The 57,671-nt window shown below is 57.7% G+C and carries 54 protein-coding genes and 2 pseudogenes (2 of these 56 only partly in view); 27 read left to right on the top strand and 29 right to left on the bottom strand.

Going from position 1 to position 57,671, the window contains the following annotated elements; genetic code table 11:
* Position 1, top strand: partial view of a glutathione S-transferase family protein gene (locus QD408_RS13055; protein WP_414139571.1) — a 1-nt sliver only. The gene continues 674 nt to the left of window position 1, outside the view; only 1 of the gene's 675 nt is visible here; the start codon falls outside the window, past its left edge; the stop codon is cut by the window's left edge — 1 of its three bases falls inside, at position 1.
* 254 nt (positions 2-255) lie between these two features.
* Here the strand turns inward: QD408_RS13055 and QD408_RS13050 are convergent, their stop codons facing one another.
* Positions 256-1,374, bottom strand: coding sequence for a C45 family autoproteolytic acyltransferase/hydolase (locus QD408_RS13050; RefSeq protein ID WP_414139570.1), 1,119 nt, complete (start codon positions 1,372-1,374; stop codon positions 256-258).
* Between the two features lie 9 nt (positions 1,375-1,383).
* Positions 1,384-2,691: an MFS transporter gene (locus tag QD408_RS13045; protein WP_414139569.1), complete on the bottom strand. Its 1,308-nt coding sequence runs from the start codon at positions 2,689-2,691 to the stop codon at positions 1,384-1,386.
* Between the two features lie 91 nt (positions 2,692-2,782).
* On the opposite strand from QD408_RS13045, the gene QD408_RS13040 reads away from it, so the two are divergent.
* The gene (locus tag QD408_RS13040) at positions 2,783-3,697 is read left to right on the top strand and encodes a LysR family transcriptional regulator (protein WP_414139568.1); all 915 of its coding nucleotides are present in this window, start codon (positions 2,783-2,785) and stop codon (positions 3,695-3,697) included.
* An 83-nt stretch (positions 3,698-3,780) separates the two neighbouring features.
* On the opposite strand, the gene QD408_RS13035 is transcribed toward QD408_RS13040, so the two are convergent.
* The 3 genes from QD408_RS13035 to QD408_RS13025 all read right to left on the bottom strand — a co-directional run bounded on the left by QD408_RS13035 (position 3,781) and on the right by QD408_RS13025 (position 6,366).
* A complete protein-coding gene (locus QD408_RS13035) occupies positions 3,781-4,419 on the bottom strand; it encodes a nitrilase-related carbon-nitrogen hydrolase (protein ID WP_414139567.1) in 639 nt (212 codons plus the stop codon).
* A gap of 188 nt (positions 4,420-4,607) precedes the next feature.
* On the bottom strand, positions 4,608-5,231 hold the full coding sequence (locus QD408_RS13030; RefSeq protein WP_414139566.1) for an ANTAR domain-containing response regulator: 624 nt from the start codon (positions 5,229-5,231) through the stop codon (positions 4,608-4,610).
* A gap of 1 nt (position 5,232) precedes the next feature.
* A complete protein-coding gene (locus QD408_RS13025; protein WP_414139583.1) occupies positions 5,233-6,366 on the bottom strand; it encodes a transporter substrate-binding domain-containing protein in 1,134 nt (377 codons plus the stop codon).
* A gap of 139 nt (positions 6,367-6,505) precedes the next feature.
* Here QD408_RS13025 and QD408_RS13020 point away from each other — a divergent pair, with 139 nt between their 5' ends.
* On the top strand, positions 6,506-6,649 hold the full coding sequence (locus QD408_RS13020) for a hypothetical protein (RefSeq protein WP_414139565.1): 144 nt from the start codon (positions 6,506-6,508) through the stop codon (positions 6,647-6,649).
* 386 nt (positions 6,650-7,035) lie between these two features.
* A complete protein-coding gene (locus tag QD408_RS13015; RefSeq protein ID WP_088682496.1) occupies positions 7,036-9,018 on the top strand; it encodes a diguanylate cyclase in 1,983 nt (660 codons plus the stop codon).
* 460 nt (positions 9,019-9,478) lie between these two features.
* Here the strand turns inward: QD408_RS13015 and QD408_RS13010 are convergent.
* Positions 9,479-10,230, bottom strand: a pseudogene (locus QD408_RS13010) (transposase); the annotation flags it as partial.
* A 373-nt stretch (positions 10,231-10,603) separates the two neighbouring features.
* Between QD408_RS13010 and QD408_RS13005 the strand changes: the two are divergent.
* The 3 genes from QD408_RS13005 (at position 10,604) to QD408_RS12995 (ending at position 14,565) form a co-directional block, all read left to right on the top strand.
* A complete protein-coding gene (locus QD408_RS13005) occupies positions 10,604-11,851 on the top strand; it encodes a DUF3422 domain-containing protein (protein ID WP_414139582.1) in 1,248 nt (415 codons plus the stop codon).
* Between the two features lie 418 nt (positions 11,852-12,269).
* The gene (locus tag QD408_RS13000; RefSeq protein ID WP_414139564.1) at positions 12,270-13,061 is read left to right on the top strand and encodes a Cof-type HAD-IIB family hydrolase; all 792 of its coding nucleotides are present in this window, start codon (positions 12,270-12,272) and stop codon (positions 13,059-13,061) included.
* 154 nt (positions 13,062-13,215) lie between these two features.
* Positions 13,216-14,565, top strand: a complete 1,350-nt coding sequence (locus QD408_RS12995; RefSeq protein WP_414139563.1) for a glycoside hydrolase family 32 protein — start codon at positions 13,216-13,218, stop codon at positions 14,563-14,565.
* Between the two features lie 338 nt (positions 14,566-14,903).
* Here QD408_RS12995 and QD408_RS12990 read toward each other — a convergent pair whose 3' ends face one another.
* Positions 14,904-15,656 carry an IclR family transcriptional regulator gene (locus QD408_RS12990; protein WP_414139562.1) on the bottom strand — a complete coding sequence of 251 codons (753 nt, stop codon included), beginning with the start codon at positions 15,654-15,656 and terminating at the stop codon, positions 14,904-14,906.
* Positions 15,657-15,894: 238 nt separating this feature from the next.
* Here QD408_RS12990 and QD408_RS12985 point away from each other — a divergent pair, with 238 nt between their 5' ends.
* Positions 15,895-17,061, top strand: coding sequence for a pyridoxal-phosphate-dependent aminotransferase family protein (locus QD408_RS12985; protein WP_414139561.1), 1,167 nt, complete (start codon positions 15,895-15,897; stop codon positions 17,059-17,061).
* Positions 17,062-17,114: 53 nt separating this feature from the next.
* Here QD408_RS12985 and QD408_RS12980 read toward each other — a convergent pair whose 3' ends face one another.
* The 4 genes from QD408_RS12980 to QD408_RS12965 form a co-directional block, all read right to left on the bottom strand.
* Complete coding sequence (locus tag QD408_RS12980) at positions 17,115-17,252, bottom strand: DUF1127 domain-containing protein (protein WP_088682709.1); 138 nt, start codon at positions 17,250-17,252, stop codon at positions 17,115-17,117.
* Positions 17,253-17,461: 209 nt separating this feature from the next.
* Positions 17,462-18,781, bottom strand: coding sequence for a glycolate oxidase subunit GlcF (gene glcF, locus QD408_RS12975; RefSeq protein ID WP_414139560.1), 1,320 nt, complete (start codon positions 18,779-18,781; stop codon positions 17,462-17,464).
* A 14-nt stretch (positions 18,782-18,795) separates the two neighbouring features.
* Positions 18,796-19,974, bottom strand: coding sequence for a glycolate oxidase subunit GlcE (glcE, locus tag QD408_RS12970; protein WP_414139559.1), 1,179 nt, complete (start codon positions 19,972-19,974; stop codon positions 18,796-18,798).
* A complete protein-coding gene (locus QD408_RS12965) occupies positions 19,971-21,413 on the bottom strand; it encodes an FAD-binding oxidoreductase (protein ID WP_414139558.1) in 1,443 nt (480 codons plus the stop codon). The genes glcE and QD408_RS12965 overlap by 4 nt, the downstream gene beginning before the upstream one ends.
* A gap of 105 nt (positions 21,414-21,518) precedes the next feature.
* On the opposite strand from QD408_RS12965, the gene QD408_RS12960 reads away from it, so the two are divergent.
* Positions 21,519-22,436 (top strand): LysR family transcriptional regulator, encoded by a 918-nt coding sequence (locus QD408_RS12960; protein WP_414139581.1) that lies wholly within the window; start codon positions 21,519-21,521, stop codon positions 22,434-22,436.
* On the opposite strand, the gene QD408_RS12955 is transcribed toward QD408_RS12960, so the two are convergent.
* Positions 22,421-22,921 carry a hypothetical protein gene (locus QD408_RS12955; RefSeq protein ID WP_414139557.1) on the bottom strand — a complete coding sequence of 167 codons (501 nt, stop codon included), beginning with the start codon at positions 22,919-22,921 and terminating at the stop codon, positions 22,421-22,423. The genes QD408_RS12960 and QD408_RS12955 overlap by 16 nt on opposite strands.
* Entirely contained in the window at positions 22,890-23,165 is a 276-nt protein-coding gene (locus QD408_RS12950; protein ID WP_414139580.1) for a DeoR family transcriptional regulator, read from the bottom strand. Before QD408_RS12950 ends, QD408_RS12955 begins: the two co-directional genes overlap by 32 nt.
* A 125-nt stretch (positions 23,166-23,290) precedes the next feature.
* Here QD408_RS12950 and QD408_RS12945 point away from each other — a divergent pair, with 125 nt between their 5' ends.
* From QD408_RS12945 to QD408_RS12920, 6 genes and pseudogenes are all read left to right on the top strand, one after another.
* Positions 23,291-23,905 carry a CidA/LrgA family protein gene (locus QD408_RS12945; protein WP_414139556.1) on the top strand — a complete coding sequence of 205 codons (615 nt, stop codon included), beginning with the start codon at positions 23,291-23,293 and terminating at the stop codon, positions 23,903-23,905.
* Entirely contained in the window at positions 23,898-24,611 is a 714-nt protein-coding gene (locus QD408_RS12940; protein ID WP_414139555.1) for an LrgB family protein, read from the top strand. Before QD408_RS12945 ends, QD408_RS12940 begins: the two co-directional genes overlap by 8 nt.
* A 111-nt stretch (positions 24,612-24,722) precedes the next feature.
* Positions 24,723-26,969 (top strand): methyl-accepting chemotaxis protein, encoded by a 2,247-nt coding sequence (locus QD408_RS12935; RefSeq protein WP_414139554.1) that lies wholly within the window; start codon positions 24,723-24,725, stop codon positions 26,967-26,969.
* A 4-nt stretch (positions 26,970-26,973) separates the two neighbouring features.
* A pseudogene (locus QD408_RS12930) lies at positions 26,974-27,102 on the top strand (LacI family DNA-binding transcriptional regulator); the annotation flags it as partial.
* Positions 27,103-27,426: 324 nt separating this feature from the next.
* Positions 27,427-27,957 carry a substrate-binding domain-containing protein gene (locus QD408_RS12925; RefSeq protein WP_245313558.1) on the top strand — a complete coding sequence of 177 codons (531 nt, stop codon included), beginning with the start codon at positions 27,427-27,429 and terminating at the stop codon, positions 27,955-27,957.
* Between the two features lie 255 nt (positions 27,958-28,212).
* On the top strand, positions 28,213-28,596 hold the full coding sequence (locus tag QD408_RS12920) for a VOC family protein (RefSeq protein WP_088682711.1): 384 nt from the start codon (positions 28,213-28,215) through the stop codon (positions 28,594-28,596).
* A 392-nt stretch (positions 28,597-28,988) separates the two neighbouring features.
* Here the strand turns inward: QD408_RS12920 and QD408_RS12915 are convergent, their stop codons facing one another.
* From QD408_RS12915 to QD408_RS12885, 7 genes are all read right to left on the bottom strand, one after another.
* Entirely contained in the window at positions 28,989-29,654 is a 666-nt protein-coding gene (locus QD408_RS12915) for an HAD family hydrolase (protein ID WP_414139553.1), read from the bottom strand.
* A gap of 17 nt (positions 29,655-29,671) precedes the next feature.
* Positions 29,672-31,120: an aspartate ammonia-lyase gene (locus QD408_RS12910; protein WP_088682512.1), complete on the bottom strand. Its 1,449-nt coding sequence runs from the start codon at positions 31,118-31,120 to the stop codon at positions 29,672-29,674.
* Between the two features lie 117 nt (positions 31,121-31,237).
* Positions 31,238-32,725 (bottom strand): aldehyde dehydrogenase family protein, encoded by a 1,488-nt coding sequence (locus tag QD408_RS12905; RefSeq protein ID WP_088682513.1) that lies wholly within the window; start codon positions 32,723-32,725, stop codon positions 31,238-31,240.
* 28 nt (positions 32,726-32,753) lie between these two features.
* Entirely contained in the window at positions 32,754-33,839 is a 1,086-nt protein-coding gene (locus tag QD408_RS12900; protein ID WP_088682514.1) for an ABC transporter ATP-binding protein, read from the bottom strand.
* 11 nt (positions 33,840-33,850) lie between these two features.
* Positions 33,851-34,690, bottom strand: a complete 840-nt coding sequence (locus QD408_RS12895; protein ID WP_088682515.1) for a carbohydrate ABC transporter permease — start codon at positions 34,688-34,690, stop codon at positions 33,851-33,853.
* 11 nt (positions 34,691-34,701) lie between these two features.
* Positions 34,702-35,649, bottom strand: coding sequence for a carbohydrate ABC transporter permease (locus QD408_RS12890; protein ID WP_088682516.1), 948 nt, complete (start codon positions 35,647-35,649; stop codon positions 34,702-34,704).
* Between the two features lie 61 nt (positions 35,650-35,710).
* Positions 35,711-37,018, bottom strand: coding sequence for an ABC transporter substrate-binding protein (locus QD408_RS12885; RefSeq protein WP_088682517.1), 1,308 nt, complete (start codon positions 37,016-37,018; stop codon positions 35,711-35,713).
* Positions 37,019-37,208: 190 nt separating this feature from the next.
* On the opposite strand from QD408_RS12885, the gene QD408_RS12880 reads away from it, so the two are divergent.
* From QD408_RS12880 to QD408_RS12835, 10 genes are all read left to right on the top strand, one after another.
* Entirely contained in the window at positions 37,209-38,255 is a 1,047-nt protein-coding gene (locus QD408_RS12880) for a LacI family DNA-binding transcriptional regulator (protein ID WP_414139552.1), read from the top strand.
* Positions 38,256-38,334: 79 nt separating this feature from the next.
* Entirely contained in the window at positions 38,335-39,369 is a 1,035-nt protein-coding gene (locus tag QD408_RS12875) for a proline racemase family protein (protein ID WP_088682519.1), read from the top strand.
* 12 nt (positions 39,370-39,381) lie between these two features.
* Positions 39,382-41,127: a choline dehydrogenase gene (locus tag QD408_RS12870; RefSeq protein ID WP_414139551.1), complete on the top strand. Its 1,746-nt coding sequence runs from the start codon at positions 39,382-39,384 to the stop codon at positions 41,125-41,127.
* Positions 41,128-41,138: 11 nt separating this feature from the next.
* Complete coding sequence (locus tag QD408_RS12865) at positions 41,139-41,645, top strand: cupin domain-containing protein (protein ID WP_414139550.1); 507 nt, start codon at positions 41,139-41,141, stop codon at positions 41,643-41,645.
* A 49-nt stretch (positions 41,646-41,694) separates the two neighbouring features.
* Positions 41,695-42,459: an alpha/beta fold hydrolase gene (locus QD408_RS12860; RefSeq protein ID WP_414139549.1), complete on the top strand. Its 765-nt coding sequence runs from the start codon at positions 41,695-41,697 to the stop codon at positions 42,457-42,459.
* Positions 42,452-43,261 carry an aspartate dehydrogenase gene (locus tag QD408_RS12855; protein ID WP_088682521.1) on the top strand — a complete coding sequence of 270 codons (810 nt, stop codon included), beginning with the start codon at positions 42,452-42,454 and terminating at the stop codon, positions 43,259-43,261. The genes QD408_RS12860 and QD408_RS12855 overlap by 8 nt, the downstream gene beginning before the upstream one ends.
* A 10-nt stretch (positions 43,262-43,271) precedes the next feature.
* A complete protein-coding gene (locus QD408_RS12850; RefSeq protein ID WP_088682522.1) occupies positions 43,272-44,024 on the top strand; it encodes an SDR family oxidoreductase in 753 nt (250 codons plus the stop codon).
* Positions 44,025-44,046: 22 nt separating this feature from the next.
* Positions 44,047-44,361 (top strand): NIPSNAP family protein, encoded by a 315-nt coding sequence (locus tag QD408_RS12845; protein ID WP_088682523.1) that lies wholly within the window; start codon positions 44,047-44,049, stop codon positions 44,359-44,361.
* A gap of 15 nt (positions 44,362-44,376) precedes the next feature.
* Entirely contained in the window at positions 44,377-44,796 is a 420-nt protein-coding gene (locus QD408_RS12840; protein ID WP_088682524.1) for a GlcG/HbpS family heme-binding protein, read from the top strand.
* The gene (locus tag QD408_RS12835; RefSeq protein ID WP_414139548.1) at positions 44,796-45,953 is read left to right on the top strand and encodes an MFS transporter; all 1,158 of its coding nucleotides are present in this window, start codon (positions 44,796-44,798) and stop codon (positions 45,951-45,953) included. The genes QD408_RS12840 and QD408_RS12835 overlap by 1 nt, the downstream gene beginning before the upstream one ends.
* Positions 45,954-46,431: 478 nt before the next feature.
* Here QD408_RS12835 and QD408_RS12830 read toward each other — a convergent pair whose 3' ends face one another.
* The 9 genes from QD408_RS12830 to QD408_RS12790 form a co-directional block, all read right to left on the bottom strand.
* Positions 46,432-46,788 carry a RidA family protein gene (locus tag QD408_RS12830; protein WP_088682527.1) on the bottom strand — a complete coding sequence of 119 codons (357 nt, stop codon included), beginning with the start codon at positions 46,786-46,788 and terminating at the stop codon, positions 46,432-46,434.
* A gap of 39 nt (positions 46,789-46,827) precedes the next feature.
* Positions 46,828-48,192, bottom strand: coding sequence for an FAD-dependent oxidoreductase (locus QD408_RS12825; RefSeq protein ID WP_414139547.1), 1,365 nt, complete (start codon positions 48,190-48,192; stop codon positions 46,828-46,830).
* Positions 48,185-48,520, bottom strand: a complete 336-nt coding sequence (locus QD408_RS12820; protein ID WP_414139546.1) for a (2Fe-2S)-binding protein — start codon at positions 48,518-48,520, stop codon at positions 48,185-48,187. The genes QD408_RS12825 and QD408_RS12820 overlap by 8 nt, the downstream gene beginning before the upstream one ends.
* Positions 48,510-49,646, bottom strand: coding sequence for an NAD(P)/FAD-dependent oxidoreductase (locus tag QD408_RS12815; protein ID WP_414139545.1), 1,137 nt, complete (start codon positions 49,644-49,646; stop codon positions 48,510-48,512). Before QD408_RS12815 ends, QD408_RS12820 begins: the two co-directional genes overlap by 11 nt.
* A gap of 95 nt (positions 49,647-49,741) precedes the next feature.
* Positions 49,742-50,536, bottom strand: a complete 795-nt coding sequence (locus QD408_RS12810) for an ABC transporter permease (protein WP_190237450.1) — start codon at positions 50,534-50,536, stop codon at positions 49,742-49,744.
* 11 nt (positions 50,537-50,547) lie between these two features.
* Entirely contained in the window at positions 50,548-51,417 is an 870-nt protein-coding gene (locus QD408_RS12805) for an ABC transporter permease (RefSeq protein ID WP_414139544.1), read from the bottom strand.
* Positions 51,410-52,480 carry an ABC transporter ATP-binding protein gene (locus QD408_RS12800; protein WP_088682533.1) on the bottom strand — a complete coding sequence of 357 codons (1,071 nt, stop codon included), beginning with the start codon at positions 52,478-52,480 and terminating at the stop codon, positions 51,410-51,412. The genes QD408_RS12805 and QD408_RS12800 overlap by 8 nt, the downstream gene beginning before the upstream one ends.
* A gap of 45 nt (positions 52,481-52,525) precedes the next feature.
* Complete coding sequence (locus tag QD408_RS12795; protein ID WP_210191799.1) at positions 52,526-53,557, bottom strand: ABC transporter substrate-binding protein; 1,032 nt, start codon at positions 53,555-53,557, stop codon at positions 52,526-52,528.
* Positions 53,558-53,894: 337 nt separating this feature from the next.
* The gene (locus QD408_RS12790; protein WP_190237445.1) at positions 53,895-54,809 is read right to left on the bottom strand and encodes a LysR substrate-binding domain-containing protein; all 915 of its coding nucleotides are present in this window, start codon (positions 54,807-54,809) and stop codon (positions 53,895-53,897) included.
* Between the two features lie 400 nt (positions 54,810-55,209).
* Between QD408_RS12790 and QD408_RS12785 the strand changes: the two genes are divergently transcribed.
* Positions 55,210-56,091 carry a dihydrodipicolinate synthase family protein gene (locus tag QD408_RS12785; RefSeq protein WP_088682536.1) on the top strand — a complete coding sequence of 294 codons (882 nt, stop codon included), beginning with the start codon at positions 55,210-55,212 and terminating at the stop codon, positions 56,089-56,091.
* Positions 56,092-56,182: 91 nt separating this feature from the next.
* Positions 56,183-57,671 carry the 5' portion of an ABC transporter substrate-binding protein gene (locus tag QD408_RS12780; RefSeq protein ID WP_245313560.1) on the top strand. It continues 92 nt past the right edge of the window, so the window shows 1,489 of its 1,581 coding nt (coding positions 1-1,489); its start codon is at positions 56,183-56,185; its stop codon lies beyond the right edge, outside the window.

Below are 57,671 nucleotides of genomic sequence, written 5' to 3'. Positions count from 1 at the left end.
ATACGACCTGCCGAGAGAACCATCAAGAACTCTGGCCACATCATCTGGCCACATCAACTGCTTTAGGCTCCGAAACGTAGCGCCGCGCAGGTCAGCCGCGAATATCTCCGCCAATCAGTTTCCACGCCTTTCCGCCGACATTAGCCTGTGTCGGCAATGATGACGTTGATCGGGGCCGAACCTTTTGCGCGAGGCTTCCGAACGCTTGATGTTTCCCACAGCCTGGCATCCTCCAAGATCAATCCGCCTCAGGCGCTAGGCTCTGAGCTCGAGCCACTCCCGCCGCCGCTGCTCGACCGGACTGCCGTCGAGAACATTTGCAGTCTGCCGCAACGGATCGAGAACGATAGTCGTCAAAGTGCGCCAGCGTTTTCCCAGTTCGGCGTCAATTGCTGGAAGGCAGCAAAGATGTGCCTGATCTGGGTCCGAATAGAGGAATTCGAGCAGTTGGTTGTGTGTGTGCGGCCTACCATAAGTCTCAAGTCGCGTTGACACCAACGCATATCTGTTGTGCGTATCGGGCCGGTAAAGCGGCTTTTCGTTCAATGCTTCGCTCTCGGTGAGAAAGTGATTAGTATGCAAAAGATAGCCGTTGTTAGGTGCAACCTCAAAGACCCCCACAGGTGACAACTCCACTGAAACGACGCGATCCTTGTCCATCAAGGTCAGTGCTGTTGAACTATTGACCGGCGCAGTTCGCAGAAGATTTATCGCTTCCTGGACAGAGCCTGCTTCCTCCAAAACTGTCGCGGCGAGAATATGGATCGGAATTCCGCCAATTGCGTCGCCCTCATGCGCAAGGATGTTCAGGAACAAGGCAAGACCGTTGCTGTTCACTCCGATCTTTCCCAGAATACCATGTTCGGTGATACCGACGAAATCGTAGAAACCACCCTTGACGGACTGAGTGTGCCAGTAGTCGTTCAGTTCCTCGTTCCAGTCCCACGTCTGGACGCCGAAGGTCTGCGCAATTTGCTCCCCTTTCACTCCGGTCGGTACATAGGCAAGCGTCGTGCATTCGCCCGGAAAGCCATTGGTGGCCATCCCAAGGAGTTCTGTGCGAGCATTAAGTGCTGCAATCTTCCACAGATCAACACCGGCGCCCTGGGCGACACCATCGAGTTCTTCCGCACTCCTTGATCGCCATTTCGCAAGGTCGTCGATGACACGCAATCCGCTATCACGGATTATCTCCCGCGTTAGGCCTGCATTGCGGAAAAAGGCATCGTAAGCTTCCAACCCACCCAGTAGTTCTGAGCCGAGCTGTTCGGCGCGCTGTCGTCCTCGCTCGAAAGGAGAGGGCAGGTTGAGAACGAGATGAGGCCGATCTTCCCTACGCTGATAGCGCAGAACCGGTTTCGAAAGGGGATTCATAGTTTCAGACTACCTTTTCTGATTCCGATGTACGATTCGCGCGAGCAGGAACACGCCGACGCCCGTAGCTGCCAGGTTAACAATGTAGAACGCGGCGATTCCCCACTGGCTCCCGCCGGTCCCGGCGAGAATTGCCTGAGCGATCAGCGGCGTAGAGCCGCCGATCAGCGTTGAGCACAGCTGATAGGCCAACGAGACGCCCGTGTAGCGGTAGCGCACTGGAAATGCGGCGGCGAGGAAGCTCGCCAGCATTGCGTAATAGGTGCAGACGCCAACCATCATCAGCGATTGCGCAATCCCAATCACTACGAGATCGGCGGACATAACCGCAAGAAAATAAGGAATGGCGATGACAGCTGCGAAAGCAAGACCAGCGATCATTACCTTTGCATTGCCGATCTTGTCAGCTGCGTGCGCGGCGACAGGCTGCCAGAGAAACTGCACCACATAGGTTATTAGCAGGATATCCAGCATTGATTGTCGGTTGATCCCGAGCGAATTCGTCGTCCACGAGAGCATGAATGTATTTAGAAAGTATGCGACGGAAATGCCGGAAATCGATGCCATCACCGCGAAGGCGAGTACAGCTGGTGCTTTAGCGAAGACTTCCGAGATCGGGCTCCCGGCTGCCTCTCCCATGTCCTTCATTTCCCGAAATTCATCGGATTCCTCGACCTTCATGCGAATGACTAAGCCGATAATGACAAGCAGGAAGGAGACGAGAAACGGGATGCGCCATCCCCAGTTGACGAAGTCGTCATCCGCCAATCGGCCTACAAGCACGAAGGCGAGAGCAGACAATATCGCACCGACGGGATTGCCCTGTTGCACCCATGCACCTGCGCGGTTCTTCTTATGATCATCGGCGTGTTCTGTCGCCATGACGACTGCGCCCGCCCATTCGCCGCCCACGGCGAAACCTTGGAGCGCACGCAGAACGACGAGGATGACCGGTGCGGCTATTCCAATCTGCGCATAGTTCGGAACAAGGCCGATAAAGGTGCTCGCAAGTCCCATAAGCACCAAGGTGCCTATAAGAACGTTCTTACGTCCGTACTTATCACCGAGGTGACCGCAGATCGCGCCGCCGAGCGGACGCGTCAGGAAGCCGACCCACAGGATCGCGAACGAGATGAGCCGCCCGGCATCCGGGTTCATTGTCGGAAAAAAAACTTTGTTGAAGGCAAGCGCGGCTGCCGTACCAAAAATAAAGAAGTCATACCATTCCATCGCCGTGCCGATGAAGGCCGCAAACGTCGCACGTCTTTGCTTTTCCGCTGCCGCCAGGACCGCAGCATTGGATGTGACTGTACTCATTCCATGTTCCCCGCCTTAAAGCGTTGTTTAGTGGTTTTTCCACTGCACGTATGAGTGACATGCGGTCGTCATAATTTAAATTGACAAATAATTGGAATTTATCAAACATTTTGTAATGGCTACGGTTGATCTTAGAACCTATCGGTATTTCTGCGCCGTCGCGCGAAGCGGCTCTGTAAGAATCGCGGCGGAAGCCTGCTCGGTCACTCAGCCTGCGATTTCACGGCAGATCGCCATGCTGGAGGAAACCCTTTCGGTCACGCTGTTCCAGCGACGCCCATCGGGCATGGTGTTGACGGCTGCCGGAAGCGCTCTTTATGGCAACGCGCTCAAGCTTCTCAACCAAGCCGAACGCGTCGAACGATCGGTGATCCCGTGGCATGGCTCCGGTGCGACATTCCGAGTGGCATGCCTCGACACGACCCTTCATCACATAATGGCTCCCTTCATTGCAGAAACAGGGGCGGATATCTCCGACCTAAGGCCGGAACGCGCACATAATATTTATGCGACACTTGAGGAGAGCATGGATATCGCTGTCGCCACGGCTGCGCCTCCGCGCGGCAAGGAGAGCCAATTGCTCGCGCGCGCGCCGATCTCAGTTCACTACAGATCGGACATGCTCTCGGCCGATTTTAATGGCGAGCTCCGTGACATTTCAACGGTTCCTATCGTCATTGCCGGTCAAGGGAGCGCGGTCGAGCATATCGTGCGCGACGCAACAGAAATAATCGGCCTAGAGCTTATCATCTCGAGCGTTGTGAGCTCGGGACGCATGGCGCAGGCAGCGGCTGCCTCCCGGCCGGTGGTCGCGATCACAACCGAACCATCATTGTTCGGGCTTGAGACGCAGACGGCAAAAATCGACGAGATCGTTCTATCAACGCCGCTTTATGCTGTTTGGGATACCGGCCATCCCTCGGACAAGAAGATCAGGCAGCTCGTTGCCAGCCTGTCGGCATGGCTACATGAGAGCCAGCCATGGAAACCGAAGACAAATCCTTGAGCTTTGGGCGCTGCGGTCTGGTGTCTCTTCCACGTCTTGCTTCGTGACCGAACACTGAAAATTGCGCATAGGCGGGAAGCCTCTTAAAAAGCAAGGCTCCCACCGCATCGATGGGTTGTTCGATAGGAAGCCGGGGTGGTGCCCACCTGCTGTTTGAAGCTTCGCGAAAACGCACTGCTTTCACTATACCCCAGGTAAAGCGCAATTTCGGTGATTGACATGGAGGTGTGGGTCAACATCGACTGAGCCATATGCGTGCGCACGCGCGTGCGGATACGCCCGAAGGGCAGATCGAAAACCGGCAGCCCGAGATCACCTTGTCTGAAAAGACGGTTTTCGTTGTTCCACAGATGGAGCTTGCGGTATTTGCCGATATATCCCTCGGGCCCGCAGAGAAGAGCGCTGTTGTAAAACCGGTCGCCATCCTGCTCGGCAACGCCGCTGACGATGTAAAGGCCAAGCTCCTCGGCAAGGCGGCAGAGCGTCTTAGCACCCGGGCCGTCGGGTACCGGGCCGGCCAATGCGGCTACCTCATCACCGTCACGGAAGGTGTAGCCGCTATCGGCCAGTTCCGGCAGAACGACGGTCTCCGCGCCCTTGGTTTTCGCCGTTTTCACCAGCCGCTCTATGGCAGCAAGATTACGGACGCGATCACCGACGATCGGTTCGAATTGGACAGTTGCGACGGTTACCGTCCGCGCGGTTGAGGTCTCGACGCTCAATCTTGTCTCCAAACGCAAAAAACCTCTGGCACGGAATTCAATCCGTGAACCAGAGGCTACATAGCCATGATGTGAATGCGGCAGCCCTGCCGCTGAGCAAACCTGCTCGTTGTCTTTAGGCTTTCACGAAAGAATGTGACCGTCAAGCCGATTTAGCCGGCATTTTCAAGAGTGCATGAGTTGGCGACTTAAGGTTGAGTTTTTGCGCCGATGGAAAGTCCGAGGCTCTTCATGGTGTCTTGCGCGGCAATGATGGATTCGGCGATCGCCGCCATGGGAATGCGCTTTGATGTCGCCTGATCGCGCAAGAGCTTATAGGCTGCCTCCTCGTCGAGACCGTTCATGATCCGCAGAGCTGAAACGGCTTTTTCGACCAGCCGGCGACTTTTCAAGGTTTCCTCGAGTTTTTGCACCTTTCCGGCGAGCCGTTTTTCGTAGCTCTGACGATAGCGTGCAAGCGCAAATTGCGTCAGGATGCCGAGTGGCCGCAACGGTTTGCTGATGACGCCGTGGGCGTTTAGATCGATGATTGTCTGGAGCGATGTCGGGCTCTCATATGTCACAATGGCAATAATCGCGGTTTGCTGGAGGTCGATAATCTCGAGCGCGTGCTCGACGTGTACATCCTCGACATGCAGGAATATGGTGTCAACGTCTGGAGGCAGGACTGGCGGAAGCGGCCAGGTGGCCCGGACCTCGCAGCCAAGGCGCTTGAGATGGGCGATCAGCACATTGCCGTCCTCGTCGCGTGGATGGACAACCAGTACGCGTGCGCGCCGCAGATCCTGAACGATCCTGCTCGGTCCCGCCATCTCAGGCCTCCAGCCAAACGTCTTCGTACCGCGACGCCGTCAGGTATGGGTCGGGTCGGATCGGGCCAGGCGCCTGCCAGGCGATGTCGAAAAGCCCATCGGCCCGCGCCACGCCGATGCGGGGATGCAGCCAGAGATGGCGGGTATCGGCGTCGAAGTTGATCCGGCCCTCTGGAGCAAGAAAATCTTCCAGGAGAATTTCTTCGGATATGCGATGGGTCTCGAGCGAGCCGGCCCGGGCGAGCGCTCGGGCGAAAAGATGAACCTGCGCATAGGCCGGCTGCGACCAGACGCTCGTGGTGAAGTCTTGGCCGAAACGGGCTTTGAACGCCCCGACGAAGCGCTCATTCGCCTCGTTCTCGACTGTCTGGAAATAAGTCGCCGAAAGAATATGGCCGGTGCAGGCGTCGGCTCCGATCTCGCGGATCTCGCTCTCGGCCATGGTCAGGCTGGCAATCGGCACCCGGCTGCGATTGATTCCGGCCTCGGCATACATGCGGTAAAAACGCTGCGCCGGCCGACCGATAATGGTCGAGAAGATGGCATCGGGCTGAAGGCGGACGATATCGGAAATAACCGAACGCAAGGTTTGTTCGTCGGCATGAAGAGGAAGATATCGCTCGCTGACGACCTCACCACCCTTTGCCTCCACGACATCGCGCATGACCCGATTGGATTCGCGCGGATAAATATAATCCGCGCCGACGAAGAGGATTCGCCGACCATGATTGCGCAAAAGGTATTCGGCGAGCGCGAAGGTGTTCTGGTTGAGGGTGGCGCCGGTGTAGACGACGTTCTCCGAATATTCGAAACCTTCATACATCGATGGATAAAACAGCAGTCCGTTGTGCCGCTCGACGATCGGCAGCACCGCCTTTCGGCTGGCCGACATCGACGCACCGAAGATGATGTTGACGTCGTCGTCGGCCAGCAGACGCCGCGCCAGATTGCGATAGGCGGTTTGATCGCCGCCCGGATCATAGGCAATCGGAACGATCGGCCTGCCAAGCACGCCCCCCGCCGCATTGACTTCCTCAATCGCAAGTGCGGTGCCAAGAAAGTGCTCGGTTTCCGTGATTTCGCTAATTCCGCTTCTGGAAAACAGCACTCCCACCCGCCATTCGGAGCTTGTCATTTTTGCCTTTTCCGACGTGTTGGAGGTTTCGAAAGCGCTGAACGCCTCAGTCCGCGCTTTCGACTTCCATACCCTTAGTGCTTTTTCATGGGGTGCTGCAAGCTGGTACGATGGCTGCGCCGAGGCGATACGCACGGCAATGACCTTCTTTCATCGCTTGAATGGCCTTGTCAGCGTAGATGGTATCGGCCTGACGACCGCGATGATCTGTGAAACCGGGGCGACGACGAGCAGCGCAGCCACCCTGCAGTACCGTCTTGCCGACCAAGGTGACGGCCCGTGACCGACGCGGGCGGCCGATGGAGCAACGTTGATCCGTTTTTCCCGAACTCTATCCGAATCGCGCAGGCAATTTCGCTCGCGCTTTAGTTAAAGCACCCTTTGTTAACATCTCGCCACGCCTTTATCGCTCCTGTCTATCGAGCACTGTCTCGGTGTGCCGACGAGCTTCGGCGCCGCTGCCGAACTCATCACGTCACGAATGAATTGTGGCGCTTTCCCTCGATGCCCATCCATGCACGACGTCTTGATGCTGTCCTCGAGGGGGAAGCCGGACAGGTTTGCTTCCAACGACTGAGGTAAATGCATGATCTTGAGCAGTTTGCTGGTTATTGACACGCGAGCGATCGGTGTAAAGGGATGGTCGATCTCGCAGGCTGGAGCGCTGAAATGAGCAGCATCGGCATCAGCGCGTTATTAAAGATCGTCTTCAGACCGAAGGTGAACCGGAAAACACGCCATACGCTGGCGTCGCGGGCATTGCGGCTTGCGGCACTGCGCATCGCGCTCGTCTGCGCCTGTGCGGGCGGCGTGTCCTATTTCATCAATCATGCAGCACTTGAGCAGTCGGTGCGCAAGCAGCTCTCGCTTTCCACCGAACAGGCCTTGCAGCGCGAGTCTCTGCCATTCCGCGAGGTGAAGGATCTCGAAAAGAATTTCCTGGCCGAGTTCGACCGGATCTACGCGGCAGCGGAAGCCCGGCAATCATTGGCACTCGATTTCGACCATATTTTCTATCGCCATGAGGACGGATCCTATACCCAGCGCCCGGGATTGTTCGAAGGCGAGCCGTTGCCTGATGGGCGCAGGTTTCCCGGCATGTCGGCGACTTACGCGCCTGACGTGACGCCGGATGAGGACGTCAAGACACGGTTTGCGCTGTCGTATCTGCTCTCTTACCAATTCGGTTCTGCCACCAAAGGCCGCCTCTTCAATTTCTACGGCGTGGTGCCGGAAAAAGGTTTCCCGATCTATCAGGCTGCCGACATCGCCAAGGTATTCCAATATGAAGGCCCGGATGCACTGAAGCTCGAGACCTTCGAATTTTACTCCCGCGGGTTCGGCGGGCCGCAAAACGATACTTTCTTCACGCGCATCTATTGGGATCCCTCCAACAATGCGTGGATGACGACGATCGCGACGCCCGACGCGCCTGACGCTTCGGGCAAACATCGCATCATGGCCTGTGTCGACGTACTGCTTGACGATCTGATGAAACGAACCGCCAGCCCGACACTGCCGGGCGCCCGGGCGACGATCTTTGCCGCCGATACTCAGGGCACGTTGATCTTCGACGGCAAATACGCCGATAAGATCACTGCCAGCGCCGGGGAAGCCTCGATTTCCTCTCTTGAAATCGCCGACTACCAGCCTTTGCTGAAGGCAAGCCAGTCGATCGAAGCAGGTTCGGTGTCGCTCATCGACAGCGCTGGTGAAATTGCCGCCGTCGGCCGGATCCCGGATACGCCCTGGGTGCTCGCCGTCCACTATCCGAAATCTCTGATGCGATCCGCCATCCTCACCAATCTCGGGATCGTCATCGCGGTCGGGCTGCTGACCCTGTTCGTCGAACTTTTCATCCTCCGTTCGATCCTGCAGAAGCAGGTCGCCGAACCGCTGGTGCGATTGATCCACGCCACGCAGCTGGTCGGCCGTTCCGGCGTTACCGTTGCCAATGACGCCCTGCCCACGCACTCCGACGACGAGATCGGCGAGCTTGCCCGCGATTTTGCCTCGATGGCCGCCCGCGTTCACGCCGCCCATGAAGCGCTTGAGGGGAAGATACGGGATCGAACGTCCGAGCTGGAGCGGCTCAATCAGAGGCTCCTGACGATCAGCCAGACGGACGAGATGACGGGCGTGGCCAACCGGCGTCGCTTCGACGAGGTTCTCGCAAGCGAGCTCGCCGGGCTTGGGCAGGGTCAGGACCTGCTGATGCTTGCCATGGTGGATGCCGATTGGTTCAAGGGCTACAACGACCGATACGGTCATCCGGCGGGAGACGCCTGCCTGAAGGAAATCGCCGGGGTGCTGGAACGCAATACGCGCAGCAAACAGGACCTCGTTGCCCGTTATGGCGGAGAGGAATTCGCTATCATCGCGCGGATTGCCTCAGCCGGCAACGCGCCCGTCATCGGACAGGCCCTCTGTTCGGCAATGGCGGCCGTCAAGCTGGCGCATGAGGGGTCGCCCTTCGGGCAGGTAACGATCAGCGTCGGCATTGCGCTGGCGACACCGGATCAAAATATCTCCCCGGAGGCGCTGTTGCTCGAAGCCGATCGCGCGCTTTATCGCGCCAAGCAGCGTGGCCGGAATCAAGCCGTCATTGCCGAGCCTTCTGCGGACATGCAGATCCAACAGATAAGCACCTGAAAGCTGGCGCCAGCACGTCAACCAGTTGGGCCTATCCAATGTCGCCGCCGGTCATTCTGGAATTGGGTTAGCACGCATCGCGCTGACATTCCGTCTTCCGACGTCTGGCTGCAGTTGATAGGAATCGAACTTCAAATCCGGCTGTTTGACACTTCGATGCCGGTTAGCTCCAAAGGCATGAAAGGGGTGCCGCTAAGAAACCGTCGCCGAATGGGAGAACTGTTTCACCGTCATAGAGCAAAAGGCCTAGACGGAAATCGCTGCCTGCAGCCTGCGCCACCTTTCGCAGACCTCTGAAATCCGCTGCAGAGACTGTTGCGGATGCTTTGACTTCCAAAGCCACAAGCGAACCCGCTTCATTTTCGATAATGAGACCTGTGACCTGCCACTGAATTTTCATCCGGCGGCGATTAGAGCTTCGGCGGTTTTGAATACGCCAAGTGGCGCGGTGTGAGCAACCGGCGGAAACGCATTCGCGCGTCACGTCATCAACGACATTGAGGACCCGGAATTGTCTGCCACAGGCGAACTGGTCATGGACGAAATCCAGCGACCAGCGGGCATTGGCTTTCGCCTCGACCAGAATCGGTGCACGCGTGCCGACAGCACGCCGCCGGGCCTTTCGCTTGCGAACGGAAAGCCCTTCCTCGCGGTAAAGACGCCTAACGGTGATTGCATGCAATCACCTACCGGCCAGGGGGTAGATGCGATTGACGCCGGACGGCTCTCCATCCCGCCGAAGCAGGATGAACAGCCGACGGTAGCCGAAACGCCGCCGCTCATTGGCGAGGTCGTGCGACTTTGCTCGCAACTCGGTCTCCGGTGGTCGGTTCGACTGGTAGCGGCTCGTCTTGCGGTCGGCGGATATGATCTGGCAGGCCCGCCGTTCCGAAAGACTCATGATGGTCTTCAGATGGGTGACGGCTTCACGCTTGGCGGCAGGCCCTACCATTTTTTTGAAAGAAACTCGCGCAGTGCTGCGGCGTCCAACATCTGCTCGGCCAGGAGCTTCTTCAGCCTGGCATTCTCATCTTCAAGCGCCTTCAGCCGCTTCGCCTCAGAGACCTCCATGCCGCCGTATTTGGCTTTCCAATTGTAAAACGTGGCTTCCGAAATCCCGTGCTTGCGGCAGAGATCGGCCGCCTTCGCACCAGCCTCCTGCTCCTTCAGCACCGCAATTATCTGCTCTTCAGTAAATCTCTGCTTCTTCATTCGTCCGTCCTTTGGTGAGCCGGACTCTAATCAATTCTGGAGGAAATTCGCAGTGGCAGGTCAGTCGGCGCCTGGGAACAATCCCGAATCGAGCATCGAATCTCCTGGCGTGCCCCGATCAGTAGACCTGAACGCCGCGCCGCTCCAACTCCTCGAAAAAATCTTGATTGCTGTAGCCGCGGCATCAACCAGAGGGCATCAAGTTTGTTATTTTATAAGATTCGCAACATCTTAGTGCCGCACTTGCCTCCACTTGGATCATACGTCATACCTTGTGGCGGGGGCGTACGGCGCTTAGCAGGCGGCCCTATCTTGGCGACTACGGGAGATGGCCGTGACTTTAATTCACGCGGGAGAAACGGTTTCATCGACAATGTCTGGCCCCACACCACCTGTCTCTGGCCCAACTGATTTTGGCCCGCAGCCAGGAGACTTCAACTCCGAGCTTCACGCGCGCCCGTCGATTTATTTTATCGGTCCCGCGATCGTCGAGCACGTTGCATTCATGCCGTTAGATGGAACGATCAAGGAGTTCCACGACAGCCTCAAATCCGAAGGTGAGATTTCCGTCCGGGTCGAACGGCATACCGAGTTCGTGACGGTCACACGCGTCCGACAATTGGCCTGCGAACCAGAGCGTTGGCCCGAACCGGATCTCGCGGAAGACGATTTTGCGCGGCTCGCAGGATTGAGCTCTCCTCGACTTGTTTGCCACGCCAGTATCCTTGTCCTGGGCAACCCTCCTGACCAACTGGAACCGGTTTTGAAAACCTTCGATTTCGGCGATACCGCCGCCTCGTCGATCGGTGGTGGATCGGCGCAGGTCTGCTCGGACTTCCGAGTTCGAGGGGATAACTCAAGCAGGATCATCCTCTTCAACAAGGACCTGAATGCGCATCGCCTTGGGCGTATGGTGCGCCGCATCTTTGAGATCGAAACTTATAGGTCGATGGCGCTGCTTGCGCTGCCGGAGGCGCGACGTCTCGCCCCGCTTCTCGGCGGGTACGATGCGGAACTCGTTCAGCTGACCGACCGCAACTTGAGAACCTCTGCTCATCAGCACAAGCAGTTGCTTGAGGAGATCACCGTCCTATCGTCGCATATCATTTCGGCCACTGCCGAAACCAGAAACAGGTTCGGAGCGACCGCTGCCTACGCCAAAATCGTCGAAGAGAGGATAGCCCTGTTGCGGGAAACCCGTGTCGCCGGCTTCCAACGTTTCGGTACCTTCGTAGAGCGGCGATTCAAGCCTGCGGTTCGCAGTTGCGAAGCAACGTCCTTGAGGCTTGAGTACCTATCAAGAGCGACGATGCACCTGCTCGACCTGCTGCAAACCCGGATTCAGGTCGAGATTGAGTTCCAGAACGCTACACAGATCCAGGCGATGGCAGATCGCGCTGCGACACAAGTCAAGATCCAGCGCGCGGTCGAAGGCTTTTCGATCATCGCGATTAGCTACTATTTGCTGAGCTTGATGAAATTTATATATGAGACTGCTGACCACGCCGGGTACCATTTCGATCCCGTGATCATGCTTGTTGCCGTTCCAGTGGTGGTGGGAGCTGTTGCGATCACGATCCTCCGCGTCAAGCATGCCCTGAAAACAGAAAACGAAAGCTAGGCGCTGACGGAGCCGCGGCTCGCGCGAAGAACAACGCAGGCGTAAACGATTTGGCGTCTTTCGATGAACTGGGGAGAATTCCGCGCTCAGCCGCACGGGCGGAAGCGTAACCTGTGATCTCGTGCCTGGCATGATGTGAGTTTAGGTTGTCCGGTTCTCCTTCGTGCGGTTGAAGGGATCAGAACCAGCGGCGACCCCGAGGTCGGTTCCGATGTCCGGGCCCGCAATTCCCACAAGAAAACGTTTACCATTATTCGGGGCTAGCAGTACGAAAATCCTTAGAAATCTCATACTGTTGTATTCGTTCTCGCTCAGGTGTCCCCGCGCAAAGGGTTGGATCTGGTAAACGTTTTCGCTTGTACTTACAACTGTGGCAGCATAGGCATGCTCGGACCCCCACCCCGATAACGTGGCTAACATGATCTCAACCCTCTTTTCAGATGTTGATCGAACCCTTTTAACCGCTGACTACGATCTTCCCGAGCCGGTCGTGCGTGGTTTTTTTAAGGCCCGCAGACGCGGTATCCAGGCCATTCTCGCGACGGCGCGTTCGCCGAATGGCGTTGCGCCGATTTGCCGTGCGCTCGGTATCGACTATGCTATCTGTTTCAACGGCGGATGGATCGGAAGACCATTGGAACAGGCGGCGATATCGGAGGCTAAGATCGCACGGCGGATTGCATTATCAGTGATGGCGGAGACCCGTCGTCTTGGAATAGCAAGCATGTGGTATCGCGATGATGCCATCTATACGCTGGACAACTCGCCTCTCGTTCGGCGGGAGGCCGCAATCACCGGCGAGAGCGTTTGTGAGGTGGCTGACCTCAATGACCTTCCCGGTCAGCCTTTCAAGATCATGTGTGCGCGTCCCTTGCCCGAAGGGGGAGGCTTCGATGCCCTTCGGGCGCGCTTTTTGCCGCTATGCGAGATGACAGGCTCGAATTGGAGGCTTCTCGAAATTACTCCGACAGGCGTCTCGAAGGGCACAGCCGCACGGCAGCTTGCCGACCGCCTGAAACTCGATCCGAAACTCTGCGCTGCCGCGGGCGACGCCGAAAACGACCTCAGTCTGCTACGATGGGCCGGTACGCCGGTTACCGTGGCGAACGCGATTATCGAGATCAGGGATTTTGCTCATTTTATTGGCCCGCATGCAGACGAAGGTGGAATGGCGGTCGTGCTCGATTGGTTGATGGCGAGAACACAATAGACCTTGATCCATTTTCCGGACCGACGCTTTAGCCCCGCCACCGGTCTTCCGGATGATGCGAACATTTTGAAGTGCCGATCGCGGCTTGAAATTCCGAAATTCAGGCAGCTGCCATGATGACCCTCCCCGTTATTTGCTTTGCGAAAGGATAAATATGTCAACCTCACTCAGCGAGAAATTTCGTCCAAAACTGCACCTGACGGCGAAGTACGGGTGGATCAATGATCCGAACGGGTTGATTTGCGTCGATGGCGTGTACCACGCTTTCTACCAGCACGATCCGAACAGCATCCGTCACGGGCCGATGCATTGGGGCCATGCCAGTTCGCGTGACTTGGTAAACTGGATCCAACACGAGGTCGCGTTGTTTCCTGATGAGAACGGCACATGTTTCTCCGGCTGCGCGGTCGAAACAGAAGAGGGCCAGATCAAGCTGATCTACACGTCGCATCGCTTTGATGAAGCTGGTAGGGATTTTCAGCAGCAATCTCTCGTTCATGCCGACCGCTCGCTTTCGAAATTTGAGAAGGAGCCAAGTAACCCGGTCATCAAGAATTCAGGCCTCGGATGCTTCCGCGACCCGAAAGTATTCTGGCATGGAGAAAGCGGCCGTTGGATCATGGCACTCGCGCATGGTGCAACGGTCGGACAGTCGATCGGCTTCCATTCGTCAGTAGACTTAAACAACTGGACCTTCGAGAGCGAATTCGGTAACGAAGACGGCCGTCACGGCAGTGGCCCGTGGGAATGCCCCGATCTCCTGCCGATGGTCGCGCCCGATGGCAGCAAGCATTGGATCTTGGTCGCCGGTATCGGTGATGAGGCCTATGCTCCGGGGTCCGGCACGATGTATTTCATCGGCCAGTTCGACGGCAAAACCTTCACGAATTCGAACCCACGAGAGACGGAGTTGTGGCTCGACTACGGCCGCGACTATTACGCGGCTCAGAGCTTTTTCGGAGCCCATAAGGATGCGCCGCTTGCGCTCGCCTGGTCGAACAACTGGAAATATTCCCAACAGACGCCGATGGAGGAATTCAGTGGGCTGATGTCGCTGCCCCGCCACCTCCGCCTGGTGGAAACACCGGACGGCCTGCGTCTTGGGTCCTTCGTGCCGGACGCCGTCTCGGGTGCGTTCCCGACGATCGACCTGTCTTCCGGGCAAGCGCAGCCGCCTTCCGGAACCTATCGTCTCGAAAAGACGGTTTCGCTTGCGCCAGGCTCACAGGTGGCCCTGAGCCTGTTCAGTGCCGACCGTCCGCAGTTCACATTCCTTCGCGACGAGAATGGGCGCACACGCATCCGCCAGGTTCGCGACGCCTACGGCGACATGAACGAGTTCGCGCATGATTATGATATCGAGGCCGGTGATCTCGGGACATTTACGCTCGAGGTGTTCGTCGATAACGGGCTCGTCGAGCTTAACCTCGACAAGATCATCTGGACGACAAACGTCTACTATCCCGACACGCCGGGCGGCGCGGTTGCTCTTACTGGGATTTGACACCGACTAGGAGGCGTCCGTGTCTTCCCTTTCACGTATATAACAGGCCGGTCTGGCTGGCCTTTGACTAAAATCGCAAGAATTTCGGCTTCGTCGGCGTGATTTCAGAAGCGAACCTGACTATCGAGAACGCGTCCCGCCGTCCAGGTCGCTCCGTTTTGATGCGGAAAGTCGACGGTGCTGAACATGATCACGGATTGGGAACCGTATCTTCCGGCCGGATCTGAACGCCTTCGACACGATGGAATATGCCGCGGGCGACAGGCTGCACCTCAGGCTCCGGGTTGTCGAGGTTGCTTCTCTTCTCTGGACGTTGGTTGAACCGCCAGCGGCGATCATCATCGGCCGCGTATTGCATCAGATACGCCCCGCGCGGCGTCTATCACCAAAACGCTCAGTCCCTTGAGCGAGGACGCATCAAAGCGGCTCTTCGGTCCTGTCAGCGACAGTGCCGCGACCGGCAGGCCATCCTTGTCCATGATCGGGGCGGCGACGCAGCGCATACCCGCGACCTGTTCTTCGTCGTCGAGTGCCCAGCCGCGCGCCCTGATCTCGTTCAGTTGCATGCGCAGAAACGGCAAGGATACGATCGTTCGATCGGTGAGCCTTGCAAGAACCGTCTTCTCGAACATCGCATCGACTTCATCATCCCGCAAATGCGCAAGAACAGCTTTGCCGGCAGCCGAGCAATAGATCGGGATCTGCGATCCGAGCCGGAAGAAAGCGCGCAGCGGATTGTGGCTTTCGACCTGCGCAATGACGATCATCCGATCTCCCTGCCGGATTGAAAGGTTCGCGGTTTCACCGGATGCCGCGCCGATCGTGGCGAGATAGGCGCGCGTCATCTCCGCAAGGCCGGTACGGCGCAGATAGGCGTTGCCCACCTGGAACGCGCGAACGCCGATCTCCCATTTCTGGCTCACCGGGTCCATCGATAAAAATCCCCGCGCCTCCAGGATGAGGAGAAACCGATGAGCGGTCGAAGCCGGAACCTTCATTTTCGTCGTCAAGTCGCGCAGCGAGATAGGGCCAAAGCTTGAGACAGCTTCCATGACGTCGATCGCATGGTCGGCCATGGTCCGACCGGTCATGCTCAGATCAACCTGCTTGCTGCGCGGGCGCCCTCGCGGATTTTTCATGATGGTCCCATCATTTTTAACAGTTTTGCAGAAGAACCATTTCGGTTTAAGAAAGTATCATTGGTGGGATAATATATACGTTTGATTTCATATGTTTGCGCTTTATTTTTTAGCTTCGGATGAGAAAAAATATAAAATAGCCTTGGCTGATCGATCACGTATTGTCACGCACTCCAGAGGAGGATTATACGTGACCGACCAAAATCCGATCTTCATTCCCGGGCCTACAAACATTCCCGACCGCATCCGCAATGCGATGAACCGGCAGACGGTAGACCATCGCTCTCCGAAGTTCAGCGAATTGTTCGGGAGCGTCCTTCAGGATCTCAAGACGATCTTCAAGACCAGCAAGGGCACCGTGTTCGCCTTTCCCTCCACCGGCACCGGCGGCTGGGAGGCAGCGATCGAGAACACTCTGGCACCGGGCGACAAGGTTCTGGCAGCGCGCCACGGCGTGTTTTCCCACCGATGGATCGACATGTGCCAGCGGCACGGCCTCGATGTGGAGGTAATCGAATCCGAATGGGGCAATCCGGCACCGGCAGAAACATTTGCAGAGCGGCTTGCGGCCGACAAGGCGGGCGCAATCAAGGCCGTTCTGGTCACGCATAACGAAACCGCAACGGGCGTGCGCAGCGACATTGCCGCGGTCAGACAGGCACTCGATCGGGCGGGGCACGGGGCGCTCCTGCTTGCGGACGGCGTGTCCTCGATCGCATCGATGAATTTTGAAATGGATGCCTGGGGCGTGGATGTTGCCGTGTCGGGCTCGCAGAAAGGCTTCATGCTTCCGGCAGGCCTCGCGCTGGTGGCCGTCAGCGAAAAGGCGCTTGAACTCTCGCGCGTGTCGAAGACGGCCCGCTGCTTCTTCGATTTTCAGGAAATGCTGAAAGCCAACAAGGCAGGGGGCTACCCCTATACACCTGCTCTTCAACATTTCTATGGCCTCCGGGAGAGCCTCGATATGTTGAGCGAGGAAGGCCTCGATCGAGTTTTTGCACGCCATCGACGGGCGGCGGACGCAGTGCGGGCGGCCGTTTCCGGCTGGGGCCTGGAGCTTTGCTCGAAGTCTGCGCCGCATCACTCCGACACGATCAGCGCCGTCTACGTGCCGGCGGGCTTCGACAGCAATGTTCTGACCGATCTAGTGCTCAAGAAGTATAACGTTTCCTTCGGGATCGGCCTCGGTCAGATGAACGGCAAGGCGTTCCGCATCGGCCACCTCGGCTCGATTACCGATACGATGATCCTCGGCGGCTTGGCGACGATCGAAATGGCAATGAACGAGCTTGGTTATCCCGTCGCACTCGGATCCGGAACGACGGCAGCCCAGCAGCTCTTCGCTCAGCGCTCGTAGCGGCACGAAAAACTCCGCCGAAGCGGAGTTTTTTGAAAATCAGGGGATTGAGATCAGCGGCCCTGCACAGCGCCGCGGATTTCCTCCCGCAGCAGGCCGACATCTGCCAGCGCATGGTCGTCAAGGGCACTCAGTTCGCGGATAGCCCGGCGCTTGGCGGCATAATTCTTCACGCGTTCGCGAATATTCATGTTCATCATCTCCGTTTGGTGTTGATGAAGATATAGGCATTTTTCCGCCTAATTTGAATGCATTGCTGTGCATTAGAGGCATGCGTATGGCGCAGGCCACGCTTGATTGAAGGCAATTTCTTCGGCGCAGTAGGCTTAACTCATCGGCATAGCGATGATTATCAGACAATCCCGGCGCGGGATTGAGCGGCAGCAATCACCAACAGCAGCTAGGTCGTCGTGGATGACAGCTTGGCAAGTGCAGGTGGTACCTGTCCCCCATAGGCCCAGTTCAGCAGTTCGACTGTGTGAACGAGCGGAATATCGGTTCCGCTTCGCAATTGGGTCATGCAGCCGATATTACCCGTGGCGATGACGTCGGGGCCTGTCGCCTCGATGTTCTTGACCTTTTGCGCCTTCAGCGAGGCGGATATGTCCGGCTGAAAAATATTGTACGTTCCGGCCGAGCCGCAGCACAAATGTCCCTCCGCCGGTTCACGGACCTCAAATCCAGCTTGCTTCAGCAGGATTTTCGGCGCCGCGACGATCTTTTGGCCGTGCTGCATGGAGCACGCGGAATGATAGGCGACGGTGAGGTTCTTCGGATCGGCCTTCGGAAGATCCAGGCTCGCCAGAAACTCTGTAATATCCTTGGCGAGCGCGGATATCCGTGCTGCCTTGCCTGCGTAAGCGGGGTCGTGGCGCAGCATGTGGCCGTAATCCTTGATGGTCGTGCCACATCCGGACGCCGTCACGATGATGGCGTCGAGACCCCTCGCTTCGATCTCATTCGTCCATGTTTCGATGTTCCTGCGGGCCGCGTCGAGGGCTGCTTCTTCCCTACCCATGTGATGGACAAGTGCTCCGCAGCAGCCCTCGCCTTTCGGCCAGGCCAGTTCGATTTCCAGGCGTTGGAGAAGCGAGGCGGTCGCGATATTGATGCCGGGGTCGAGGATCGACTGGGCGCAACCGGAAAGAATAGCGACCCTTGCCTTGGCGCGTGTCGGTATCACCTCGCGCACCGGCGGTTGGTAGGCCGAGCGGCTCCGCCTGGGAACAGTGGCAAGCCGCAACATTGCGGCGACCGGCTTTAACGGGCCTATTCGGTCGAACAAACCGCTGAGCGGAAGAGCAAACTTGGCCATTGCCAGCGCGACGCGGAATCGGCCGGGATAGGGAAGAACGGCAGCGACAAGGCTACGCAGCAGACGGCTGAAGATGGGCCGACGGTACGTTTTTTCGATATGTATTCGGGCGTGATCGATAAGATGCATGTAATCGACACCGGAGGGACAGGTGGTCGTGCAGGCAAGGCAGGAAAGGCAGCGGTCAATATGCGTGACGGTTTTCTCGTCAGCTGCGCGGCCGTTTTCAAGCATGTCCTTTATAAGGTAGATGCGTCCGCGCGGACTGTCGAGTTCGTTGCCGAGTGTCACATAGGTTGGACAGGTTGCCGTGCAAAAGCCGCAGTGGACGCATTTGCGGACAATAGCTTCCGACTCGGCGACTGCCGGATCTGATAGTTGCTCGACGCTGAAATTGGTGCGCATCGCTCAGTGGCTCGTCAAAATGTGGGGTTGAAGATAGTCTGCGGGTCGAGCGCGGCCTTGATCCGCTGGGAGAGCGCCAGCAAAGGCAGGCTCGGAGGATCGAAGGAACGACTATCCAAGCGCGATCTCGCCCTCACCAGAACAGCATGCCCGCCGCCCGCCTTGGCGATTTCCGTCCGAACTAGTTGAGCGTCGAGCCCTTCGCTTGTCTCCATCCAGACCAGAGAGCCCTGCCAATCGTAGAAAACGTTTGCTTTTACCTCTCGACGAATGGCGGCGACGAAACGATGAGCCGACATCGCCGGCAGGGAGATTCGCCAGACGAATGACTTGCGGTCGACGGAAAAGGGGATTGCATGACGTATTGTGTTCCACATGGTAATACTGGCTTCATGATCAGCGATAGCGACATGGCCGAACGGCGCCATCGCAACGCGCATCTTTTCGGCCCGTTCTTTCACAGAAGCGGTCAAACCTTCCATGCGAAGGAGAACGGCGCCCTCCTCCGGCAAATTCCCGATCATGACGCGACCCGCGAGATCGTCCGGGACGAATGCTGCGCCCGATACTGACAGCGGCAGGCGAAGGGCGGCCGCCATTGCCTTTGCTGCGTGTGCATCGTCGTCACAGGAAAGAACGAGGGTCGAGGAGGTCTGCGGTCTCGGGAGCACCTTGAACGTGACCTCGGTAATCAGCCCGAGCTCTCCACGCGATCCGGCAAGCAATTTCGGAAGATCGAGGCCTGTCACATTCTTCATGACGCGCCCTCCGGCGCGTATGATCTCGCCGGCCCCATTGATAAAGCGAAGACCAAGCAGATGATCGCGCGCCGCACCATTGACGAAGCGCGCCGGCCCGGAGCTGTTCGTCGCCATTACCCCGCCGATGGTGGATCTGCCCGCCGTCCCCAGGACGGGACCGAGGTCGATCGGCTCAAATGCCAGAAATTGGCCTTTTTCCGATACAGCCGCCTCGATGTCGGCAAGCGCGGTGCCGGCTCTGGCTGTCATTACCATTTCCGAAGGGTCATAATCGACAATGCCGGTAAGCTCCGTCGTGGCGAGAAGGTCACCATCGGTCGGATCGATCGCCGAACGCGTGTTGGCGCCTATGATCCGGACAGGAGAACGGCTGGCCGAACGCGCGCGGACCAGTTCGCATGCTTCGTCTTCGGACGCGGGAGAAAGGATCATGCGACGTCTCGGCATTCCAAGGGAAAGACCTTCGAAGGATTGAGGATCCAGGCAGGATCGAAGGCCCGGCGGACGGCCATCTGCTGCTTGAGGTCGGCATCGGAGAACTGATGACGCATGAGGTCGCGCTTTTCGAGACCAACGCCGTGCTCACCAGTCAGGCAGCCACCGGCATCGACGCAAAGCTTGAGAATCTCGTTTCCCGCCTCTTCCGCTCGAGCAGCATCTTCGGGGTCATTGATGTTGTAGAGGATCAATGGATGCATATTGCCGTCGCCGGCGTGAAAGACGTTGGCGACGCGAAGCCCGAATCTATCAATGATTTCGGACGTCATTTTAAGCACATGAGAGAGTTGGCCGAGCGGCACCGTGCCATCCATGCAAATGTAATCTGCAATACGCCCGGTCGCACCGAAAGCCGACTTGCGACCCTTCCAGATCAGCGCGGCCTCCGCAGCCGACTGGCTCTCCCTGATGACCCTGACGTCATGGTGACGCGCGATGGCGATGATATCAGCAAGGACGGCGTCCATTTCCGTATCGGAGCCCTCGACCTCGATGATCAGAAGGGCACCGACATCCATGGGGTAGCCGGCATGCGCAAAGGCTTCGCAGATTTCGATCGCTTGCTTGTCCATGAACTCGATGGCGACCGGAATGATGCCTGCCGCGATGATGCCCGCGACACAGGAGCCCGCCTGTTCGGATGTGTCGAAGCCGAACAGGACAGGACGTGATCCTTCCGGCGAAGCGATCAGGCGAACCGTTGCCTCGGTAACGATGCCAAGCTGGCCTTCCGATCCGCAGATGACCCCGAGAAGGTCATAGCCCGCACCATCCAGCGCCTTTCCACCAATTTCGACGATTGTCCCGTCGAACATTACCATGGTCAGCCCGAGAAGGTTATTCGTGGTTACGCCATATTTGAGGCAATGCGCTCCGCCGGAATTCATGCCGATATTGCCGCCGATGGTGCAGGCAAGCTGCGAGCTCGGGTCGGGCGCATAAAATAGACGGTGGCCTGCGACCGCATTCGAAATATTCAGATTGGTCACGCCGGCCTGGACGGTCGCCGTGCGGTTTTCGAGATCGACTTCCAGGATCTTCGACATTTTCGACAAGCCGACAACGACGGCATCTTCCTGCGGAATGGCTCCGCCGCAAAGCGAGGTCCCTGCCCCGCGCGGAATGATCGGAATCTCGTTGGCCTGGCAATAGGCCACGACTCTCGATACCTGCGCGGTGGTTTCCGGCAGAACGACCGCCAGCGGCAGTCGCCGGTAGGCTATGAAGGCGTCCGTCTCGAACGGTACGAGTTCGCGCGCGTCGCTGATCACACAAGACGGTGTCAACAGCTCTTCAAGATCCGCGATAATCGTCTCTCGCCTGGCCAGGATATGCTGTTTCGGCGGCAGGAAAGAAATAGATGCCTGTGACATTTCCCCAGCGCAAAAAGCGCTCCTCTTTACTCGAGAAAACGTTTACTATCTTTTTCGATTTGGCGCAAACGCTAAAGACATATGACATTTCCGGAAAGAATGGGCATGACCAACTTGGGCGATCTTGAGGTTTTCGCGAAAGTCGTGGCGACCGGCAGCATGTCGCTAACGGGCAAATTGCTGGGATTCTCGCCTGCAGTCGTATCCAAGCGCATCAAACGGCTGGAAGACCGGCTCGGCGCGAGGCTTCTGCAGAGAACGACACGGCAGATGACACTGACGGAAGCCGGTCGCGGTTTTTACGAGCGGGTCATCAATATATTGGCGGGGATCGAAGAGGCAGAGTTTTACATTTCCGGGCGCGCTACGGACTTGAGCGGCACGTTGCGGCTATCGGCTCCGACATCTTTCGGCCGAATGCACGTCGCTCCGCATTTGAAGGGCTTCATGGACGAGCATCCGAAGATCGTCGTCGAACTGACGCTGAACGATGGGTTCTCGAATCTGATTGCGGAAGGCTACGACTTGGCGATCCGCGTTGGCGAGCTGAGTGACTCCAGTCTCATTGCGCGCCGTCTGGCATCTGTGCACAGGATCCTCTGCGCCTCTCCGGACTACATAGCCACACACGGTGCTCCACTGACGATTGACGATCTACAAAGCCACTGTTGCCTTCCCTCGCAAAATGGCGACCCCTGGAGACTCGTCGGGCCTCACGGCGGCTTCGTCGTGCGGCCAGAGGGCGGCCTCATCACGAATTCCAGCGAAGTCGTGCGCGAGGCGGCAATCGCAGGGATCGGCATTGCTCTCAGATCGACCTGGGATATCGGCGAGGAACTGCGCACTGGCAGGCTCGTTCGCGTGCTCCCCGAGGTCAAGGGATCGCACAACATCACCGTCTCTGCGGTCTATCCGACCCGGCAGTTCCTTCCGTCAAAGGTCCGTGCGTTTATAGACTATTTAGCAAACGTCTATGGCCCTCACCCTTACTGGGATCGAGACCATGCTCAGTTACCCTCGTAGACGGTCTCGATACCAATGCCCCGATCGGATAGCGGACCAAGCATGCGTTCGTCCGGCGCGTGCGTGCTGACGATACACTTGATCTTGTGTATCGGGGCGATCGCGAAGGGCGCCGCGCCAAACGCGGTGCCGGTTCTCAGCAGAGCGATGGCATTTGAGCGCTCGGCCGCCGCCGATTTGAGCTCGGCCATCTGCAAGTTCGCCGCGGCAAGTCCGCGCTTAATGTCGACGACGCAGTCGCCGACGACAAGAAGATCGAAACGTAGGTTGCGCAACATTCCGATCGGGGCGCTGCCGAAAGTTGCAGAGCGTTCAAAATCAAAGAGTCCCCCGAGGACGATCACCTCACGAGTCCGTGCAGGCAGGACATGGAGCACACGGCTGCTATTCGTCGTGATCGTAAGATCAAGATCGGGAGACAAGGCCCCGGCGACGGCAACGCTCTCGTCGCTCTCATCCAGGTAGGATACTCTGACTTGGACCAATAAGCCGAAGGGTTACGTCGACGAGAGCGCCTCCGGCTGCTCGTCGCGGGAGGAATGAAGGTGGATCGGCGGTCCCAGCGCGAACCGCTCCCCCATAGACCTTCAGCACCGCGCCGGTGCGATTGAGCGCGCGCAGGTCGCGTCGAATCGTATCTTCCGACACACAGAAACGGGAGGCCAGTTCGCGCGAAGAAACTCGGCCCATCGTTGCGATCATGCCTCTGATACGTCCTTGCCGTTCCATCGCGAGCAGATCACGAGTGGAATAATCGGCAGAATCTGCGTCCAAGTCGCTTACCCAGAAAACGTTATGTCAATAAAATCTCTCACTAGCAGCGCGTTGCGGTTTGCGCTAGAAAAATATCCTGCATGTGGAGAAAACGTTTACCAGAAAACGGCGTGGCCGGAGAGGCGAAAACGATCCCGTCGCCGTCATGTCGCCAGCGCGGCCTCCGTCATTGGTCCGGTCACTGGCTGAGCGGCGCTGCCCTTATTCCCTCGATCGAAGCAATGGATAGCAGATCGTTGAATCGACGGCTGTTGCTGCAAACGAACAGGCTCAATGAAATCAAACCGATCGGTGCTCAGATGCTGCTAGGATTGCTCGCAATACTGTCATGTCAATTGTTGGGAGAGGTCTTGACCTACGAAGGCTCTCTTCCGGTCCCGGGACCGGTTCTGGGAATGGTGCTTCTGTTCCTCGTTCTGGGATGCTTGGACAGGATTGGCGGTAGAGGCTTTTTGGATCGCAATCCACTCATTACGGGAAGCGGCGAGTTTATCCTTCGCAACATGTCCCTTTTATTCGTGCCGGCGGGGGTCGGCGTGATCCAGAAGATTGATGTTCTGGCAGCCCACGGAGTTGGCCTCAGCATCGTCATCATTGCCTCGACGCTGATCACTTTGATAGCGACCGTTCTGGTCTTTCTTTGCGGATCGCGGCTTTCGGACAGGCTGCTGACGGGAGGCAAAACCCATGAATGACGTCGATTTCTCGCTATGGGCCTATCTCTCGAGAACGCCACTCCTGTGGCTTTCGATCACGCTTGGCGCCTACTGCCTTTGCGATGCCATTTCGAGGCTCCTGGACCGGCACCCTCTGGCTAATCCTGTTTTCCATTCAGTGATTCTGGTCGCGATTATCCTGTTATTGAGCGGGACGACTTATGGCTCTTATTTCGAAGGCGCGAAGTTCATCCACTTCCTTCTCGGACCGGCCACGGTCGCGCTTGCAATACCTCTCTATCGTAACAGGGAGGTGATCGCCAAATCGACGCTGCCGATCGGCTGCGCACTTCTGGTGGGCTCCAGTTTCGGCATCGGCTCGGTCATCGTGCTCAGTTCCTTGTTCGGGTTACCGCGGGACGTCCTCCTGTCGATCGCACCGAAATCAGCGACGGCCGGCGTTTCGATGGGCATCGCCCAGTCGCTTGGCGGCGACGTTTCGCTGACCGCGGTCACCACCATTTTGACCGGCGTCATTGGCGCGATGACTGTGACACCACTCATGAACCTGCTGCGTATCCGCGATTGGCGCGCACGGGGCTTTGCGGCAGGGCTCGCCGTACATGGCATCGGGACAGCAAGGGCGCTGCAAGTTCACCCGATTGCGGGAACGTTTTCTGGTGTCGGCATGGGCTTGAATGCGGTTATGACAGCAATATTGGTGCCTTTTGCGCTGCAAAATTGACGATCGCCCAACTCATCAAACTTTAATGATTTAGCGCGAGTATACGTTTACTAGGAAAGGTCGCCGCCGTTCGCTGGTGAGCACACGGCGCGAGAGAATGGGGGACACCATATGGAAGCTTTTCTTTCGCGCTTTAGAATCCAGACCAAGGTGATCCTTTTCCTGGTGCCTCTTCTTGCCACTATCGGATGTCTGGGCGCCATGGGTTATTACTCCTCCGGCATGTTGAGTTCGAGGCTGAGCGTATCGAACAATGTTCTGGACGCGTTGACAGGGTTCAAGGACACATATGCCGGCATGACGACCTTCCTGCGCAATACCACGGAGGCCAACAAAAACGCCGTCGCCAGTCGCCTTACCGATCAACAGACGGCGCTTGCTGCCGTTGCAAGTGGAATGGCGCAGGAAGAAGATACGAACCTTCTCGCGACCGCGCGTGAAAAAACCGACCGGATCAGCGCAGGCATTGACGTACTTTGGCAAGTGTATGGCTCCGAACAGAGCCTCCGCGCGACGATCTCGTCGAACATCGATCAACTCACCGCGATCGCCGAGCGGCTCGATACCGGTACGCGCGCTTTCGCCAAACAAGCTGCTGCCGACAAGAGTTCGATCGACGGGCTATTGAACGATGCGATCGCATCTGTACGCGCAAATTCATCAACGGATCAGATCCTCGATAAGCTTGATGAGCTCGTAGGACAGCAGAAGGTCGCACAGAAAGCGGGCAAAGGACTCGAAGCCGTAACAAAGAGCGTGGCGAAGCTTCAGACGTCGATCCATGGCGTTCAGCTCTCGGCAACGCGCTTTCTGGGGTCGGCAACGAACGATAGCAGACAAGATCTGATGAAGCGTTTCGATACGGTCCAGAATGACATGCAAATCGTGCGCGCGGTCGCCCGCGGCCAGGACGGATTGGAACAAGTTTCCGAAGATCTGCTGCGGATCATGAACGGGATGGAGCAGGATACGAAGTCCCTGATCCAGGTCAACGCCGAGCGAAGCGACGCTTTCGATGGCGCCGGCGTCCTTGTCGATCAGGCATGGGACGACCTCCGAACCTTTGCTGAAAGTCAGAAGACGGCAGCCGATAGTCAAACCGCATTGGCGAATTCGATTTCCGCGACAGCGATGGCCGTCGGGACACTAATCGCATTGGTGGCCGGCTTCGGACTGGTCTGGACACTGCGCCGGCCGATCAGCGCCATTACCCGCGCAATGCGCCAACTTGCCGAAGGCAGGACCGAAACCGAGGTTTCCGGCGGAAATCGTAAGGACGAGATTGGCGACATGGCGCGCGCGCTTGCAGTCTTTAAAAGCAATGCGATCTCGAAAATGAATGCGGAAGAAGAGGCTCTGCGTACCCGCCGGCTTGCGGACGCCGAGAGGGCGGCAAACGAGGAAGAGCGGCACGCGGTGCAAGACCAGATCAACGACGCGGTACAGATACTCGGCACGGCTCTTGCCAATCTCGCAGCCGGTGACCTGTCCCAAAAGATCGAGCGTCCGTTTGTAGGCAACCTCGAAACACTAAGGTTGGACTTCAATTCCTCGGTCGAGAAGCTTAACGAAAGCCTCTCATTTATCCGGCAGAACGCCGTAGCTATGCAAGACAATAGTAGTCACTTGTCGAACGCCTCGATCGAACTTGCCCGTCGGACCGAACAGCAGGCCTGCTCATTGGAACAAACGGTTGCAGCGATGGGGGACATCGGCATGACCCTTCAGGCGTCCGCAGAAATAGCCGCTCGTGCCGACAACGCCGTCGAATTGACGAACAGGAATGCTGAGTCGTCCGCACAGGTAGTCGGGGATACAGTCAGCGCCATGAAAAAAATCGAAAGCGCATCTGGCAAAATCAACAGCATTACTGAGGTCATTGACGAAATCGCTTTTCAGACCAATCTTTTGGCACTTAACGCGGGTATTGAGGCTGCCAGGGCCGGAGACGCCGGCAAGGGCTTCTCGGTTGTCGCGCAGGAAGTACGCGAGCTCTCGCAGCGGTCTGCGGCGGCGGCTCAGGAGATCAAGGACCTTATCAGCGGCTCAACTGCAGAAGTGAGAAATGGCGCTTTCTTGGTGGAAAAGACCAGCTTTGCCCTGTCAGCAATCATCACTCAAGTCGCCGCGATTAGAAAAGATGTCGCATCTATCGCACAAGCAACAAGAGACCAGTCGAGCAGTGTGGCAGAGGTGAATGCCGCGCTGTCCGAAATGGACAAAATAACACAGCGCAATGCCGCGATGGTGGAAGAGGCCAACGCAGCAAGTCAAGTCTTGGCAGAAGGGTGCCTGCGGTTAAGACTTTCAGTAGAGGAGTTTGCAATCGAACGGCAACAAACCGCGATTGCAGCGTAGACGCGTGAATCTGAAGGAACTTTCAAATCTACTCGGACTGTCGCAGACGACAATCAGCCGAGCGCTTAACGGTTATCCGGAGGTAGCCGAGCCGACGAGGCAGCGAATACTACAAGCCGCTTCAGCAACAGGGTACAAGCCCAGCCAACATGCCCGGCGGCTTGCCGGTGGGCGATCCAATGCGATCGGGCTCGTATGGTACTCCGAAGGATGTGAGCCGGGTCAGAGTTCTGAGATCACCCTTCTCCGATCCCTTGCATCCACCGCCTGCGCTTACGGTTTCCACTTCGTGTTGATCATGGCTGGACGCAACGGCGGGCTCCGCGAAACCCGAGAACTTTCGTTGAGGGGTATGATTGACGCGGCCTTGCTTCTCAACCCAAGGACGACACCGGTCCCTGGCGAGTGGCCCGTGCCGATCGTATGCCTCGGTATGCGACCCGTTATCGGGACAGAATTGAATTGGATCGACATCGACTACGCGCAATGCGCCTATGCCGCAGCTAAGTTTCTATTTCAGCTCGGCCATCAGCGCGTTACGATCATTGACGATGAATCTGAGCGTATGCAGCTCTATCTGAGCGGTGCAATGCGCGCCAAGGCGCAATTTGCCAACGGCACTCATGGTTCTGCGATTGTATCTCTCGAACCGTTGCGAAGTCTCTCGCACGTCGCACAGCATGAGAGGCCGACGAGTTATCTGTGCCCAAACATGCGGCTTGGCCGCGAAATCTTGAAATCGGCCGCGGAGAGCCAGCTGGTCGTCGGAAGGGATATCTCCGTCATTGCCTACGACGATGGCACAATAGGACCACTTGAACAGGATCCCGCGCTCACGGTTTGCAGAGTAAGCATCGATTTGCTCGCGCGCCGGACGTTGGAAGCTCTTTGCAGGCTGATCGATACAAACGCCGCGTACGGAGGCGACCCCTTCGTTAAGACGGAGCTCGTTATCGGCAAAACAACCGGGGAGCCCGCCACGCGCTAGACATTAAAGGGCCTCACGCCCGACGAGTTCATGTGCAACGGCGGACTTCCGAGCCAGATCAATTCACCCTCTACCCTATCCATCAAATGCCGGGACTAAACATCCAGACCGGCCTGAACGCAGCGACGGCATGATAGCTGTGCGAGTCGCCCGATGACGCCCTACAACGGATAAAACATATCGCTATTTTACATCGGGCTGCATTTCGGGTGAAGAGACCGGCTGTGGCGCCGTATGAAATTGAGAGGAAATCAAGTGTATATCGCTCATGTTGCCCTTTGGACCCCCGACCTTGATCGGCAAGTTGCGTTCTGGGAAAAATACTTCGACGCCGAAATCGGTGAGACTTACTGCAGCAAACGGAGGGAGGGCTTCGTTTCCAGGTTCATTACCCTCGCAGGGAAAGGTGCCCAGATCGAGATTATGACCGGACCTTGGATTAATGCAGGTGATTATGAGGAAGCCTCGGGATGGGATCATATCGCCATTTCTCTTGGTAACGCAGCCGCCGTCGACGAAATGGCTGCGCGCTGTAAGGCTGATGGTATCCTTGTCTCCGGGCCGCGAATGACTGGCGACGGATTTTACGAAGCGGTCATAACCACTCCGGATGGGTCGCGTGTCGAGATAACCGCTTGATGCATAGGAGCCCTTGACCTCGGCGTTTTCGGCGGCCCACGTTGGCCAGTCTGTCGCGCATCTTGGTCAGGTGTGATGAGCTCGATGCCTCCTCGCGCTTTGCTGGGTGACGGCGCGTGCTGGAGCGGGTCGCCTTCCGCTCCCGCCTCTATCTCTTCGTTGCGGAGACTGCATTGTAAACCTGCAGTGCGTCACAGCGCGCATTGGTCGCTTGGGAAACTGGTGTGCTCATAACGGACGTCGAGCCCGTCAAGCCCGACGGATTTCTGGTGAGCTCGTGAATAATCGCCGAAGCAGCCTGGATCTGTCGTTTTCCATCTTTGGATGAGCCGCCGCCCATAAGTAGCGAAATGTGGCACGTTGGACGACATCGTTATGAACGGGGATGGGTCCTAATTCTTAAGCGCTACCAGCGCATCGAATCCGGTCAGGTCGCGACACCGGACCGCATCTGCTGGGAAGAAGTCCGGAGCGTTCTGCGCCACCACCGCCAGGAACGGGATACCCAGTTCGACTGCAGCATCGAACTCAGTGCGAGAATCGCCGACAGCAAGGGCATCCTTGGGATCGCACTGTTCGCTTTTCAAAATCCGGCAAAATTCAGTGATCTTCTTTTTCGGCGATCCCGCGACTGATGAAAAGTAATGCACAAGCCCACGACGCATGAGCACCAACTTTAAGTCGCCATCCGGCATGCCGGATACCAGATGCAAAGGGATGCAACCGTTTAACCTTTGCAGGAGTTCTTCGGCGCCCGGGACAAAGGGCGCATCCATCATTGCCTTATCGACGATGGATGCGAAGCGGTCACACAGGTCGGCTATTCTGCTGGCATCCACTCTCCTGCCAAAGACATGCTCTTCGAAATATTCGAATTTCTGTTGGCGACCGATGCCCCCATGGCGTTCCTGATAACGGATGACTTCGGCGATTTTGCTCTCGTCCTCACCCGCATAACACTGAGCGAACGCCATCGTTTTCGGACGGGCAGAGTCCAAAATAACCCCGTCGAAATCAAAAATAATTGTTTTCGGTTGCCTTGCGAACGCGTTATGCAATGCGTGCCTCTTGTCTGTCAGACTGCTTTTGGCGCAAGCCGGAGCCTGGAAGGTCGTGTCAGCGCCCTCGGATCCAGAACCTGATCAATCAATTCGGGCGAAAGCGTGAGATCGGCTTCCAGGAGTTCGCGCATCGTGCGTCCTGTTGCCAAAATCTCCTTGGCAAGCATGGCCGAACGTTCGTACCCGATAAGGGATGTCAGCGCCGTGGCCAGCGCCGTGCCCGCCTCTAGATTCTCGCGGCAACGTTCTTCATTGGCAATAATGCCGCGCACGCATTTTTCGTCGAGTGTGTGCAGAGCGTTGGTCATCAGAGTCATCGACTGCAGCAGGTTGAAAACGATGACTGGCTCAAAGGCGTTGAGCTGCAATTGGCCCGCCTCAGCTGCCAGAGTAACGACAAGATCGGCGCCAATGACCTGAAAGGCTACTTGGTTGACGACCTCGGGGATGACCGGATTGACCTTTCCGGGCATGATTGAGGAGCCGGGCTGCATTGACGGAAGGCTAATTTCCCCCAGTCCACCCCGTGGTCCGCTCGAAAGCAGTCTAAGATCATTGCAGATTTTTGAGATTTTGACAGCCGTTCTCTTCAAGGTGCCGGAGAAGAGGACAAAAGCGCCTGTATCCCAGCAGGCCTCGACGAAGTCATTTGCAGGTTTCAGCGGGACGTCTGCGATTCTCCCAAGTTCGGCAATCGCAAGCGCCGCATAGCGAGGGTCTGCTGTGATCCCGGTGCCGATCGCCGTGCCGCCGAGATTGACCTCCTGAAGCAGAGCTGCCGCATCTTCCAGCCTTTGGATATCCTCGCGCAACGTCACCGCGAAAGCCATGAATTCCTGGCCGAGCGTCATCGGAACGGCGTCCTGCAACTGCGTGCGGCCGAGCTTGACGACATCGCCGAATTCTTGCGCCTTGGCTTCGAACGCGTCCGCAAGATCCGATATCGCGGAAGACAGCTGCTTGTAACTCAGGAGAAGAGCAAGCCTGATCGCAGTCGGATACACATCGTTGGTCGACTGAGAAAGATTGACGTCGTTGTTCGGATGGATGATGTCAAAGCGGCCGCGTGGCAGTCCGAGATGCTCGAGCGCGCGATTGGCGACGACCTCGTTGACGTTCATGTTCGTCGATGTTCCCGCCCCCCCCTGAAAGACATCGAGCATGAACTGGCCCCTCAGACGACCGGCAGCAATATCGTCGCAGGCAAGCGCAATCGCATCGCGCTTGTCTTCCGGCAGATCGCCGAGCTCGCAATTGGCGGCCGCGGCAGCTTTCTTGACGAAGGCGAGCGCCTTGATGAACAGCGGATAATGTCCGATCGGAATACCGGATATTTGGAAATTACTGATCGCCCGAGCCGTCTGCGCTCCGAAATAGGCAGCTGCCGGCACTTCGACGGGACCGAGCGAGTCATATTCACTGCGCGTTTCCGACGGGCTCGGCGCGAGAAAGCTTTCATCCATGAGATTACTCCAATGCCGCAAATTTCAGAAAAAGCTGATGAAGGGAAGTTCCGTCACCAGCTGTAGCCACTTGGAAGGTGCGACGCTTCGAAACGGCTGTGTTCCGCTTCGAGCGGATTAGTCTGCCGTATGGGGCAGCGCGTGCGGTCGTTTGCCGAGCTTGATGAAGATCGACTTCACCTCAGTGAACTCCAAAAGGCCGTCCATGCCGTTCTCTCGTCCGATACCGCTTTCCTTGTAGCCGCCGAACGGCATCTGCACACTGGTTTCGAGGAAGGTATTGACCGAGACGGTGCCGCTCTTGAGTTCGCGCGAGACCTGGATCGCCTTGTCGATATCCTTGGTCCAAACACCATTGCCGAGACCGTAATTGGTGTCGTTCGCAAGTTCGATAGCTTCGGCGACTGTTTTGAACGTGGTCACGGCGAGAACGGGCCCGAAGATTTCCTCGCGGAAGATCTTCATGTTTGGAGTGACATTCGAAAAGATCGTCGGAGCGACATAGAAGCCCTTGCCGAACGTGCTGTCAGTGAGGCGCTTGCCCCCAACTTCGAGTCTTGCGCCTTCCTCCAGTCCCGACTGGATATAGCCGAGCACTTTTTCCATGTGCTGTTCGTGAATCAGTGCGCCAAGGTCCGCGTCGGGATCTTCAGGCAGTCCGATACGGATCTTTTTCGACCGTTCGACCAGCTTTGCGACAAATTCCTCGGCAATCGATTCCTCGATCAGCAGGCGGGTGCCCTGCACGCATTCTTCACCCTGGTTAAGGATATAGCCGAACAGCACGCCATCGAGAGCGGCATCAATATCGGCGTCGGCAAAGACGACGTTTGCCGCCTTGCCGCCGAGTTCCAGACCGACGCGCTTCATCTGCTCGGCCGCGCGGGCTGCAATACGCTTGCCGACCGCAGTCGATCCGGTGAAAGAGATCATATCGACGCCGCGATGGCCCGTCAGCGCCTCGCCGACGGCTTTGCCGGATCCGGTCACGACGTTGATGACGCCATTCGGAATCCCCGCTTCCCTGGCGAGCGCGGCAATCTCGAGCGTGGTGCTCGACGTCAGCTCGGACGGTTTGATCACCGCCGTGCATCCTGCCGCAAGCGCGTAGGGCAGTTTCTGGAACAGAGTCACAAGCGGGAAGTTCCAAGGCGTGATCATGGCGATGACGCCACGCGGCTCTCGCACGACCAGGCCAAGATTGGCATCGCCGGCGTTGTTGACGAGGTCGCTCGGGATCTGCCAAGCGAGCGCGGCGGCATAACGGGCAAGCTCGATCGACCATTCCGTTTCGCCCTTGCCGAAGCGGATCGGCTTGCCGACCTCCTCGGCTTCCATCTTCGCCAGCTTGTCCGTGTCGCGCACAAGCAGCTCGATCCAGCGGCCGATGGCCTTGGCGCGCTCCGATCCCGGTAGCGCCGACCAGATCGACCGGTCGTCGAAGGCCTTTCTCGCTGCCTTCACGGCGAGGTCGACTTCCTTCTCGCCGCTGTCGGCGAAGCGGGCGAGAAGCTCGCCATTGGCGGGAGAGGTCCTCTCGACGGTAGCGGAGGTCTTGACCCAGGATCCGTCGATCCAGTTCCCATACTCGCGGACATTCGTCATCGTCTTTCCTTTGCTCGAGAGAATTCGATTACTGGCGGACTACCACATCGTCATTGGCAACGACACGCAGCAGTTCGGAGGGCGCCGCGACACCGATCGTATCGCCGGCCCGGGCCTGTGTGCGATCGGTGACGATCACGAACCTGACGTCGCCGACGCTTACATAGATATTGGTCGTCTGACCAAGCGGTTCCACCAGCTCCACCAGCGCGTCGGTCGAACCCGCCGTGCCGGCGGCGGTGACCACCAGATGTTCCGGACGGATGCCGAGAAGGAGACCGCCCTTTGCATCGACGATTTTGGCGGCGAAAGATCGCTCCTGCTCCGACAGGGAATGCGCAAACCCGGGGATCACACAGGTTACCGCCGATCCGGAGTGCAGCTGCGCCGGGAAGAGGTTCATCGGAGGAGAGCCGATGAATTCGGCAACGAACCTGGTTTTTGGACGGTCATAGACCTCGAGCGGAGAGGCGACCTGCACCATGTTGCCCTTGCTCATGACGGCGATGCGATCGGCCATTGCCATGGCTTCGATCTGGTCATGCGTGACGTAGATCGTCGTAATGCCGAGATTGGTGACGAGCTTCTTGATTTCCGTGCGCATGACGGCGCGCAGCTTGGCGTCGAGGTTGGAAAGCGGCTCGTCCATCAGGAAGACCTTCGGATTGCGCACGAGCGCGCGGGCGAGCGACACGCGCTGACGCTGGCCACCCGACAATTGCGACGGCTTGCGCTGAAGATATTCGTGCAGCCCGAGTTTCTCGGCGGTCTCCTCCACCTTGCGACGGCGGTTCGCCTGATCGAGCTTGCGAATCTTCAGGGGGAACTCGATGTTCTTGAAGACCGTCATGTTCGGATAGAGACCGTAGTCTTGGAAGGCCATCGCGATATCGCGGTGGCGCGGCTCGGCGTAGGTCATGTCGGCGCCATTGATGCTGATGCGACCGGAAGTCGGCAGTTCAAGTCCTGCGACCATTCGCAGCGTCGTCGTCTTGCCGCAACCGGACGGGCCGAGCATGCAGAAGAATTCTCCATCCTTGATATCGACGGAAACGCCGTTGACGACGCGCAGCGCACCGAACTGCTTGGTGACGGTATCGATATGAATAGCCATGGCTGGGCTCCTTAACCTTTGACTGCGCCGAGCGTCAGGCCGCGCACGAGATAACGTTGCATGAGAAGGACGAGAACGACGACGGGCAGAGACATGACGACGCCTGCCGCCGAGGCCAGTCCCCAGGCGATCGCCTTCGGCTTGATCGCATTGGCTGCGATGACCGGCAGCGTCTTGGCCTCTTGCGAGGTCAGCATGCTGGCCAGCAGGAACTCGTTCCAGGCGAACATGAAGACGATGACCATGGTCGCGGCAAGACCGGGCAGAAGCAGCGGCAGGGTTACCCGCCAGAAAGTCTCGAAACGACTGCATCCGTCGATCATCGCGGCTTCTTCGATCGACTGCGGAATGTCCTGGATAAAGACGCGCATGACCCAGACGACGAAGGGCAGCCCCGAAAGCGCATAAGCAGCCGTCAGGAGCCAGGGCGTATCGAAAATGCCCATCTGCCGCGCGATTATGAACATCGGGATGACCGAAACGATTGGCGGCAACATGCGGATCGAGAGGATTTCGAAGGCCAGCACTTCCTTGCCCTTGATCTCGAACCTGGCGAGCGCATAAGCGGCCATGGTGCCCGCGGCCATTGCGATACAGGTGGACATTCCGACGATCAGTGCACTGTTGATCAGGGCGTCCCAGGCATTGAGCTCGGTGAAGAGCTGCCGATAGTTGTCCAACGTCGGGCCAAACGACCAGATCGGCGGAAAGGCGGAGATGTCCACTTCGGATTTGAAGGAGGAGGAGGCCATCCAGTAGATCGGGAACGCGAAAAACAATGCTGCGGCGATTGCGAGCACATAGGCAGTGACGCCGCTGACGCCTTTCTTGATAAGTCTTGCGCTAGACATCGTCGCGCTCCTCAACGGTTTTCTTTGTCGGCAACCAGCTTGAGGAAGCCGGTCACGTTGACGAAGACGATGACAATAAGAAGGATGATCACCAACGCGATCCACGACAGAGCCGATCCGTAGCCGAGATCGAAGATACGGAAATTGACGCGCTGGAGGTAAACGCTAAGCAGGTCTGTTGCGAAGTCAGGACCGCCACGCGTGATGATATAGACGGTATCGTAGGTACGGAATGCATCGACGATGCGCAGAAGCGTGGCGATGACGATCACCGGCTTCAGCATCGGCAATGTCACGTGGATGAAGGTACTGAGATGCCCGGCGCCATCGATCTGGGCGGCCTCGAAGGGGCTGCGCGGCAGCGAGCGAAGACCAGCGAAAATGATGATAAACATGAACGGCGTCCACTGCCAGACGTCCACGAGGATCACCGACGCCAGCGCGCCGCTCGGCGAGCCTGCCCATGCAAGCGGCGCAATCCCGATAAAGGACAGCAGGTAGTTGAGGATGCCAAGATCGGGCATCATCATCGTACGCCAGACGATACCAACTGCGATCGGCGTTATCAGCATCGGAATGAGGAGGAAAGTGCGCAGGAACAGAAAACCGGGCCTGTTCTGATTGAAGAGAAGCGACAGAAGGACCGCGAGCGTCAGCGAAATGGAGACGCTGACGGCTGTGAACAGCAGTGTCAGAGCGACCGAGTGCCAAAACTGCCCATCGCTGAAGGCCCGCACATAGTTGCCGACGCCGATGATCGAGTAACTCGTACCGAACGTCGGATTGTAGTTCGTCAGCGAGATATAGAGAGAGTGCAACAGCGGATATAAGCCCACCACATTCATGATGATGAGGGTCGGCGCAAGCAGCAGCCACTGCACATTCTTCTCGCCTGCGCGAACCGCCTTCGTCGCGCCGATTGCTGCCGGTGAAACGCCGATGGAGCCAGCTTTGGCCATAACAGATTTCCTTCCAGGAGGGTCACGGCAGCCAAGTGCCGTGACCGACAAGAGTTAGCAGTTAGGTTCGGATGACGGAGGCGAGTGCCTTCTCGGCATCGTCCATAGCTTCCTGCGGCTTCTTGCGCCCGTTCACACCTGCGAGAATGTTCTCGTAGAGAACGCGCTGTACCTCGACGGCGTTGGTGAGCCGGTAAGGCGGGATACTGACCGGCGACGTTCCCCGCTTCTTGAAATCGCGGAACGCCTGGAGCATCGGAACCTTCGCGAGCACTTCGTCGCTGTCGATATCGGACTGCAGGCAAAGAGATGACTCTCCGCCTTCGCGGAAGAGCTTGTAGGCTTCGCCCTCGCTCATCCACTTCAGGAACTTGTAGGCTTCCGCCTTGTTCTCCGACGCCGCGTTGATGAGAATCGACCAGCCGCCGATCATGGACTGCTGGAATTTTTCAGTCGGCGCGACGGTGTAACCGAATTTACCCTTGTGGGGGCCATCCTCGATGCCGACGATAACATCGGACCAAGTCACCATCATTGCAGCCTTGCCCTGCTGCATGGTGGAGGATCCCTCGGCGTAGTCAAAACCTTCCACGCCCTTTGGCGTGAACGGCAGGACTTCGCGCAGCCGTTCGATCGCACGGGCGCCCTGACCTTCAGTATTGAAGACCACTTTGTTGTTTTCGTCGAGAACGCCGTCGTCATGCGGCGCGATCTTCGTCATTCCCATGAGACGGCTGCCCCAATCGCCGCTCATATGAGCGTCCTGCCCCCCGAGCATGAGGACGTTGCCGGCCACGTCATCGGAATGAAGCTTCTGCGCCGCATCCCGGTACTCGTCCCATGTTTCCGGAACCTTGGTAATGCCCGCCTTTTCGAAGAGATCCTTGCGGTAGACGAAGACAGGTGTGGTCATCGCCACTGGGAGACCCCAGCGCTTGCCCTCGTATTCAGTGTATTGGGTTGAAGCAGGCGAAAGCTTTTCAACGGTGATTTCCGGCAAGGAACTATCCTCCGCGCGAATGTCGTCGAAAGAGCTCGCCCAACCGTTGCGAAGCGGCTGACGGATCCACAGATTGTCCGTCGTAAATATATCGAAGGTGGTGGACCCCTGGCTGAGCTCGATCAGCAGTTTTTCGTAATGCGCTTCGTAGGCATTGGACTCACCGGTGATTTTGGCGCCAGTATAAGCGTTGGCGACGCTGCCCGTCAGAGCATTCGACCAGGCGACGTTGCTGTTGAGGATATTGACAGCCGCCGCAGCGGCAAAGCTGCGACCCGCTGGGAGCAATGCATAGGCTGCAGCACCTGCCGCCAGCGTGCGCATCAATGCACGGCGAGACAGTTCACTGGAAAATGGCCCTTGAGTCATATCAGTTCCCCTTAATTTTGAAGGACGTTCTCGGCGGCTTTTCCTCCATGCCGAGTAAACGTTTTCACGTAAACACCAGCCTTGCGCTTTGTCAATGCAGTTTTTGTGGACGCATTCAACTTATTTAAATATAAACAGGCTCCACTTGGGCCTGTTAAGCGCGCTGAGATACAAGGAGCCATGAGCTATCATGAAGAAAATGCCAGAAAATTTGCGGCGTGCCACGATCCACGATGTCGCGAAGGTCGCAAACGTATCGATCGCGACCGTTTCGCGGGTGCTGAACAAGCCTGAAAAAGTAAACCGCGAGATGTACGATCGTGTGATGGCGGCGGCTTCGCAGCTCGGATACACGACGAATTCCGCCGGAAAAGCGCTCAAAATCGCCCGAACAAGGACAATCGGGACGCTTCTGCCGCGGCTGGACGATCCGATCTTCTCTGAAATTGCACATGGCGTGCAGGAAACGCTCTTTGCCAACGATTATGTAGGCTTTCTTCAGACTTCCGGTTACGACAACAGCCGGATATTCGATGCTGTATTTCGTTTATTAAATCGTGGAGCGGAGGGATTACTTATATTTGGTCGAATTGACGATGAAAAATTACTTGCTTTTATCAAGAATAATCAGGTTCCGATCATACAGATCTATTCCTATCTTGAAGGCAACCCGATTCCTTCTGTCGGCATCGACAATTACGCTTCCACTCAAAAGATTGCGCAGTTGATGCTGCAGCTCGGGCATCGTGATATCGCCCATATTTCAGGGCCGACCAAGGGCAACGACCGCCAGCAAGCGCGACGCAAGGCCTACGAAGATATGATGCAGGCCAACGGGCTGAAGACGACGGCCCAGATGGTGCAGCCTGGTTATACGATCAATGACGCCGGCCAGGCTTTCCGCAGAATTCTTGAAGAAAATCGGAATGTTACGGCTGTTATATGCGCAACGGACCTACTCGCCTGCGGCGTCCTTGCCGAATGCCGCAAGCTCGGAATCAGCGTCCCGAACGAAATGTCCGTCTCGGGTTTCGAGGATGTCGCTTTCGCCTCACTGCTCTACCAGCCGCTGACGACGCTTGCGGTCCCCTCAGGCGATATGGGTCGCTACGCGGCGCGCGCCATGATCGCGAATCTCGAGGAAGGCCAGAAGCTGACGTCGATGCAATTCGAAACAAGCCTCATCATGCGCGACTCCATCGCGCGCGCTCCGAGTGGTTCGAATAGAGCCGCTTGACGCATTTCGAGAAAACGTTTACTCCTTTTATCAATCAAGAGAGCCGCAGTTTTCGAATTGCGGAAAAAGGGGTTTACTGATGCGTTTCAGCAGAATGGTAACTGTCGTCGGCGCTCATGCGGCCGGCGAGCTCAACGAGGTCATCACCGGCGGCGTCCTGCCGGTGCCCGGCGACAGCATATTTCAGAAGATGCAATATCTGGAAAAGCACGGTGATGCGTTGCGGCAGTTTCTGCTTCACGAGCCAAGGGGCAAGGTAACGCAATGCGTCAATCTGGTCCTCCCCCCGACCCGTCCTGACGCCGATGCCGGTTTCATCATCATGGAATCGGAATATTACGTGCCGATGTCGGGCACCAACACGATCTGCACGGCAACCGTGCTTCTAGAAACCGGCATGATCCCGATGGTCGAGCCGGTCACGCATCTGACACTGGAGGCCCCGGCCGGTCTAGTCAGAGTCAAGGCAGATTGCAAGGACGGCAAGGTCACCGGCATTACCTTCGCCAATGTTCCCTCTTTCGTCATGGCTCTCGACCGCAAGGTGGAAGTTCCGGGAATTGGCACCGTCACGGTCGATGTTGCCTATGGCGGCATGATCTACGCGCTCGTCGACGCCAAGGCGCTGGGGTATGCCATTACTGAGGACGAAGCGGCCGAACTCGTCGATGTCGGTGAAAAGATCAAGCTGGCGGCGGCCGAGCAGGTTCCTGCCGTGCATCCGGAAAATCCCGAGATCCACACGATCAACCAGACCCTTTTTGCTGGCCCGATGCGCGTAGAGAACGGAATCAAGCGGTCCAAGAACACCGTCATCGTTTCGCCTGGCCGTCACGATCGTTCGCCTTGCGGCACCGGCACCAGCGCGCGCCTTGCGGTGCTGCACGCCAAGGGTCAGATCGGTGTTGGCGAGAAGTTCGTCCATGAGTCGATCATCGGCACGGAGTTCGTCGGTGAAGTGGTCGAGACGACGTCGATCGCCGGCCATACGGCGATCCGCCCGGCCATTACAGGCACGGCCTGGATTACCGCTTTCCACCAGTATGTCCTCGATCCGACGGATCCATTCCCGACGGGTTACAAGCTTGGCGATACCTGGAAGACCTCGAAATAGGGAGTGATGTCGATGGCTTTCTCGCTGGTACTGACAGAGGCCAGTTACAGGCTCCGGCATCAACCGACGCGCTCCGCGAACGCAACAACGGTGACAAAAATGGGTAAGATTTCGACCGCTCCGTCACGCTCTTCTTATGATTACGTGATCATTGGCTCCGGATCCGCAGGCAGCGTCCTGGCCGGCCGCCTATCTGAAGACGGTAAGAACCGCGTGTTGCTCCTTGAAGCTGGTCCATCCGACCAGCATATCCATATTCGAATGCCGGCGGCTCTTCCGCTTCCGCTCGCAAATGACCGGTTCAATTGGTTCTACAATTCCGAGCCGGAGCCGCACCTCAACAACCGAATTATTCTGGAAGCGCGCGGGCGTGTGCTGGGAGGCTCCTCCTCGATCAATGGCATGAATTGGGTGCGCGGCAGCCCGTGGGATTACGACAACTGGTCGGCCATGGGCCTGGAGGGCTGGAGCTACAAGGAAGTTCTTCCCTATTTCCGTCGCGCAGAAACCTCCGACAAAGGCAGCAGTGCCTATCGCGGCGGCAAAGGCCCGATGCAAATCGAGACCTGCAAGGCCGACAGCCCGCTTTATCGGGCCTTCATCAAAGCCGGTGAGCAGGCCGGCTATGCCTATATCGAAGACCACAATGCCTACCGCCAGGAAGGCATCCATATAACCCAGCGCAATGTCGGCCACGGCATTCGGTGGAGTTCCTCCCAAGCATATATCCACGCTCAGCCCGCGCGGGCCAACCTCGACGTCGTGATCAAGGCAAAGGTTCTTAAGATCGAGTTCGAAGGAAAACGGGCGGTGCGCGTGCGTGCGCGGATCGACGGCAAGCATTTCTCGATCGGCGTCGACAAGGAAGTCCTTCTTGCAGCCGGCGCCATCAACTCGCCGCAGCTCCTTCTGCTTTCCGGCATAGGTGATGCGGAAGATCTTCGTAAGCTGTCGATACCGGTCGTGCAGGACCTGCCCGGCGTCGGCAGGGGCCTGAAAGACCATGTCGCCGCCCCCGTGCAGTATCGCGCGACCAAGCCTGTCTCCGTTGTCGGCAAACTGACGCGCTTTGGCAAGCTGAAGCTTGGCCTGCAATGGCTTATCGCCAAGAAGGGACTGGGGGCGACGAACTTCTTCGAGGTCGGCGGCTTTCTCAGGACCAACAAGAAGCATCCGGTACCCAACGTGCAGTTGGAGTTCGTTCCCCTTATCGGCGAAATGCAGCATGGCAGTGTCGCTCTGGAGAACGGCTTCCAATATTTCTTCAGCCTGATGCGGCCGAAGAGCGAAGGTCGCGTCTGGCTCGCCAGCGCCGATCCTGACGTCGCGCCGAAATTCGTCTTCAACTTCCTCGAACATGAGGAAGACCGCAAGGAGGCGATCGAAGCCGTGCGAGCAATCCGCAACATCGTTGCCCAGCCTGCCTGGAACGACGTTCGAGGCGAGGAAGTCACGCCCGGCAAGAACGTCCAGTCCGACGAGGACATTCTCGCGTTTCTACGCAAGGAAGCCGGCACGAACTATCATCCATGCTGCAGCTGTCGGATGGGAACCGACAGCATGTCGGTCGTGGATACCCATGCGAAGGTTCATGGCATCGAAAACCTGCGCGTCATCGACGCCTCGATCATGCCCGCAATCGTTAGCGGCAACCTCAACGCTCCCGTGATTATGATGGCCGAGAAGCTGTCCGACGACATTCTTGGCAAGAAACTTCCCAATGAAGTGGCGGATTATTACCTGCCGGCGGCAGAGTGAAGGAGTTCGAAATGAGCGAAAATAGCGAACGGAAGGGCGATGTCCTGATCCTGCGTCCGGAAGAAGGCAGGAATTTTTGGCAGCCGGTACCGGCAAACGGACATATTTCAGTGCGTGTGGCGCCGGGGTTCGTCAATGTCGAAACCCCCTTCAGCATCGGCACGCAGACGCTCCCTCCGCAAGGCTATGTCCGAGAGCACGCCCATCCGGTCCACGACGAAGTCTTGCACTTCATCTCCGGCAAGGGGACGGCTGTCGTCGAAGGCGTCGAATACGACGCCCTGCCCGGCACGACGATTTTCGTCGGCCGTAACCGCAAGCACAAGTTCATCAATACCAGCACGGATCAGGATCTGCACTGGCTCTGGTTCATCCAGCCAAACGGGCTGGAGGATTTCTTCGAAGAGATCGGCCGTCCGATGGAAGCGGGTCAGCCCGACCCGACGCCCTTTGCGCGACCGGACGACGTATTGGAGATCGAACGGCGCACTGCATTCGTTGCAGCCAAGCCGGAATAACGCCTAGAGGTCTAAAATGCCTACGATAGTGGCGTCCGACGGATGCCGGGTGACATATGATGTCTCCGGCAACGGGGAAGTGTTACTTCTCATACCGGGGCTTGGAGGCCAGGCAGCCTTCTGGTCGGCAATCGTGCCGCGCCTCGCTGAGAATTACAGGGTCGTTTCCTTCGATCATCGCGGCACCGGTCGCAGCGATCGACCGAACGGAAAATACACGATCGCGCGTATTGCTGAGGATGCGCACCAGATCCTTCTTGAGACTGGCGCCACGAGCGCCACGGTCATCGGCCACTCGACGGGAGGAATGATAGCCCAGTATCTCGCGCTGGACTATCCCGATCTGGTCTGCCGTCTCGTCATCAGCGGCAGCTGGGAAAAACCCGATCCTCGTTTTCGCATGATGTTCGAAGCTCGGTTAGGTGTGCTTCTCGAAGCAGGTTCCCAGGTATATCAGCGCCTGACGCATGCCGTGGGATACCCTGCCGACTATCTAGACCAGCATCAGGCCGAGCTCAATACCGTTATCGAGGGCGCCCACGCTGCATTGTCTCCTGTGCAAGTCGCCAGCGCGCGTATCGAAATGCTCTTTACGGACTATCGGTCCGATGAGCTAGCCTCGATCAAGGCGCCCACCCTCATCATCGGCGCAACGGATGATGCTCTCATTCCGTTTTATCACTCGCAGCGCCTCGCTGCGATGATCCCCGGCGCGAAGCTGACGGTGCTCGATGGCGCTCATTTTTTCCCCAAAGTGCACCCTGACAGGTTCGCGAAGATCATCCGCCAATTTCTGGAGTACGGATATGCCTAAAGATCCGCAAAAGATTGCAATCATTGGTTTCGGCGCGATGGCCCGCAGCCTCCAAACATCATTGGCCGAGGCGCAAAGCGGTCTGGCAATCAAGGCCACGCTGCTTCCGAAGGAGTTCCACGCAAGTACCGTTGTGCCGGACAGTGTTTTCGTATGCAGCACCGTCGAAGAGCTGATTGCATGGGAACCATCCCTCGTCGTCGAATGTGCCAGTCACGAGGCGGTCAAAAATGCGGTCCCGGTGCTCTTGCGATCGGGTATTGACGTAGTTGTCGTATCCGTCGGCAGTTTGTCCGACGAGGCGCTCCTGGCTGACCTCGAAAAAGCGGCCCAATCGGGAAACAGCCGTCTAACCGTTGCCTCCGGCGCAATCGGCGGTTTGGACGTTCTGCGGTCGGCCAAAATCGCTGGCCTGGATGCGGTCGTCTACACGGGAAGTAAGCCTCCGGCTGCTTGGAAAGGGACGCCGGCGGATGAAAAATTCGACCTTGCCGCTTTGAGCGAGCGCACCGTGATCTTTGATGGGACTGCACTCGAGGCCTCAAGACGTTACCCCAAAAACGCAAACGTTACGGCTGCAGTGGCGCTCGCCGGCGTTGGCTTCGACAACACCAAGGTGACACTCATTGCCGATCCGGCTTCGATGAGCAACATACATCAGGTGGAAGCCCATGGCGCGTTCGGACGCTTCTCGATTTCATTGGAGAACCGCCCTCTCCCGGACAATCCCAAGACATCCTGGCTTGCTGCTCTCAGCATCGAGCAAAGCATCATCCGCCACTTCCAGAACATCGAACTGTGAGGAACCGAACATGCGTCTCATCAATAAAGTAGCAATCGTCACCGGTGCCGGTGCAGGTATCGGCGCGGCGACCGCTGAACTATTCATCAGGGAAGGCGCGAAGGTTGTCGTTGCGGACTTCAACGCCGATGCCGTTAACGAAGTCGTGAGCCACCTCGGCGAGGATGCCATCGGGTGCACTGTCGATGTGCGCGACAGCGCCGAGGTGAAGGCGATGGTCGACCTCGCCGTCAGCAAGTTCGGCGGCCTGGATATCGTCGTCAACAATGCTGGCCGTGGCAGCCTCGGAACGGTAGAGACGATGGAAGAAGGCGATTGGGACGACATCATCGCCGTCAACCTCAAGGGCGTCTACCTTTGCTCGAAATATGCGATTCCAGCACTGCGCGCACGCGGCGGCGGGGCGATCGTCAACACGGCGTCGAACATCGTCCAATTCGCTATCAAGGATCGAGCAGCCTATGTGGCGGCAAAGGGCGGCGTTGCAGCTCTGACCCGAGCCATGGCACTTGACCACTCGGTCGACAACATTCGCGTCAACTCTGTTGCCCCGGGCGTCATCTGGTCGAACTATTACAACAAGATGCTGACCCAGGTCCCCGACCCGGATGCCTTTGTCAACGGACTGAAGGCGCGCGCGCCGATGGGCCGTTACGGGGAGCCCCTCGATATCGCCAATGCAATCCTTTACCTTGCGTGCGACGAGTCTGGATTTGCGACGGGCTCGATGCTGACCGTCGACGGCGGGGCGGCTGCCTGGTGAAGGCGGCCTTGGAGGTTTCGGCATGATCTTGGAAGAAAGAGATTACCGGATCAAAGCCGGCTACGTCGCCGACTTTTTGGAAAACTATCAAACATTGGGGCTGGCGGTTCAGCGCGAACATCTCGGCGAGCCGCACGCCTTCTTCGTCTCGGATATCGGCGAACTCAACCACGTCGTTTCGATGTGGCGATACGAGGACATGATCGAGCGCGCCGAGAAGCGGGCGAAAATGCTCGCCGACCCGCGCTGGCCAGGATATCTGGCCAGCATCAAGGGACTGATCGACGTGCAGAATATCCGTATTCTCACTCCAACGGCGTTTTCGCCACTTCGGTAAAGGCAAGGAATGAACATGGCCGCGTTCAAAGAAACGATCTCGATGACGCATGAAGGCGCGCTGTCGGCAATAACCGCGGGCGTCGCGGAAGCGCTCTCGATCGGCGTTCCGCAATGCATTTTCGTCGTAGATGCAAGCGGCGAGACGATTGCGAGCCTGCGTATGGACGGCGCGAAATACCTCAGCATGCATACAGCGCGCGCCAAGGCGCGGACGGCAGCATCGATCAACAGCGCGACCGGCTCGATGGCATTCGAGTTTGGGACGGCGGCTGGCATCGCCTCCCAGGGCGGCGTCACCTCACTGCCAGGCGGGCTGCCGATCCGCTTTTCGGGCCGGCTCGCCGGCGCCATCGGTGTCGGATCCGGAAGCGGAGAGCAGGATTTTCATGTCGCTCGGGCAGCCCTCGCGGCCATCGGTGCCGACACAATCTAATGGATCACCGCAGCGCCAGCCGAAGTGGGAGTGAAAGCCTGATTCGGGGTCGACCGGAGCAGATCGCCACCAGAGTCGTCTTCTTTGTGCTCGGTTTTTGTATGGGAGGATGGGCGCCACTCATTCCGTTTGTCAAGGAGCGAACGGGCATTCCAGATGGATCCGTCGGCCTTCTTCTTCTGCTGCTTGGGCTAGGGTCGATCATCGCAATGCCTTTGTCGGGCAGGTTTGCGCACCGGTTCGGATGCCGGTCGATCCTCCTCCTTTCCTGCCTCAGTGTTTGCGGGTCGCTGCCCTTTCTTGGGTATAGCGGCTCGCTCGCCGTTATCGGCCTCACCCTGTTCTTCTTTGGGGCCGGGATCGGTGCAATGGACAGTACCATCAACATCATGGCGGTGATCGTCGAACGCGCCGGCGGCAGACCCATGATGTCGGGCTTTCACGGGATGTTCAGCGTCGGCGGCATTTTTGGCGCAGGCGGCCCGGTCGCGATTATGGCGGCAGGCTATACACCTTTTACCGCCGCCGTCGTCGTGTCGTTCGGTTCCCTCGCCGCCATGGCGTTGGTTTCAGCAAACCTGCTGCGCTTCGGCGCAGGCGGAAGCTTTCGGTATGCTCTTCCGAAAGGTCCCGTTTTGCTGATCAGTGTCTTGTGTTTCGTGCTGTTTTTAGCCGAGGGCGTCGTTCTCGACTGGAGCGGAATTTTCCTGACGACGCTGCGCGGTATCAGGGCCGATTATGCCGGACTTGGCTACGCGTCGTTTGCTGCCGCCATGACTTTTGGACGATTGATCGGCGACTGGTTGGTTCGCAAGATCGGCCCCCGGAAGATTGTCGTTGTGGGATCAATCGGTGCGGCCTCCGGCCTATTCGTTGCAACGGTCATCCCGCAATTTGCCGGCATCCTCGCCGGATATTTCCTGGCCGGATTTGGCTGCGCGAACATCGTGCCGGTGCTGTTTTCGGCCATCGGACGCCAAAATATCATGCCAGCAAGCGTCGCGATCCCGACCATCACTACGATCGGCTATTCGGGAATCCTGCTCGGCCCGGCGCTGGTTGGCTTCGTCGCCCATGCGGCCGATCTTTCAGCTGCCTTCCTCGGAATCAGCGGATTGCTGGTTCTGGCCGCAATCGCCGGGACGAGGCTTCGTTGAGGGAGCGTGCAGCGTAAACGCCGATCTAGAGCTCGATCATCTGCATGAGCTAAGATACTTACATATCTGGCATATTGAATCCGCCTCTTTCACGCTGATATGTTGACCGTTCGGTGGAAGCAGCGAGGGAATATGTTCGATGGCCAAAAAAGATGCCGGTAAGGATGAAAAATTTCCACGACGTTGCAGCATCTGATTGTCGATGCCGTGGCGACGCTGCAGACTGCTTCGGCTCCAGTTTTCGGCGCCCTTCCGAAGCCCGCTTTTCTGCCGATATTCCCGAATGAGGCCGACGGCAACGGTTGTGACCTGAGCCGATTGTTCCCTCCAGTTTTGGGGAGAATCTAGATGTTTAGTTCCGGCATTTTGATGGTCCATTATTTTCCTTAGAATGGAGGGCAGCGGAAGGCCGAACAGGTCCCCGCTGCAGCATCATTCGCGCCGAATGATCCATCTGTTGCAAGGATCGGGGATGTTACTAACCTACAGCTGCAGTCACGATGATTTCGACGAGTACGTCCGGAGCGCCCATTTCGGCCTGTGCGGTGGCGCGCGTCGGTGCAGAGTTGGGAGCCGTCCAGGCGTTCCAGACCTCATTCATTGCGTCGAAGTCACGAGCAAGATCCTTGATCCAGATCTGCGCGGTTAGGAGTCGGCTTTTGTCCGTACCGGCCTTTTCAAGAAACTGCTCGATCTTCGCCAGCGTCTGCTTGGTTTGCCCCGTAATGTCCTGGCTGCGATCGTCAGCAGTCATGCCGCCAACAAATACCATGCCATTATAAACCACCGCCCGGCTGCGGCGGGGATCGGTGTCGATGCGAGTGATGTCGTTCATTAACGTTCCTTTCGTGTGGGACGAAGAATCTCGAGGTCTCTAATCGACGAAGTCGCCAAGAAGAATTGGTTTGACCGGGGGGCGGATGCGGTAGTAGCCAACCTCGGCTGGTTCGACCCGGCGCGCGTCGGCAATCACCTCGGTGACGGTTAGTCCGCAGAGGCGGCCTTGGCACGGGCCCATCCCGCAGCGGCCGAACGCTTTGGTTTGGTTTGGTCCCAGGCAGCCCAGTTCGACATAGTGGCGGACCTGTCCGGCGGTCACTTCCTCGCATCTGCAGACGAGCACTTCGTCGGGTGGAATACGGTTCTCGTCGCGGGGCCGGTACAGCGCGTCCAGAAACGGGCGGATGTGCATAGATCGCTTCAGCTCGGCTTTGAGGGCTGATATCTTTCTGGCCGAGTCCCTCGCCACGCCGATCTCCTCACCGATAGCCAGCGCTGCTAATCGTCCTTGGACTGCTGATGCCTTGGCCCCGACGATGGCACGACTGTCACCGGCCACGTAGACAGACGTGCTTCCCAAACGCCCCGCCTCATCTGTCACCGGTTGCCAGCAGAGCTGGTCAGCGTTCCAGCTATGCGCTGATCCTGTCGACCAGCTCAGCTGGGTATTGGGCACAATGCCCTGATGGAGGAGCACCAGCGACGCAGGCACCTGAATGGTCTTGCCGTGCGATTGGAATGTCAGGCCTTCGGCGCGAGCCTCACCAACGACCGAAAGATCGTGGGCACCGGAATACACTCGGACGCCATGACGCCGTATCGCCGAAATCAGCTTGATGCCCTTAAGCAGATCGCGCCAGCCCTTGAGCGCTCCGAACAGATAGCAGGCAGCATGGAAATACGCTGATCGTTCCGTCGTATCGACCAGCGCCCGAATTCTGATCCCCGCGCGCAAATACTGCCACGCCATAAGATAGAGTAATGGACCCGAGCCGGCGAGAACCACAGGCCCGGCGGGAAGAGCGCCCGAGCCCTTCAACATGATCTGCCCTGCCCCTGCCCCCATTACTCCCGGCAGGGTCCAACCTTTGATCGGAAACGGCCGTTCCATCGCGCCGCTGGCAAGCAGGACAAACTTGCCGGCGACTTTATCAGCCTTGCCGTTCGCGACGTAGTCGACGACGCCCTTAGCAGCGACGTTCCAGACCACAGCGCCGCCAATATAATGGGCTCCGCTGGTGCGGAATTCTGATGCTAGCCGCTGCCCAGCTTCGTAGTCCTTGCCCAAGACCTCAACGAGCTGGCGCGGCGCTGTTTCAATCCGGCGATAGATCTGTCCCCCGATCGCCGTTTGTTCATCGAGCAGGACAACCGAAAGTCCGAGTTTGCGAGCCTCACAGGCCGCTGCCATTCCAGCGGGGCCACAACCGATGATAACGAGGTCAACCACTTCAGTCATGATCGTCTCCCATAGCCGCGTCACACAGCGCCGGCGCGCCCTGCTGACGCTTTATCTGCATTCCTTCGCGAACCGGGATCAGGCAGCTCTGCCTGGCAGGCATCCCGTCGATCTCAACGAGGCACTCAAAGCAAACGCCCATCATGCAATAGGGTGCTCGTGGCGCATCGCTGACGATGCTTGATCGGAAGGACCGAGCCCCACCGGTCAGCAAGGCCGCTGCAACGCTGATACCCTCGGGGACCATGATCTTCGCGTCTTCGAAGGTAATCGTGATCAGTCGTACATCAGGCGATTTTGGAATGGAAAAGAGTGCGTCAGTGGGCATGGCTTAAACTCGCATTGGGATCCAAAAAGCGCTCGCTCTGGAAGATGTCGAAGTCAGGCGGGGCTTCGGCCAGCCCGCCCATCCAGGGGCCGATCAGGTACGCATGCGCGGCAGCCAGCGTAACGCCGCTGTGACAGATGGCGACGTAAGCACCGGGGCAAGACGTCGAACTCTGATAAATGGGATAGCCGTCCGGCGTCAGCGGACGCAAAGCACCCCAGGCGCGAACCAGCCGCGCCCTGGCGAGAAGTGGGAACGTTGCCACGGCCCGGCGTGCAAGCCATTCGATCTTGTCGGTCGTCGTACTGTCATCGAACCCCACATCCTCCGTTGTCGAACCAATTTGAACTGAACCTTCGCGTGTTTGCCGTGCCTTGTTTGTCGGATAGTCGAGAAACGGCTTAAGGCGCTCAGTAATCAACACCTGACCACGTGTCGTGGTCACGGGCGCGCAGATCCCCACCTGGTCGGCGAGCTTTGCAATGCCGAGGCCTGCCGCCAGCACAAGCCGGTCACTCTTCCAGCTTTGGCCGTCTCGGGCCCTGATCGTGAACTGACCCCTCGCCAAATCGTGCTTGAGCTCGACGACATCTGCGCCGGTGATGACCTCTGCACCCTTTTCTCGAAGGCCAGCGTGGAGTGCGTGCAACAACATTAATGGATTGGCATGGCCGTCGTGAGCACCGAAGCTTCCGCCGACGACAGCTGGTCCGAGGCCGGGAAGATATTGCCGCAGCTCGGACGGCTCCATCATTTTGAACGGGACATCGCCGACTTCGCGATCGATCTTCGCCAGCAACTCCGCCCGCTTTTGCACGTCCTGCTCGCTGAAGCCCAGCCAGAAGCCACCCTTTTGCTGGAGGCCGGTGTCGACGCCAGTTAGATCCAGCAACTCGTTATGGAGATCGCTCCAGAGGCGGCAGGCGTCTCTCGTCCAGCGGACATAACGCGGTATGCCGCTTCCCTTGCTGGACAACCACACTAGACCAAAATTCCCTCGCGACGCTCGAAAGGCCGCATCGCCTTGGTCGAGCACCCGAACGCGCGCGCCGCACCTTGCTGCACCATAGGCGATCGCTGCTCCGACGAGCCCGCCCCCTACGACTGTCACTAGTTCTCTACTCATTCAACATCCCCGTAGCGGGCCGCTCTTTCTGTGAAATCGGCGCACGATTCCTGTCCTCTCGCTCGGTGGCGAGGACGATCAGGCCGTTGCCGCGCCTACTTTTTGCCGATCAAAACCTTGTCCAATCCCACCACGCGGTCGAGAACGAACATGAGGAGCATTGTTCCAACGATCATTACCGTCGACACCGAAGTGGTGACCGGATCCGTGAGCATCGAAACCCGATGATAAAGTGCTACCGGAAGAGTGGTCGTACCCGGTGTCGCGACGAAGATCGTCATAGTGACTTCGTCAAAGCTCTGGATGAACGCCAAGACCCAGCCTCCGACCACGCCGGGCAGGATCAGCGGAAACAGGATCCGGCGGAATGAAATCCATCGTGTGGCACCCAGCGACCTGGCGGCAAGCTCCGCATCGCGGTCCAGGCCGATAACGGCGGAAAGGGTAAGCCGGAGAGAAAAGGGCACCACGATCAGCGCATGAACGAGAAGCAATGCCGCGAAGGAACCGGTCCATGCCATGACGGAAAAGAAGCGGAGAAAGGCAACGCCAAGGACAACATGAGGGATCATGAGAGGCGACAGGAGCAAGGCGGTCAGCGCGTCGCGTCCGATGAACCGATACCGGGCAATTGCGATCGCCGCAGGAATCGCGACCGCAGTTGCCAAAGTTGCAGATCCCAAAGCGAGCCATATCGACAGCCAGAAGGCGCTCACAAGCTCAGGAGCGTCGAATATGGCGCGATACCACCTCAAGGAGGCGCCATCGAAGGGCATCGAAATGAAGCCTTTGTCGGAAAAGGAAACCAAAACGATTACCGCCAAAGGAGCAATGATGAACGCTGTAAACAGCGTGTGGAATACCAGGGCCGCCGGCCCGTTCTGGCCAATGCCACGGTTACTCATGAGAACACCTGCTTGAATTTGCGCTCGATCAGGCGATTGCTTCCGACCACCACGAACACGATCCCGAAGAGCAGCAGGACCGCAACAGCAGCGCCAAGCGGCCAGTTCAGCGAACTCAGAAACTCGTCGTAGATTGCGGTGGTCACGACCTTCACCCTCCTGCCGCCAATCAGCGCCGGCGTTGCGAAGGCCGATGCGGACAAGGTGAAAACGATGATGGCTCCGGACAGAATGCCCGGCATCAGTTGGGGAAGGATGATGCGACGGAACGTTGTCAGAGGCCCGGCACCGAGCGAACGAGCAGCATTGGCGACCTGGTCGTCGAGCTTCTGCAGCGTGCTCCAGACCGCGATGACCATGAACGGCAGCATCACATGCGTCAGCACGATGACAACGCCCGTCATCGAAAACATCAGCTGAACCGGCTTCTGTACGAGGCCAAGCGAAACCAGCGACGCGTTGATGAATCCTTCACGGCCAAGAATGATTGACCAGCCAAGGGTGCGAACCACCACCGAGATCAGCAAGGGTCCCAGGATGACAACGAAAAAGGCGCCCTGCCAAAACGGCCGCATCCTGGCCAGGATCAGTGTTTCCGGCACACCGAGGACAATGCAAAGGACTGTCACGCCGAGGGACATCAGCGCGGTGCGCAGGAAGAGCTCATAGTAATAGCTGTCCGACAGGACCTCGAGGTAATTGCTCAAGGTGTATTCAGGCAATGTTCCACGCGCAGAATCAAATGCGTTGAACGACAGCATCGCCGTCAGCGCCAGAGGAACAACGAGAAGTCCTAAAAACAAGACGAGTGCCGGTGACGATAGAAACCATTGCCGACCATTGCCGCGTGTACTTATCTCAGCCATTGGCGGCCTCCGATGCGACACATTGCAAGTCGCCGTCATTCCAAGTGATCCCGACAACCTCGCCTTCCTCAGGCTGTGGAGTTCCGATATTGACTACGCTGAGGCGCAGATTTCCAAGATCGCTTTCGATTTCATAGAACCACACGCCCCCCAGAAACAGGCGCGTGACGATCGTTCCTTTGACCCTGCAGCTATCGGCAGGACAAATGCGGAGCCGCTCAGGTCGAATGAAAAGCTTGATCTGCCGGTCGTTGTGACCTCCGCTGGTCTTGGCCTGCAAGACCGCCGAGCCGACCCGAACCCTGGCGATCTCCCCTTGCACCGAGGTGATATCCCCGACAATGACGTTCGTCTGCCCGAGAAACTTAAACGCGAATTCAGAGGTGGGACGATCGTAGATTTCCTGGGGAGTACCGAGCTCGGCAATTCCCCCGTTGGCCATGACCGCGATCCTGTCGCTCATCGTCATGGCTTCGACTTGATCGTGCGTCACGAGAATTGTCGTGATTCCCAAGCGCCGTTGCAGGGCTCGGAGTTCGACATGCATCTCGCCGCGCAGTTTGGCGTCGAGGTTGGACATCGGCTCATCCAGCAGGAGGACACGTGGACGGATCGCCAGCACGCGAGCGATGGCAACGCGCTGGCGTTGCCCGCCCGACAACTCGCCCGGATAGCGCTTTTCGAGACCGGACAACCGGACCATGGACAAAGCTTCCGCAATGCGGTCCTCTAGCTGGGGCCGCTTCATTTTCCGCATCTCAAGACCGAAGCCGACATTTTGCGCGACGGTCATATGGGGAAACAGGGCGTAACTCTGAAAGACAACTCCCATGTCACGTTTTTCAGGCGCGGCATGCGTGATGTCCTGACCATCCACCAGAACGGCGCCGGCGGTCGGAGGTACGAACCCCGCGACCATCTGCAACGTGGTGGTTTTACCACACCCGGAGGAGCCGAGCAGCGATAGGAATTCTCCGCTTTCGACCTCAAGATCAACCTTGCGGACGGCATGGATGTCGCCCGCATAGGTTTTTGAAAGTCCGCGAATAGACAATGTAGTCATCGGATAAAGCTCAATCGTTGGCGTTACGGTCAAAGCGCGTCGCGCTTACTTTTCGACCGTCCGCGTCCACTCCTTCGTCCAGTCGGCGCGCTTCTGGTTGATTGTCGTCCAGTCAACGGCAACGAGCTTCGACAGCCGCTCCTCGCCGTAAGGCACGGCCGCGGCAAGTTCATCGGTGAGTTTCGTCTGACGATTTGTTGGTCCATAGCCTTGCGTTGCAAACTTCGCTTGAATGTCCGGCGACGCCAGGTATTGCAGGAGCGCTTGTGACGCCTCCGGAAGCTTCCCACCGGCGACGGCACAGGCGGAGATCACGATTGCCGGGGCACCTTCCTTGGGGTAGACGAACTCAGCCGGGAACCCGGTGCTCTTCAGCGCCACCGATCGGCCGCTTCCCCAGACCGCGACATCGATGTCGCCGTTCTGAAACATCTGTGCGAGCTGCGCATTCGATGACGACCAACTCAAAACGTTCGGCGCCAGTTTCTCGCGGATCGCGTCAAATCCCGGCTCGATATCCGTTTCGCCGCCGCCGTTCATTCGAGCGAATATGACCAGGGTGTTGAGACCGTAGGTTCCGGAAATGGGGTTGGAAGCAAGCCGTTGAGCGAATTTCGGATCAGTAAGATCGTTCCAGGAGGTGGGGGCCGGCCAGCCGTTCTTCTCGAAAGCCTGCTTGTTGTAGGTGATGCCGGTGGCCACTAAACCGAGCCCGATCGCCCGGCCGTCGAAAGTTGCAATACTTGCGAGATCGTAGACATCCTTGTAGACCGGCGCGTCCGAAACCTTGTCGCACAGACCGAACTGGATCGCCTGGTGCATCGGGCCATCATCGACCATCGCAACGTTGATTTCTTGGTTGCCTTTCTGCGCTTGTAACTTCGCAATGGTTTCGCTGGAGTTTCCGGGGACATAGACAATCTTGACATTATGCTTCGCTTCGAACGACGGAGAAATCTCCTTCTCGAACATCGTTTGGAAGTCACCGGAATAGCCGGCGAAATACAGCGTATCCTGCGCTAACGCGGGCGAACTCAATGCGGTTGCTGCAAGCAAGCAAAGCGTATTCATTTTCATCATCGTTCCCCTTGTTTGTTTCGGGCGGTCCGCTTGTGAGCGGTCGGTCCGCTCTCGCCTTTCGGCCTGACGGATACGCACGGTAGGAGCGGAAGGGGAGTGAAGCAAATAGAAATACGACAAGGGGTTATGCGTTTTTGATATATCGATGAAGCAAAAATTCCGTATCTCGCCACTACAATACCGGCGATATCGACCTGAATGCTCGCTGCGGTATGTCTCTGTTGTATCCGGCGCTTGGCCGGTTGCTTATATTGGTGCGGCTTTTCTACCGTCTGCGAACGAGAGCTCTGACGCCTATCGCGGCCTAAAGTTCACTTCTGGGCGCAGCTCCCATTCAAGGCAATGACGAGCCGGTCAGCAGGTGCTTGTCATCGCGCAATACGAGCTTGAGCGTGTCGACGAAGCTGGCAATGAGCCGATCTTCCGGGCGGCCTTTCGGATAGATCAGATATCCAAAATGCTTTATCGCAGGACGGAACGGCCGGGTTACGATATCTGTGTGCCGGTAGTCCAGAGCGGCCAACGGGTTCACTATGGCGATACCGAGCCCTTGAGCAACAAGCGAGCACGTGATCGAACTGTACGAGGTCTCCAAGTTGATCGTGCGGCTTATCCCAGCCTCTTCAAAAATCGCGTCGACAGCTGAATAACCGGATTCGTTGCGCGGAAACGAGATGTATGGCTCGTCAGCAATATCGCTTGGCCCCAGGGATGTCTTGGCCGCAAGGTGATGTCCCTTCGGCATCACACAGACGGCGTCAATCTCGTACAGAACCTCGCTTTCAAGCGCGTAAGCTGCGTTGAGTTGAGAGACAATTCCAATGTCGCAAATCTGATCATCCACCCATTCGGTGATCGCAGATGAGTGACCGGTATGGATCGATATGCTTACCTCGGGATATTGCTCGGCAAAGCGTTTGACCGTTCGAGGAACCAGACCGAGCGCGATCAACTGGATCGCGGCGATAGTGAGAGAACCGCCGCTAAACCTGCGGATTCTTCTCGCCGCCTCCTCAAGGTGCCGCAAACCCGCAAAACTGCGCTGCACTTCTTTGAAGAACGAAAGTCCGTCGCTGGTAGGGACAAGCTTGCCGGGCAAGCGCTCGAACAGCTGCAGACCGCTGATTTTCTCGAGCTGAGCAATCGACCTGCTCACGTTGGGTTGAGACGTGTGCAGGATTTCCGCCGCGGCCGTGGTCGAGCCTGAAAGCATGACCGCCCGAAATGCTTCAACGTGAGAAAATCGCATGACGCCGATCTATCTTTTTTCGGTTGGCTGCCGAGATCTACAAGCCGGCAGGATTACACCAATCAGCCACATTGTATGGAAACAAGCTAGCTCGCCCTCATTCGTTGATTACGACGAGGAACACTTCGCCACTGTTTGCAAAGTTGGAGCTCCGGACGGTCGGCCGGGGAGTGCGCTGTTTCGCGTGAGACCCGGCAGGCGCTGTCGACGCGTCTGTCCGGTGCCGCTGTCGTCCGTGACGGCCTACTGGCCATCGCACGCTCGAGGAGCATTCGCAATAAATCGATAAGTGACGCGATGTGACGCACTTGCTTTCAATGCGAGTTGACACATAAAGCCGACTGCTGAAGAATTTCATTGTGCGAATGTTGCTTTCAATCAGTGAAATAAGGAAAGAATCATGACGAGACAAACGCTACGCAAGGAAGAGATTAGCGGCGTCATACCGCCACTCGTTTCGACGTTCGCGGCGGACGGAAGCTTGGATCTCGAGCTTTTCCGAAACGAGTTGCGCTTCATGGAGAGTGTTGGTGTCACATTGGCTGTCGTTGGAGGCAGTACAGGGTCGGGAGATGAGTTGTCCGCTGATGAGCTGGAGCAGCTTGTCTCGGAGGCGGTGCAGAACAGCTCCATTCGCATTATCGCCGGCGTGATCACAACAACAACGAAGGATGCGATCCTGCGCGGCCAGAAGGCAAAAGAGGCAGGGGCGAGCGCCCTGATGGTCGGCCCGCCGATTTATACGACGCCGTCGCAGGAGGGTCTCGAGGCGTTTGTCCGAGATATCCACGACGCGACGCAAATGCCGATCATTTTCTACAATCACTTTTTCAGCCCTCCTTCGGTCATGCAGCGCATCGCCAAGCTTCCTGGTGTGATTTGCGTAAAGGAGGTCGCGCTTGAGCCGGTCGCTGAGCTCGTTCAGACAGTTGGCGACCGAGTTGCGATTGCTGCCGGCGCGGATAGTGTGAACATTGCAAGTTTCCTATTGGGCGCAGACGCGTCGATTTCCGGCGTAAACACTGTGATCCCGAAAGAGTACGGGGAAATCTACCGCGCTCACGTCGAAGGCGATTACAGACGGGGCAGAGAATTGACCGAGAAAATCGCGCCTCTTGCGCGAGAGATGATCAAGCCGGCCAACTTTCCCGCACGTGTGAAGTTCGCGATCAATCTCCTGGGTCGCCGGGTGGGCGAACCGCGGAAGCCCAGCGGCGATCTGGCCAGAGAAGATCAAGAAAATATCCGCGCTGCGCTGCGCCACGCAGGTCTTATCGCATAGCTCAAAGACCTTCCGAGGTGTCGGATCATCTTTTCCAGCTTTCGGCACCTCATCCGCTTGCCGTTACAAACACAAAAAGGGAGCAGCTGTCATGAAAGAGAAGAGCACCAACATCTTTACATCGGCGACAATGCCGCGACGCAATTTCCTCAAGGCGGGACTGGCCGTCGGGTCTTGCATCGCACTAAACCCAGCCATTGTCGATCGAGCGCTTGCCGATGAGCCGGCCCGCGGGGGTATTCTGAGAGTGGGTCTGGGCGCAGCAGGGGCCAAGTCATCGCTGAACCCGTTTATTTCGACGGGAGACATGGATTTTGCCGTCGCACAATCGATCTTCGACCGGTTGACCGATTTCGACGGCAACGGAAACATCTACAACAGTCTGGCGGAGGACTTCAGTCACAACAAGGAAGGCAACATTTGGAAAATCCGAATTCGCAGCGGCGTTGTCTGGCATGATGGGACGCCATTCTCTGCGAAAGACGTAGTCTACTCGCTGCAGTACATGCTGACGCCGGAAAACAAGGCGGACGGCTACACCAACCTTTCAACCTTGATGAAGCCGTCGAACGTTCGGGCGCTCGACGATAGCACGGTTGAAGTCTCGCTCGCCAAACCCTACGCGCTTCTGCCCCAGGTTCTCGGCAGCAAAGTGATGTTTCTGGTGAAGGATGGCACGAAGGACTTCAACCAGCCTATCGGGACCGGGCCCTTTAAATTTGTCGAGTGGAGCCAAGGTCAACGGGTGACCCTGAAGCGCAATGACGCCTTCCGGAAAGCGGGAATGCCCTATCTCGATGGTGTCGAGTTCATAGCAATCAATGACCCGACGGCACGAATGAACGCGCTGATTGCCGATCAGGTCGATGTTGTTGCACAACTCGATGGCAATCTTGCTCGTATCATCGAGGCAAACCCAGCGATGGCTTTGCTGCGGTCACAGAGCGCTGCCACTACAGACCAATTCATGATGGTGGCGCAGAAGCCGTTCACCGATGTCCGAGTACGCCAGGCGATGCGGTTTCTTGTCGATCGCGAGCAGCTGGTGACCAACGCGTTGGCCGGTTATGGCAGGGTTGGCAACGATCTTCATTGCATAACGGATCCCGATTACGCTTCTGCGCTGCCGCAGCGACAGCACGATCCGGATCAGGCCCGCGCGCTCCTGAAAAAAGCAGGATACGACAATGATCTATCGTTTGAGCTCTACACCTCGGACGCGGCGCCAGGAATGCTGGCATCCGCGACCCTTATCGCGAACCAGGCAAAACAGGCTGGCGTGAAAATCGACCTGAGTGTTGTCCCGCCGGACAGCTATTACTCCGGACCGAAATTCAAGAAGACCGCCATGGCCAGCTCCGACTGGGGACAACACACGATCGAGTCGGTGTTTGGACAGGCATATGCCCGCGGTGCCTATTGGAACGAACCGGATTGGACCAACGACACGTTTGACAAGTGGGTTTCCATGGCTCGCACCACGTTCGATCCATCTCAGCGGAAGGAGTACCTCTTCGAGGCGCAAAAGATCATCTGGGAAGATGGCGGCTATATCATCTGGGGCTTTAGAGACCTCCTGG

This window comes from Rhizobium sp. BR 249 (assembly GCF_047445895.1).
Classification (GTDB): Bacteria; Pseudomonadota; Alphaproteobacteria; order Rhizobiales; family Rhizobiaceae; genus Rhizobium.
This window is presented reverse-complemented; position numbering and strand designations above follow the sequence as displayed.

What these genes read in the sequence shown, in the direction of transcription:
- QD408_RS12935 (WP_414139554.1), top strand. Translation starts at nt 24,723, where the DNA reads ATGGAAGCTTTTCTTTCGCGCTTTAGAATCCAGACCAAGGTGATCCTT.
- QD408_RS12815 (WP_414139545.1), bottom strand. Translation starts at nt 49,646, where the DNA reads ATGAGTAGAGAACTAGTGACAGTCGTAGGGGGCGGGCTCGTCGGAGCA.
- QD408_RS12795 (WP_210191799.1), bottom strand. Translation starts at nt 53,557, where the DNA reads ATGAAAATGAATACGCTTTGCTTGCTTGCAGCAACCGCATTGAGTTCG.
- QD408_RS12825 (WP_414139547.1), bottom strand. Translation starts at nt 48,192, where the DNA reads ATGACTGAAGTGGTTGACCTCGTTATCATCGGTTGTGGCCCCGCTGGA.
- QD408_RS12990 (WP_414139562.1), bottom strand. Translation starts at nt 15,656, where the DNA reads ATGACCGGTCGGACCATGGCCGACCATGCGATCGACGTCATGGAAGCT.
- QD408_RS13045 (WP_414139569.1), bottom strand. Translation starts at nt 2,691, where the DNA reads ATGAGTACAGTCACATCCAATGCTGCGGTCCTGGCGGCAGCGGAAAAG.
- QD408_RS12890 (WP_088682516.1), bottom strand. Translation starts at nt 35,649, where the DNA reads ATGGCCAAAGCTGGCTCCATCGGCGTTTCACCGGCAGCAATCGGCGCG.
- QD408_RS12965 (WP_414139558.1), bottom strand. Translation starts at nt 21,413, where the DNA reads ATGTCACAGGCATCTATTTCTTTCCTGCCGCCGAAACAGCATATCCTG.
- QD408_RS12835 (WP_414139548.1), top strand. Translation starts at nt 44,796, where the DNA reads ATGGATCACCGCAGCGCCAGCCGAAGTGGGAGTGAAAGCCTGATTCGG.
- QD408_RS12980 (WP_088682709.1), bottom strand. Translation starts at nt 17,252, where the DNA reads ATGAATATTCGCGAACGCGTGAAGAATTATGCCGCCAAGCGCCGGGCT.
- QD408_RS12940 (WP_414139555.1), top strand. Translation starts at nt 23,898, where the DNA reads ATGAATGACGTCGATTTCTCGCTATGGGCCTATCTCTCGAGAACGCCA.
- glcF (WP_414139560.1), bottom strand. Translation starts at nt 18,781, where the DNA reads ATGCGCACCAATTTCAGCGTCGAGCAACTATCAGATCCGGCAGTCGCC.
- QD408_RS12960 (WP_414139581.1), top strand. Translation starts at nt 21,519, where the DNA reads ATGACCAACTTGGGCGATCTTGAGGTTTTCGCGAAAGTCGTGGCGACC.
- QD408_RS12895 (WP_088682515.1), bottom strand. Translation starts at nt 34,690, where the DNA reads ATGTCTAGCGCAAGACTTATCAAGAAAGGCGTCAGCGGCGTCACTGCC.
- QD408_RS12950 (WP_414139580.1), bottom strand. Translation starts at nt 23,165, where the DNA reads ATGGAACGGCAAGGACGTATCAGAGGCATGATCGCAACGATGGGCCGA.
- QD408_RS13050 (WP_414139570.1), bottom strand. Translation starts at nt 1,374, where the DNA reads ATGAATCCCCTTTCGAAACCGGTTCTGCGCTATCAGCGTAGGGAAGAT.
- QD408_RS12905 (WP_088682513.1), bottom strand. Translation starts at nt 32,725, where the DNA reads ATGACGAATGTCCGCGAGTATGGGAACTGGATCGACGGATCCTGGGTC.
- QD408_RS12855 (WP_088682521.1), top strand. Translation starts at nt 42,452, where the DNA reads ATGCCTAAAGATCCGCAAAAGATTGCAATCATTGGTTTCGGCGCGATG.
- QD408_RS12800 (WP_088682533.1), bottom strand. Translation starts at nt 52,480, where the DNA reads ATGACTACATTGTCTATTCGCGGACTTTCAAAAACCTATGCGGGCGAC.
- QD408_RS12880 (WP_414139552.1), top strand. Translation starts at nt 37,209, where the DNA reads ATGAAGAAAATGCCAGAAAATTTGCGGCGTGCCACGATCCACGATGTC.
- QD408_RS13030 (WP_414139566.1), bottom strand. Translation starts at nt 5,231, where the DNA reads ATGGCGGGACCGAGCAGGATCGTTCAGGATCTGCGGCGCGCACGCGTA.
- glcE (WP_414139559.1), bottom strand. Translation starts at nt 19,974, where the DNA reads ATGATCCTTTCTCCCGCGTCCGAAGACGAAGCATGCGAACTGGTCCGC.
- QD408_RS12805 (WP_414139544.1), bottom strand. Translation starts at nt 51,417, where the DNA reads ATGGCTGAGATAAGTACACGCGGCAATGGTCGGCAATGGTTTCTATCG.
- QD408_RS12995 (WP_414139563.1), top strand. Translation starts at nt 13,216, where the DNA reads ATGTCAACCTCACTCAGCGAGAAATTTCGTCCAAAACTGCACCTGACG.
- QD408_RS12910 (WP_088682512.1), bottom strand. Translation starts at nt 31,120, where the DNA reads ATGGATGAAAGCTTTCTCGCGCCGAGCCCGTCGGAAACGCGCAGTGAA.
- QD408_RS13005 (WP_414139582.1), top strand. Translation starts at nt 10,604, where the DNA reads ATGTCTGGCCCCACACCACCTGTCTCTGGCCCAACTGATTTTGGCCCG.
- QD408_RS13025 (WP_414139583.1), bottom strand. Translation starts at nt 6,366, where the DNA reads ATGACAAGCTCCGAATGGCGGGTGGGAGTGCTGTTTTCCAGAAGCGGA.
- QD408_RS12865 (WP_414139550.1), top strand. Translation starts at nt 41,139, where the DNA reads ATGAGCGAAAATAGCGAACGGAAGGGCGATGTCCTGATCCTGCGTCCG.
- QD408_RS12790 (WP_190237445.1), bottom strand. Translation starts at nt 54,809, where the DNA reads ATGCGATTTTCTCACGTTGAAGCATTTCGGGCGGTCATGCTTTCAGGC.
- QD408_RS13015 (WP_088682496.1), top strand. Translation starts at nt 7,036, where the DNA reads ATGAGCAGCATCGGCATCAGCGCGTTATTAAAGATCGTCTTCAGACCG.
- QD408_RS12830 (WP_088682527.1), bottom strand. Translation starts at nt 46,788, where the DNA reads ATGAACGACATCACTCGCATCGACACCGATCCCCGCCGCAGCCGGGCG.
- QD408_RS12850 (WP_088682522.1), top strand. Translation starts at nt 43,272, where the DNA reads ATGCGTCTCATCAATAAAGTAGCAATCGTCACCGGTGCCGGTGCAGGT.
- QD408_RS12945 (WP_414139556.1), top strand. Translation starts at nt 23,291, where the DNA reads ATGTGGAGAAAACGTTTACCAGAAAACGGCGTGGCCGGAGAGGCGAAA.
- QD408_RS12900 (WP_088682514.1), bottom strand. Translation starts at nt 33,839, where the DNA reads ATGGCTATTCATATCGATACCGTCACCAAGCAGTTCGGTGCGCTGCGC.
- QD408_RS12840 (WP_088682524.1), top strand. Translation starts at nt 44,377, where the DNA reads ATGGCCGCGTTCAAAGAAACGATCTCGATGACGCATGAAGGCGCGCTG.
- QD408_RS12845 (WP_088682523.1), top strand. Translation starts at nt 44,047, where the DNA reads ATGATCTTGGAAGAAAGAGATTACCGGATCAAAGCCGGCTACGTCGCC.
- QD408_RS12785 (WP_088682536.1), top strand. Translation starts at nt 55,210, where the DNA reads ATGACGAGACAAACGCTACGCAAGGAAGAGATTAGCGGCGTCATACCG.
- QD408_RS12820 (WP_414139546.1), bottom strand. Translation starts at nt 48,520, where the DNA reads ATGCCCACTGACGCACTCTTTTCCATTCCAAAATCGCCTGATGTACGA.
- QD408_RS12875 (WP_088682519.1), top strand. Translation starts at nt 38,335, where the DNA reads ATGCGTTTCAGCAGAATGGTAACTGTCGTCGGCGCTCATGCGGCCGGC.
- QD408_RS12870 (WP_414139551.1), top strand. Translation starts at nt 39,382, where the DNA reads ATGGCTTTCTCGCTGGTACTGACAGAGGCCAGTTACAGGCTCCGGCAT.
- QD408_RS12885 (WP_088682517.1), bottom strand. Translation starts at nt 37,018, where the DNA reads ATGACTCAAGGGCCATTTTCCAGTGAACTGTCTCGCCGTGCATTGATG.
- QD408_RS13020 (WP_414139565.1), top strand. Translation starts at nt 6,506, where the DNA reads ATGACCTTCTTTCATCGCTTGAATGGCCTTGTCAGCGTAGATGGTATC.
- QD408_RS13000 (WP_414139564.1), top strand. Translation starts at nt 12,270, where the DNA reads ATGATCTCAACCCTCTTTTCAGATGTTGATCGAACCCTTTTAACCGCT.